This is a genomic window from Enterococcus sp. DIV0660C (genome assembly GCF_017316125.1).
Classification (GTDB): domain Bacteria; phylum Bacillota; class Bacilli; order Lactobacillales; family Enterococcaceae; genus Enterococcus_B.
Genome location: NZ_JAFLWA010000005.1, coordinates 1 through 43,783 on the forward strand (window position 1 = coordinate 1; position 43,783 = coordinate 43,783).

Below are 43,783 nucleotides of genomic sequence, written 5' to 3' on the forward strand. Positions count from 1 at the left end.
TTCCATTATTTATTGGGCGTACACGTAAAACTTGGTTGAAAGAACGAAAAGAAAATGAGTAAAAAAAGGTTGGGACAAAATTTTGTCCCAACCTTTTTTTATGCTTCCATAGTACGCTCTAACTGTTGTTGCTCATCCAATTTGCGTAGCTTTTTCATTGCTTTGAAATAAGAATAAAGTAATACGGCAACGGAACCAATCCATGCTAAAGGTGAGGCGGCAGCAGCACCAGGATAGCCCCATAAAGCGGTTAGAAAAATGGCCGCGAATGAACGCATGATAAGTTCCATAATCCCAGCAATTGTCGGAATCTTACTTTGACCAAGACCTTGCAACGTATAGCGTAAAATAAATAAAATTGCTAGTATCCAGTAAAGCGAACCATTGATAGTAAAATAAATTTGTGCTAACTCAAATACACGCGTTTCACTGGCATCTACGAATAGGTGGACAAAAGAGTGACCAAAGATGATCACAACAGCCCCTGCAACGAGACTAAAGCCACCACTCATCAAGAGGCACTGCTTCACCCCTTTTAATATACGGCCATATTCTTTGGCACCATAATTTTGAGCGGTAAATGTCGCCATCGTGATGCCAAACGACATCATTGGTTGTGTGGCGAATTGATCGATTCGACCTGCTGCTGCTTGGGCGGCCACAACATCTGTCCCTAGACTATTAAGAGCTGATTGTAAGATGATTGCTCCAATAGCGATAATTGATGCTTGAAAGGCCATTGGTAACGAAATATTTAAGTGGGTACGAATCTCTTTTTTATCGAAAACAAAATCTTTTTTTCGTAATTGAAGTAGCGGAATTTTTCTTTTGATATAGACCAAACAAAGTAGACTCGATGCGACTTGCGCAATCACTGTTGCAATCCCAGCACCTTCTACTCCCATGCCAAAATGAATAATAAAAACTAAATCTAAAACCACATTGATAATAACAGCGATAATCAGGAAAAAAAGAGGTGTACGACTGTCCCCTAAAGCACGAATGACATTTGATAATAAATTGAAACTCATTGATGCGAAAATCCCCATCAAAATGATTGAAATAAATGATTGGGCTTGATCAATAATTTCTGGAGGAGTTTGCATGAGCTGTAGCATCGGACGGATGAATAAGAGACTAAGAACGGTTAAAACGATTGTAACGACGAGACTAATGATGATGCTAGTAGCAAAACTTTTCTTTAGACCACGATAATCTTGGGCACCAAAACGTTGAGCTGTGATAATTGCTAAACCTGCTGTGAGCCCTTGGGCAAAACCGATAATCAAAAAAGTTAAGCTTCCAGTTGAACCAACAGCGGCTAAAGCATTCTTCCCTAAAGTTTGACCTACAATGATCATGTCGACCATATTGTAAAATTGTTGGAAAATATTCCCAATCAAGAGGGGAATCGTAAAAATAAAAATTAGTTTTGCTGGATTCCCTTTGGTTAATTCACGCATCTGTACAACTCCTATTCGTAACATATTTAGTTAGTAGTATAGAGTTTTTATTGTGGAAATACTATAGAAAATTCGTGAAAATCAAAAAAGCTAAGGCTTGGAATTTTCTCCAAGTTCTCAGCTTTCTTTTTTCATTAAAACCTAAACTATTTTTAGACTAGTATTGTTTAATTTCGCTAGGTAAAAGAATCGTTTCCCTTGTCCCATCATCATAAGCATAAACTTGTGTAGGAAACTGACTAGAATATGCAAATGGCAAATCAATATCCATCTCAACAGAACTTCCTGGTTGAGAAAAGTGCATAGTTACTTTTCCATGATTGTTAACAATATCAAAGGCAAGGATATTGTCTAATGGAATAACTCCCTTGAGGTCTAAGTCAATAATAAACCAGATACTGTCGATCAATTCACCGGGCATACTCGATACAACACCGACAGAGGCATAACGATTGCGTTCGCTGTCAAAACTTTCAAACATCTGTTTAACCTCCTTAGTTTCTTCAATCCTTCTACAAATAGTATAAGACAAATTGAAAAAACTTGCTTTTGTGAGGGTTTATTCTAATAAAGATTAGTTAAAAATGCAACAATAAGTAGTCAATTTGTCTTAAAGGATTCTTTTTTTAATGATTTTTAAAAAAGTAGAGGAGGTCGGACGCGTGACGTCGACCTCCTCTAAAATTTGTGCGTTACTTGAAGTGGTGTTAAAAACAAGCCTAAATTTCACAAAAATATGAAAAATAAATTCTGGGAATGTATTTTTCTTTATTGGAGCTGACTGATTGGCACCACAACCTTTATGCACGGTGTTCCCCAAGCAACTCCTCGAGATAGCTTGAGTCATTCCAAAATATGAAAAGCTATTTTGAGTGACTACTCACCATCTATTCGGAGCTGACCGCTTGGCATCACGACCTTTATTCTTCAGTTGAACCAATTACTTCTGGTTCACTTGCTTCGGCTGTCTCAGTTTCTTCTACTTGTGCTTCGACAACTGCTGCAATTTGTTCTTCACCATCAGTAATCACTGTGTAATCTTTGTTTGCAGGAAGATCAGCAACTGTAATTGAGTCGCCAATGTTCAAATCAGTTACATCGACTTCGATACGTTCTGGTAATTTATCTGGTGTAGCTGAAACAATTACTGTATACAAGTTTTGAGCTAATACACCACCAGATTTAACGCCAGCAGATTCTCCCACAAGAAGAACTTCTGTTTCAACTTCGGTATCTTCTGTCATGTTGACAGATAAAAATTCAACGTGTTCGAAATGATTGTTGAATGTATTGGTTTGAACTTTATGAACTAAAGTGTTCACTTTTTTGCCATCAACGTCCATGGTAATAACTGTATTAGCACCATTTTCACGCAACATTTTGCTGAATGTTTGTCCATCAAATGAAATAGGTGTACTTTCCATTTGGTAGCCATAAACCACTGCAGGGACCTTTCCTTCGTGACGCAATTGATTTCTTAATGAACGGGGACGTACTGCTCTTTTACTTACTTCTAATGATACTGACATAACCTAAATTCCTCCTTAAAATGTGATTGTCTTAGGTCATAAGACAAGTTTTATTTAAGTGAATTTGCATGGCTAATCTCTTGCACATTATTGGGTTGTGCGTTTAAAAAAACGCAAAAAGACAGATGCGTACATCTGTCTAAGGAAAGTTATGATTCAACTTTTCTCCACCAGGTCATTACGCTGTGTATGAGAAATCCGATTCACTTTACCTATTAACCGTAGCGCGAATCAAAAGTTAAGTCAAGGAATAAGGTGTTTGTTCGTTTGCAAGCGACTGATTTCAAGTTATAATGCTCTTTAGTAAGAGAGGAACTGGTATGCGATTAGACAAATTGATTGAGAAAGAATTACAAACAACGAGAAAAGAAATGAAACGCTTGTTTACGATGAAAAAAGTCAAGATAGACGGTGTAATCGAATTTCAAGAAAATCGGAATGTCGATAGTTTATTACATGAAATTGAAGTAGCGGGCGAGAGATTGCAAACAAATGAGGTATATTATCTTTTGAATAAACCAAGTGGTGTGGTGACGGCTGTGAACGATTCAAATAGGGTAACAGTCATCGACTTGATTGCATCTGCAGATCAACAACCAGCACTTTATCCTGTTGGTAGGTTAGATCGAGATACGACAGGGTTATTATTGCTAACAACCAATGGACAGTTGGGGTACGAATTACTTTTGCCTGATAAAAAAGTAGAAAAAACATATCAGGTTACTGTAAATGCTCAATTAGGAGAAGAAGATATTCAAGCTTTTGCTTCAGGAATTATTTTTGCAGATGGGACGAAATGTCAGCCAGCGAGATTAACAATTAGTTATGCTAATTCAAAAGAAAGTCAGGCATTGCTGACGATTCAGGAAGGAAAATTTCATCAAGTGAAGAAAATGTTTTTGGCGCAAGGAAAAAAAGTGAATGCTTTGACCCGAACCTCAATGGGACCTTTAACGTTAGATCAACAATTGGCACCAGGTGCTTACCGCGCACTGACATTGACTGAGCTGCGACAACTGAGTGATTATTTTAACTGAGAGAGGACGAAAATTAAATGAAATATACTACTTTATTATTTGATGTGGATGATACTTTATTGGACTTTCAAAAAACAGAAGAACGTGCACTTAATGAATTATTCGCTGAGCAAGGAATCGCACTGATTCCGGAAGTAAAAACGAGTTATAAAGCATTGAATCATCATTTATGGCAAGAATTTGAAAAGGGAAACATGACAAGAGAAGAAGTAACAGGAAATCGTTTTGGTTTGTTGTTCCAACAATTTGGTCAAACGGTAGATGGCCCTCAAATGGAAGCAAGATATCGTCATTACTTGAATCAAGGTCATGACTTAGTAGAAGGCAGTCGTGAATTGATCCATTCTTTAGCGCAAAAAGCGAATCTTTATATTGTAACGAATGGTGTTTCACAAACACAGTATCAACGTCTAACAGATGCGGAATTATTACCTTACTTCAAAAAAATATTTGTTTCTGAAGATATAGGTGCGCAAAAACCAATGAAAGAATTTTTTGATTACGTGTTTGATCGAATCCCAGAGTTGGATCGAGAAAAAACTGTCATCATTGGTGATTCACTAACTTCAGATATCCAAGGAGGGAATCAAGCGGGCATTGATACGATTTGGTTCAATAAAAATCAATTGCCAGAAAGCGATAAGATTACACCTACTTACCGAATTGATTCATTAGCTGAAATCCATACTATTTTAGAGAATGGAAATGAATAATTTTCAGAAAAATCGTAGCATTTTCATATTTTTCCGCTATAATAGATAGGAATGAAAAATAGGATATGAAAGAGGTTTTAGTTAATGACAAAAAGCAAGCCAATTATCATTGGTGTGACGGGCGGATCAGGAAGCGGAAAAACGAGCGTCAGTCGTGCGATTTTTAGTAATTTCCCAGATCACTCGATCATGATGCTTGAACAAGATTCGTATTATAAAGATCAAAGTCATCTTAGTTTTGAAGAGCGGTTGAACACAAACTATGACCACCCATTTGCTTTTGATAACGACTTACTAATTGAGCATGTCGAAAAATTATTGAACTATGAAGCCATTGAAAAACCCGTTTATGACTATGTAGAGCATACTAGAAGTCAAGTGACGATTGTTGAAGAGCCAAAAGAAGTCATTATTCTTGAAGGAATTTTGATTTTGGAAGATGAACGTTTACGTGAGTTGATGGATATAAAATTATATGTTGATACGGATGACGATATTCGCATCATTCGTCGTATCAAACGAGACATGGAAGAACGAGGCCGTACGTTGGATTCTGTTATTGAACAATATTTAACGGTAGTGAAACCAATGTACCATCAATTTATTGAGCCAACGAAACGATATGCAGATATTATCGTTCCAGAAGGTGGCGAAAATCACGTAGCAATCGATTTGATCAATACAAAAGTGGCTAGCTTCTTAAATCATAATTAGGTACGACTTTTTACTAATAGCAGTTGGCTGAATCAATATTTCCGGTTGAGTTTTGACTAGAAGATTCAGCAGCTGCTTTTTTCTGTGGAACTTTTTCTAAAAACGTAGGTATGAGAAAATTTAAGAGAGATGGAGACTTGCTATGGAAAATTATCGATCAGCAATTCGGCGAATCATTCAGTTTTTACCTATAGTTGGTTTTAGCTTGTTTTTCATACTTGCCATCTATGCGTATCGCCATGGAATTTTTCAATCAACGGATTCGTTACAAGTATTTATTCAACAATTTGGTCAATATGCTGTATTGATTTTTATTTTGTTACAAATTATCCAAGTAATCATTCCTATTCTGCCCGGTGGTATTTCATCTGTTGTCGGCATGTTGATGTTTGGAACGGGATGGGGACTGGTTTATAGCTACATTGGTTTAGTGATTGGTGAAGCACTTGGCTTTTTACTTGTGCGTTACTATGGCGTAAACTTTGTTCAATTGATCCTATCACCAAAAAAATATCAAAAATTTGATCAATTATTGACCACACATACTCAAAACATCCGCCGATTTTTGATTTGGACATTGATTTTACCTTTTGCACCAGATGATCTCGTTTGCTTAGTGGCTGGTCTAACAAAAATGTCTTTTCGTGAATACATACGAATTATTTTGATTCTAAAGCCCTGGTCAGTCGGAGTGTATGGACTTCTGATGCTTTATTTATTTAGAAAAGCACAAGGTTTGTAGCATTTGTTTTTTCATGGAATAATAGCAACAACTTGTACAGAAAGGAAGTCAGTCAATGTTAGAAAAAAAGCGTGTAACAACAGAAGAAGAACTAGACCAGCTTTTACCAATCATTCATGATGTTTGGCAAGAAGCATTTGTTCCGATTATTGGTCAAGCGCAAGTGGACTACATGTTAGCTACTTATCAATCAAAAGAACAAATCCAAAAAGAATTAGGCAATGATGTGTATTATTTTTTATTGATAAAAGATGATCAACCTGTTGGGTACACAGCATATGAAAAATTCGAGTCTAGCATTTACTTAAGCAAATTATATTTATTAGCAAGTGTGCGTGGTCAAGGGCTAACTTCAGCAGTTTTCGATTGGTACGAAAAACTTGCAAAAAAAGAAAAAGTATCCGAAATTTTCTTGCGTGTGAATCAAGATAACCTTCATGCAATTGACGTTTATAAACATCAAGGGTTTCAGTTGGAAGAAGAATTAATCTCAGATATTGGTGAAGGATTCCAAATGGTTGACTATAAAATGAAAAAAGAACTCGCATACCGGTGAAACTTGTGATAAAATAGTCACATGCGACGGGTCGAGAAGGTCTCTGGTTTACAGAGTGCCTAATTGATTTTGGAGGCACGCGATGTTTTTCATCACCTACCGGATGTAGGCAGTGTCGGGTAAGACTTTTGTGGAGAAGGGCTTATCTACTTGTTTATTCAAGTACCAGTTGAGGCACGACAAAATGTCGTGCCTCTTTTTTTTATCAAGATGTTTGGAGTGCGACAAGAGGCTGATAAAATTGGTTTGTCCACTCTTTAATGTTAAACTTAAACTAACTAAAGGTCATGAGAGTTTGTCATTGACCGTCTGAGGAGTTTTGATTATGTTAGACAGACTGAAACAAATTGGTCGTAATTTTACTGAAACCACCCCTTTTGTTTTGAGTAATACGGTGATTTTTATTCCGTATCTTTTATTTTTGAGCTTAAATAATGGTTATGGTTGGGCAACCGTTTTACCATTTACTTTGTTTTATACCTTTCGGATGACAGGGCTATTTTTGATTCGCGGAATACATGCCGGCTTAGACAGCTATACTTTGCTGATGATCTCGCTTTTAGTTGGTGGTGCAGGCTCCCTGTTTGGCTTGTTCGGGTTATTGTCATTTCCTTTGTTCTATCTCTCGGCGATTTGCCTAGGACTTAGTGCTGCTTGGCTAGTCCCTGCAAATGTTACAGTTAACTTCCACGAAAAACAACAGGGATTTATCAATATCAAGGGCAAAAAATATGTTTATGCGTTAATTATGCTAGCGCTTCTATATGAGGTTGTTCGCTTGCCGATGCCTTTGCAATTAGCGGCGACATTAGCTTTTTATACGTTACTTTATGTGATGGCTTATCATACAGTCAAACATTATCCACGGTATGAGTTAGATTTCAAAGATGTACAAAGAAATTTGGTTGAAAAGAAAGAATTGCTTTTATTTTTTGGTTTTTTCATTTCTCTTTTTTTATTGCGAACTGCGCGATTGTTGATGGACACAGCATTATTTGATGTTGCTATTTTCAGTAGTTTATTGTTGTATATTTTGATCACATTTTATTTAAGTCGCAAGAAACAGTCATGGGTGTTACCCAATTGGTTGAATTTATTAACTTTTTTAGATGGTATGATTGGTAATTTTCTGTTTTTATTTGGCACTTTTTATCTAGGGATCACTGCTGGTTTTGACCAATTAGCCACATCTCTTTATTTTCCATATATTACTGGGCTGATTTTGGCAAAGCTAGTTGGACCAGCTTTAATGAAGAAATTACCTGAAAGTCATTCGATTGCTAGTCACTGCTTAGGATTACTTATTTCATTTGGGGTATTCTTTATCCCAAATGCTTTCTCAATTGGAATATTTCTATTAAGCTTTGTTCACACATTGCTTGGTAGCAATTTAAATAAAATGTACGAACAGTTAGATGAAATTTCACCAAATCAACGTTTAATCGTGAAGTATACAACGCAAAATAAAGGGAGTTTGACCCATCAATTTTTCTTGATGGGTGTCCTACTGTTCTCAACGAAGCAGTTGGGGCAACCTATACGGTTTTTATTACGAATGATAGGTACTAGGAAACAGTCCGCTGGAAGCATTCAATTATTAGAACAGGCAAAGTGGCTCAACTTAAGTATGCTGATTCTTCTGACAGTTATTGTTTATTATTTATGGAAGGAAGCGAAAAAGAATGCGACTATTCATTGATGGAGATGGCTCCCCAGTTAAAGATGATGTGATTCAAGTGGCACGATCTTTTGATTTGGAAGTCGTAATTGTAACGAGTGTCGATCACTATACGACGAAGGAGTATCCCGAAAATGTATGCTTTATTTATGTTGATCATGGTGCAGACAGTGCAGATTATAAAATTGTTGGTTTGATCCATGCGGGTGACTTTTTAGTTACACAAGATTATGGCTTGGCTTCTCTAGTATTAGCGAAAGGTGTTCGTGTATTTCATCAAACAGGTAAAGAATTTGATGAAACAAATATTGATACCTTATTAGAACAACGTTATCATAGTAGCAAGTTAAGGAAAGCGGGTTTGCGGACAAAAGGTCCCAAACCGTTTACGCAAAAAGAGCATGAGGCTTTTGTATCTGCGTTAACTAATGCAGTGAAAGAAATTTGTAAATGAAAACATCTTTTTGTACGAAATTTTTAATACTAATTGAATAAAATAAAAAAGATCAGGTTGGAAAATTACTTGGTCTTTTTCTTTTGGTTAGCGTAATGAGGAAAAGTAAAAAATATTTTCAAAGGTGTTTATCGTGAAAAAAATTTGAGAATGATTTTTGTCGCACTTTTTTGCAAATAAGTTGGTCGATTATTTTCATTTTGTGCTAAAATATGGAGGTAAATCACTGAATGATTTGAAAATACAGGAGGACAATCTTTTGAAGATTACTTTACTATATGGTGGACGTAGTGCAGAACACGACGTATCTATTCTTTCGGCGTTTTCTGTTTTAAATGCCATTTATTATGCATATTACCAAGTTCAACTCGTTTTTATTAGCAAAGATGGACAGTGGGTCAAGGGTCCTTTATTAACAGAAAAACCTGATAGCAAAGAATTGCTGCACTTGACATGGGATCCAAGTGGCAAAGTAACAGAAGGATTCACGGGAGAAGTCATTAATCCAGGTGAAATCAAAGAAGAAGGAACAATCGTTTTTCCAGTTCTTCATGGGCCAAATGGAGAAGATGGGACGATTCAAGGATTTTTGGAAACATTGAATCTACCTTACGTTGGTGCAGGTGTACTGACAAGTGCTTGTGCAATGGATAAGATTATGACGAAGTACATTTTACAAGCCGCTGGTGTACCACAAGTTCCTTATGTACCCGTATTAAAAAATCAATGGAAAGAAAATCCGAAAAAGATTTTTGATCAATGTGAAGGTTCCCTATTGTATCCAATGTTCGTCAAACCAGCAAATATGGGTTCCAGTGTTGGAATTACTAAAGCTGAAAACCGCGAAGAGCTTCAAAATGCGTTGGAGACTGCTTATCAATTTGATTCTCGTGCAATCGTAGAACAAGGAATTGAAGCGCGTGAAATCGAAGTAGCTGTTTTGGGTAACGAAGACGTGCGAACAACGCTACCAGGAGAAATTGTGAAAGATGTTGCTTTTTATGACTATGATGCAAAATACATTGACAATAAAATAGAAATGAAAATTCCTGCTGAAGTACCTGAAGAAGTACATCAAAAAGCGCAAGAATATGCAAAATTGGCTTATACAATGCTTGGTGGCAGTGGGTTAAGCCGTTGTGACTTCTTCTTGACAAGTAAAAATGAGTTGTTCTTAAATGAGTTAAACTCAATGCCAGGATTCACTGAATTCAGTATGTATCCTTTATTATGGGAAAACATGGGATTAAAATACGGAGATTTGATCGAGGAATTGATTCAACTGGGAATGAACCGTTTTGAACAGCGACAAGGATTTTTTGAGGCACACGAATAAAAAAGAAGGGGTGTGACAGTTACTGTCGCAACCCCTTTTTATGAATAGACAGGCGTTTTAGAAAAGAGAACTTTTTTATGAAACGACCTTTTTGAGGAGAGAAAATACATGAAGGTAACGAGTCAAGAAATCGCAGAAGCTCTTTCTAGTCAGTGCGAGAAGATCGTTGAAGTCACAAATGTTGAATTTGATAGTCGTAAAGTCACAGAAGGTAGTTTGTTCGTGCCACTTGCGGGTGCACGTGATGGCCATGAATTTATTCAACAAGCCATTGAAAATGGAGCAGTAGCTACTTTTTGGAGTTGGAATATGGCTCAAGCACCTACAGAAATTGCAGTGATTCCAGTCAAAGACACATTGAAGGCAATGCAAGAACTTTCAACATACTATTTAGCAAAAGTTGGTGCAGAAGTTATTGCAGTTACAGGGAGCAACGGAAAAACAACAACGAAAGACTTGACTGCTTCTGTTTTAGCTCAACGATACCGGACGTATAAAACACAAGGGAACTATAACAATAACATTGGCTTACCCTATACTATTTTGCATATGCCTGAAGAAACAGAAAAATTAGTTTTAGAAATGGGTATGGATCATGCGAATGAAATCACGGAGTTATCTCAAATGGCACAGCCAAAAGTTGCTGCAATCACTATGATTGGGGAAGCCCATATTGAAAATCTTGGTTCGCGTGAAGGAATTGCAAAAGCAAAAATGGAAATCGTTGATGGCTTGGCAAAAAATGGTTTGTTCATTATTCCAGCGAATGAGCCATTATTGCAACCACTAATTAAGAATCTACCACAGAAAGTAACAACATTTGGGCTTTCGGAAGGCGACATACAAGGAGAGGTAACAAAGGAAGAAAAAACAGCTACGACATTTAAAGTAGCGGACGAATCATTCACGATACCACTACCAGGGAGTTATAATGTAACGAATGCGTTGATTGCTTACACGATCGGTCGTTTCTTTGATCTATCAATTGAAGAAATTCGCCAAGGTTTGGCGACAGTTGCAATCACGCAAAATCGAACGGAATGGTTAACAGCTGGAAATGGTGCAGCGATTTTGAGCGATGTTTATAATGCAAATCCAACAGCGATGGGATTAGTTTTAGAAACTTTCCAAAACTTACCAACTAATGGACACCGTTTCGCAGTTCTTGCTGATATGCTAGAACTTGGTCCTGACTCGCCAACAATGCACGCCCAAATGAATGAACATATTGACCCTGATAAATTTGCAGGAATCTTTTTATATGGTAGTCAAATGAAACATTTACGTGATGCACTGCAAGCAAGTAGTGAACTACCTGTTTTTTATTTTGAAAAAGATAAGCAAGCTTTGATTCAAGAAATTGAAACGCAATTGGAAGCAGAAGACAGTATTGTTTTAAAAGGAAGTAATGGAATGGGCTTGTATGAAGTGGTCGAAAGATTACAAAAGTTCAATTAAATTTATGGTTACAGCATGGGTACGAGAAATCGTACTCTTTTTTGTTTAAATTTTTATTGCTTTTCGATGTATCTATATTGCTTAACGATATATAGAAGACGATACTATTTTTATCTTAAAAATAGAGAGGTTTGTATTTATGAAGGCAAAAACAACTTTTTTAAAATTTATTTTAGCTGGCTTAGTAGCATTTATTTTGTTTCTCAGCTTTTTACTAACGATGGGACTGCTGTTTTCAATCAATGAGCGCTCAGTTTTTCCACAGCAAATACTTGCTAGCATTTCACTTTATTTGTCAGCGATTGCTTCACTTTTAATCATTTATTATATGTATCGCATGCTAGGTTTGGTCGATAGCAACACTGCATTTTCAGCGATGAGTCTGGTATATGTCCATACAATTTTTCGTTTAGCACTTATAGAATTCATTGTGCTCACGGGAACATTGCCTTTTGCTTATTTTATTGCAGATAATGATGATGCTCCAGGTGTAATGATCATTGGTTTGGGCATGTTGTTCATTCCTTTGGCAGTAGCTACTTTCGTTTCGATTATCGAAAAGCTTCTTAAAAATGCAATTGAGTTGAAGTTAGATAGTGAGTTAACTATCTAGTAGGTAGAGAGAATGCTAAATTTCTTAACTAAACTGAAGAGGTGAATAAAGATGATAAAAGTGAATCTTGATATCATGTTAGTCAAACGAAATATGAGTGTTACAGAATTGGCTGAGCAAGTAGGAATCACCCAAGCAAACATGTCCATTTTAAAAACAGGTAAAGCCAAAGCAATTCGTTTTTCAACACTTGAAAAAATTTGTCAGGTATTATCGTGCCAACCCGCTGATTTATTGGAATATGTTGATGAAACGTCATAGAAAGATTGCTTTCCAATAAAAAAGCTTCTAGAAAAGTCTAGAAGCCTGAAAGATAACCAAATTGGTTCAATAAAAAAATAATTAACGCAGCTAAATTACCTAGAAAAGATAAAATAATCAGTGCAAAAGGAATCTTCCAGATCGTATACCAGCCACCATCGTAACTTGGGCGAGAACGCTTGCCTTTGTAACTAAGCAAAGAAATCAAAGTTAATCCGAAAAGAAACAGTTGAATAAAAATTGCTAATGGTAAGGGATAAGTTTGATTGACAATAGCAAAGTAATTGAAAAATGTACCAATACCTGTCAGTAGTGCAAGAAGTAGCATAAATGAGATCTCCTTTCAGTTTTCATGAATTATAGCAAAGAAAAAAGGAAAGAAGTTCATTTATTTTATGTTAGCTAAATTCGTTTTGTAAAAAAGAATTTTCTTGATTGAAATAAAAACTGGAAACTTGCAGAAAACAAGATATTATGGTAGAATAACCTATTGCCGAAAGATGAAGATAAATTGGACTGACTTTGAATGTCGTTGCATCCAGAGATCAGATGTCATAACAATGATAAAGCTGAACGTGACCCGTTTGGCTTTTCTAATGCCTAACTAAACTTCGCAAAGTGATTTTTCGGTGGTGTCACAGCGGCTCTGCGCGTAAATAGTTATAGTGGCCACTGTCAAAAAGAGAACGACTTCACTTTGACCGAACAAATCGACGGGGTAGCAAAAAAGAAGCTACATCCTCAGTTAACAACCATATTAGGAGGATTCATTTGAAATTTAAAGAATTAGAATTATCACCAGAATTATTGAAATCAGTTGAACGTGCTGGTTTTGAAGAAGCAACACCGATCCAATCGGAAACAATTCCTTTAGCATTAGCTGGGAAAGACGTTATTGGTCAAGCACAAACAGGTACTGGTAAAACAGCTGCCTTTGGACTACCAATGCTAGAAAAAATCGACCCTCAACGCCATGAATTACAAGGTTTAGTTATTTCACCAACACGTGAGTTAGCTATCCAAACACAAGAAGAACTTTATCGTTTAGGTCGCGATAAAAAAATTCGTGTACAAGCTGTTTACGGCGGAGCAGATATCGGCCGTCAAATCCGTGGCTTAAAAGATCGCCCACATATCGTTGTTGGAACACCAGGACGTATGTTAGATCATATCAACCGTCACACATTGAAATTAGGAACTGTTCAAACATTAGTTTTAGATGAAGCAGATGAAATGTTAAATATGGGCTTCTTGGAAGATATTGAAAAAATCATTTCAACTGTTCCAGAAGAACGCCAAACATTATTATTCTCTGCAACAATGCCACCAGCAATCAAAAACATTGGTGTCAAATTCATGAAAAATCCAACACACGTAAAAATCAAAGCAAAAGAAATGACAGCTGATTTGATTGATCAATATTATGTACGTGCCAAAGAATATGAAAAATTTGATATCATGACTCGTTTATTTGATGTTCAAAAACCTGAATTAACGATTGTGTTTGGTCGTACAAAACGCCGTGTAGATGAATTAGCTCGTGGATTAGAAGCACGTGGCTATCGCGCAGAAGGAATTCACGGTGATTTATCACAACAAAAACGTATGAGCGTGTTACGTTCATTCAAGAGTGGTCATTTAGATATTTTAGTGGCAACTGACGTAGCTGCCCGTGGATTAGATATCTCTGGTGTTACACATGTGTACAACTACGATATCCCTCAAGATCCAGAAAGTTATGTTCACCGTATTGGACGTACAGGACGCGCAGGTAAAGGCGGAATGTCAGTTACTTTCGTTACCCCAAACGAAATGGGTTACTTACATGTAATTGAAAACTTAACGAAAAAACGTATGACTGCTTTGCGTCCACCAACTGAAAAAGAAGCATTTAAAGGCCAATTAGGCGCAGCTTTTGATGAAGTTGAAGCAAAACTTGAAGAAAATGGCTTGGATAAATACTTACAACCAGCAGATAAGTTGTTAGAAAAATATTCAGCACAAGATTTAGCAGCATTATTATTAAAAACTGTTGCAAAAGATCCTTCAGATGCTATTCCAGTAAAAATCACACCAGAACGACCATTACCATCTCAGAAAAAAGGATTCAACAAAAATGGTAAACGTGGTGGCGGCAATAATCGTAATCGTCGAGGCGAAGGCGGAAATTACCGTGGAAATAAATCTAAAGGCGGATATAACAAAAATAACGGAAATCACAAAGACGGTGGCCGTCGTCAAAATGATAAAAAACGTGGATTTGTCATCCGTTCAAACAACGATTAAAAAAACAAATGAAAGCTTCTCTTATCTTAAGAGAAGCTTTCATTTTTGTTATATATATACTTAATTGTGGCAAAATGACAGGAATTTGGTAGAATGAGATTGTTCTAAATTTGATGAAGAGAGAAGATAGATGATAAAAGGGATTGGAATCGACGCAGTTGAACTACCCAGGATTGCTAAAATTATTCAAGAAAAAACAAATTTTATTGATCGTGTACTGACAGTCAATGAGATTGAATTGTTTCGTGCATTACCTTTTCATCGCCAAGTAGAATTTTTAGGTGGGCGTTATGCATGTAAAGAAGCTTTTTCAAAAGCTTGGGGTACAGGAATCGGTAAAGTAACGTTTCAAGAAATTGAAATTTTAAAAGATGTGCTAGGCCAGCCAATCGTCACACAGTCACCACATCAAGGAACTGTTTGGGTAAGTATTACACACACAGATGAATTGGCATTTGCACAAATTATTTTGGAAGAATAGAAAGAAGGAAAGAAAATGGTTGTCGCTTGGAATCGTCCGACAAAAGCAATTATACATACACAAGCTATTACAGAAAACGTGGCAAATGAATTGGCTAGACTTCCAAAGGGGAAAGAATTATTTGCAGTTGTAAAAGCAAATGGTTATGGACATGGTGCGATTGAAACGGCACATGCAGCGATTGCAGGAGGTGCTACAGGTTTTTGCGTAGCTAACTTAGATGAAGGGATAGAATTAAGAGGAGCTGGATTCACCCAACCAATTCTAGTCTTGAATATGATTCCTTTTTCAGCAATCGAATTAGCTATTAATAATGATTTAGCAGTAACAGTGGGTACAAAAGAATGGCTGGACGATGCAAAAGAGTATTTTTCAGAACATGCGATCGAAGGACAGTTGAAACTTCATTTAAAAGCAGATACGGGAATGGGGCGTATTGGCTTTTTAACACCGAAGGAAGTCAGAGAAGCAGTTGAATTTGTTCAGAAGACACCCTATTTCGAGTGGGAAGGACTATTTACCCATTTCTCTACTGCTGACCAAGAAGATGCTACTTATTGGAATTTACAAAAAAATCGTTTTTTAGCTGTCCTTGAAGAATTACCAGAGCTACCTCGCTATGTGCATGTCAGTAACAGTGCGACAGCTTTGTGGCACGATGAATCGATTGGAAACATGATTCGCTACGGAATTGCGATGTATGGATTGAATCCATCTGGGCATGCGTTACCAGAAGTTTATCCATTACAACCAGCACTTGAGCTTGTTTCTGAATTGATTCAAGTGAAAGAATTAGCTGCTAATGAAGGAATTGGTTATGGTGAAACCTACATCACACCAAAACCTGAATGGATTGGAACAGTACCCATTGGTTACGCAGATGGTTGGTTAAGAAAGATGCAAGGATTTTCTTTATTAGTTGATGGGAAATTTTGTGAAACAGTTGGGCGAGTTTGTATGGATCAATTGATGGTTCGCTTACCTTATAAATTACCTGTAGGAACAACTGTGACTCTGATTGGAAAAAATCAAGATCAGGTGATTGCTATGCAAGATGTAGCGGATCAATTAGAAACAATCCATTATGAAGTAGCTTGTACACTAGGAACACGGATACCAAGAGAATATCAAAAATAAGGAGGGTCCTATGGTAAAAAGAGGAGATATTTACTTTGCTGATCTTTCTCCAGTCGTGGGATCAGAACAAGGCGGAACGCGTCCTGTGCTGATTATTCAAAATAATTTAGGAAACCATTTTAGTCCAACGGTAATCGTAGCAGCAATTACTGCAAAAATGGCGAAACCTAAATTGCCCACACATATAGGGATCAAAGCAACGGGAACGGGTATAGACCGAGACTCCGTCATTTTATTAGAACAAATTCGAACTATTGATAAATCAAGATTGAAAGAAAAAGTGTGTCACTTAGATCGGGAAATTATGCAAGATGTCGATCGTGCACTAAAAATCAGTGTTGGTGTGGAGGCAATTGCTCCAGTATCAAATTAACGATGATGTGACTTGCCTGAATGAAATTTAGTCGATATGTAGCAGCTCTGACTAACTTGATAAATTATATTTACATAGAGAAAAGCAGTGTTCGCAAACAATTGTGATATGAAGGCAAAAAAAAGGAAGACTCAAACGAAATTTCGTTTGAGTCTTCCTTTTTTATCTCTTAGCGACTTTAGTCATTTTTCTTTGTAAAGGATGCAAAACAATCCGTTAATTGTTTGAGTAAAAAATGCCTTTTCTTTTTTATGTGACAGCAACCTTCAATTAATTCAACGGTGAATTCTAGAAATTACCAGCTGGCTTTTTTGACGCCGGGAATTAATCCTTTATGAGCTAATTCACGGAATTTCACGCGAGACATTCCGAATTTACGCATGTACCCGCGTGGGCGACCATCAATTAAGTCACGGTTTTTCAAACGTTCTGGGCGCGCATCTAAAGGTAGCTTACGCAATCCTTCATAATCATGGCTTGCTTTTAATTCTTGTCGTACTGCTGCATAACGTTCAATCGTTGCTTGCTGTTTCTTTGCTTTTGCGATTTTTGATTTTTTTGCCATTGTGTTTCCTCCAATTGTTTAAAATTTATTTTTATTTTGATATAAATCGTAATTGTTACGATTATGAGATGTCCGTTCATAATTTAGCACGTCTGACTAAAAAAAACAACTAATTTTACTCATACACTTTTTTTGTAAAAAATAGCACTTCCTCGTAAACTAATAAAGAGGAGTGTGACAACTATGAAAAGATTTGCGATAAAAGAGTATGGTTTAGCACAAGATGTATTTGAAGAAATTGATGCGAGTCCGCGAGAAGTAAAAGAGGGCCACCTTCGAGTAGCGTTAAAAGCATTTAGCATCAACCCATATGATGTATCTCTTCGACTTGGAAACATGAAAGAGGTTCGTGCGTTAAAGTTTCCTTATGTTTTAGGAAATGATGGTGCTGGAGTGATAACTGAAGTTGCCTCAGACGTGACTGATTTTGCTGTTGGTGATCGAGTAGTTGTCCACGCAGTTGGTGGAACTTATGGGGAAGAGATTGTTGTTCCCGCCAAAAAAGTGGCAAAGCTTCCTGATCAAATGGACTGGGCGCAAGCATCAGGTATGGTGACAACAGGATTGACTGCGTATAATTTATTGACACATTTACTTGATGTTCAACCAACGGATGTTGTGATGATTGAAGGGGCTTCTGGCGGTGTTGGTTCAAGTTTGGTCCAATTATTGCATGCTAAGGGAATCAAAGTATTAGCGAGTGCTTCCAAAAGAAATGAAGAAAAAGTGCGTGCACTTGGGGTATCAGAATTTGCTGCTTACGATCAAGAAGATGCAGGAGAACGTTTTGCTAACCAAGCAGATGTTGTCGTTGATGCAACGAAAGGTAGCAGACGTGGGATTTCAGGTATCAAGATTATGAAACCAGGAGGTCGCTATGTCGCGTTGACGCAACTACCAGATTTAGAGCTACGGGAGAAAAAAAGTGGCTTTTATGAATCATTTGTTCCCAGAAAAGAATATCAAGATCAAGAAGCATTTTCTTATTTATTACGAGAATATGAAAAAGGAACATTCAGTGTACCTATCAGCCAACTATTGCCAGCAACATTAGAGAATGTCATCCAAGTACATCAGTTAATGGAAGGACATCCTCCTGCTGGAAAAATTGTGTTAACACTTGCTTAATTATGCTATACTTTCGCATGAGGTGAGAGGATGAATGAAAATTGGCAAGAAATCAAGCAACAGTTAACTGAAAAAGAATGGCTAACGGATGGTTATTATCGTTTACGTAAGCAAGGCGAATATTATGAATTTGCTTTTTTACAACCAGGTGCCTGTGGTGATTTCATGTATCATCCGCAAATCACTGTTCAAGAAATAGCAAATGAGCCAGTACCAATCAAATATTTTGACAATGGTAGCTCTCCTGTCCAAGCTTTCGTAAGTGACGAAAGGAATCAGCAACAGCTAAATGGATTATTTGAGCAATTGATGCAAACTTATCTTGAAGAAAAAAGAGGTAATTGATTTTTACTTCTGTCAGAAATTTTTAAGTGAGGACAAAACAGGAAAAAAGTTTTGTCCTCACTTTCTTATGTTTGTCAAAAAGATTTCGTTTACTAAGGCTAAAGTTTTATCATAAAATTATCATTCCACGTTATTTCATGATAAAGTGAAGTAAATAAAATTTAATAGTTTTTTAAGTTGTAAGAGATTACAGTTCGACAGTTGTCCTTATATGTCAAAATTCTCGCTTTTTTTGGTTAATGTTCATTGAAATCATAGAGAATTGCATGGTAAAGTAGTTCAGCTAGAAAAAAAGAAGGGGAAAATTATGGGATCAATCAAAAATACATTCAAACTTTACTTACTTGATTGGAAACGAATCTTTAAAAACCCGATTGCGACACTTCTGATTATCGCTATTATGATTATCCCTTCACTGTACGCATGGTTTAATATCAAAGCTTTGTGGGATCCATATGGAAATACTGGGGAATTACCAATTGCCGTATACAGTGCGGATAAGCCAGTTGAATTTCAAGGAAAAGAAGTAGCTATTGGGAAAGAAGTAATAAAGTCACTACACAAAAATGACCAGCTGGGTTGGCAATTTGTTGACTCAAAAGCTGAATTAGAATCTGGCGTTCGTTCAGGAAAATATTATGCAGGTATTTATTTGCCAACTGATTTTTCTGAAGACTTGTTAAGTTTTACTAGTGGGGACATCAGGAAACCAAAAATCGAATACACTGTTAATGAAAAAATCAACGCGATTGCGCCGAAAATCACTGATAAAGGTGCAAGTTCGATTCAGTCACAAATTACAGAAGAATTTATTAACACAGCAAGTTCGACCTTGCTAAAAGTTTTTAACGAAATTGGTTACGATATTGATTCCAACTTAGTGAGTATCAATAAAGTAAAAGATATGATTCTTTCGACGGATGAAAACTTAGATGATATTGAAGGATACACCAAGAAAGTGCTAGAACTGCAAAGTCAGCTTCCTGAAATCAAAGAAAAACTCAACAAAGCGAATGAATTTGTTGACTATCTACCAAAAGTAGACGAAATGGGTGAAAAAGTCATTGCATTGAATGACAAGATGCCTGAACTTCAAGAACAAGCGAAGATCATTTTGGATTTACAAGAAAAAATTCCTGAAATCCAAAACGCTGGGAAGCAACTAGCGATGATCGATGAAGATTTTGCTTCAATCCAAGACACAATGAATCAAGGAATTGATGAAGCCAAACAAGGATTAGTAATCATTGGTCAAGTACAAGATGCTTTGCCTGATATCAAAAGATTAGAATCTCAGGCAAGTAATCTTGCAGCAACAACCGAAAATGGTGCGACACAATTAAAAGAGGCTGTTCCAAGTATTGTCAGCAGTGTACAAGTTACTTTGAAATCAATTGGAGAAGTTGCCACTACGACAAATTCGATTGTTGAAACAATCGAAGGAGCGATTGCAGATAACGAACTAACTCCTGAAGAAAGAGCGAATATCAGTCAAGTCTTAACTGATTTTTCCGCTAGTTTGGGTCGTCAACAAGAAGCCATTGATCAAGTTGTCCAATTTATGAAAGACTTACAAACAAGTGCTGGAAACAATGATTTGGATGGTGTTATTGATGGATTGAATCATATCAAAGAGCTGCTTGGTCAATTGAATACACATGTGACAGATTTGAATAAGGCTGTTCAAGATAATAACTTAGATCAAGTGAAAAAGTTGCTTGCTGATGTCAAAACAATTGCTTTAAATATCAAGGAATTGACAAGCACTATTGATGTTAAAGCAGTTGGCTCAACTGTTGAATCTATCTTAGATCAGTTGATTCACACGATTCAAACAGCAAATGGGGTCTTAGACAAAGCAGACCAAATTGATTTTGATTCGTTATTAAGTTCGACAAAAACAACTGTTTCAAATGCAGTTGGTATTCTAGAAAAATATCAAAAAGAAATGCCCGCCATTGGTCAAGAAGTCCATGACGCGAACACAATGTTGAATGGAAATATGAACACGATCGTTGATGGTATCAATAAAGGGGCTGACTTGTATAACAACGACTTACCAGCCGTGGCTCAAAAATTAAACACAGCTGCTGATTTTATTAAAAATGATTGGCCAACTTTGAAAGGTGAACTAACGGGTACACTGACAACGGTCAATGAAAAAATGCCAGAAGTCGAGACAGCTGTCAATGCGGCAGCAGACTTGATTACAAATGATTGGCCAAGTATCAAAGCAGGAATTGAAAAAGCTGCTGATGCTATCCGCAAAGGAGAGGAAGAAGTCGATCTTGGTGAAGTTATCAAGTTATTGAAATTAGATGCAACAAAAGAAAGTGATTTCTTTACCAAACCAGTTGAGTTAGTAACAAATCAATTGTATCCAATTGCCAATAATGGTTCAGCAAGTACACCTTTCTATACAGCACTATGTATCTGGGTTGGTGCAGTCTTGCTTTCAAGCGTAGCAACCACAGATTATTACCTTGAGAAAAAAGACAAGACAAAATTCACGAAGCGAGAACAATATGTTGCTCGAATGTTGACCTTCTTAACGATTGGTTTAGCCCAAGGATTGATTGTTGCTCTTGGGAATATCTTCTTATTGGGTGTAGACGTTCATGATCCAGTGTATAGCGTGTTATTCGCGTTATTAGTATCTTTGTCCTTCATGATGATTGTTTACGTGCTAGCGTCCTTATTTGGCAACGTAGGGAAAGGTCTGGCAATCATTATCCTCGTATTGTCAATCTCTGGTGGTGGAGGAAATTATCCAATTCAAGTTTCTGGAAAATTCTTCCAAATGATCAATCCATTTTTACCATTCACTCACGCAGTGAACTTATTGCGTGAATCAGCTGGTGGAATTTATTGGCCAACAGCAACAAATGCCATTTGGATCATGATTGGATTATTCATCGTTTTTGGCATTGTCGGAACGGCTGTTTATCCGTTTATTGAATCTAAAATGAAAAAATTACAAGAATACTCACACGAGAGCCATATCTTCCACTGAGTATTTTAGAATGAATTAGAAATTAAACTGGGATCTCTTTACTAAATGAGGTCCCAGTTTTTTAGAATGAAAAATCTTTTTGCTTTTTGGAAGATTTTTTAGGTAGCTTGTTGACTTTTATATTTGATGAGCGTACTATATCATTTTGTTTACTGTAAATTTTCGAAAATGACATTTAAAAGGAAAAAAATGTAAAGGGGTTTAAGAGTTGGATTACTTAAAAAGGTTATTAGTAGGTAAACCGTTAAAGTCTGCCGAAAATGATGACCAAAAATTGAGTCGTTTTGCTGCATTAGCATTATTGTCTTCTGATGCACTGTCTTCGATTGCGTATGGGACAGAACAAATCGTTGTCGTGTTGGTGGCTTTATCTACTGCAGCAATTTGGTATTCATTACCTATTGCAGCATTTGTTATTATTTTACTCATTTCATTAACTTTATCTTATCGACAAATTATTCATGCTTACCCTCATGGTGGTGGAGCCTATGTGGTTAGTAGTGAAAACCTGGGGAAAAACGCCGGTCTGATTTCTGGTGGCTCATTGCTCATTGATTATATGCTGACTGTTGCGGTATCTGTTTCTGCTGGAGCAGAGGCGATAACCTCAGCGATACCTGCTTTATATGGGCATCAGGTAGGTATTTCTGTCGCAATCGTTTTACTATTGATGATGCTTAATTTGAGAGGATTACGCGAGTCAGCCTCGTTCTTGTTAGTTCCCGTCTACACTTTTATTATCGTGATTACCTTGCTGATCGTTGTTGGTTTATTCAATATTGTAACGGGGACTGTACCATTGAATGCGACTGCTTTACCAGGTGCGGCAATTCCGGGTGTCTCAATTGCTTTGATTTTACGTGCATTTTCATCTGGTTCTTCTTCACTAACTGGGGTCGAAGCAATCAGTAATGCGGTTCCCTTCTTTAAAAAACCACGGGCGAAAAACGCTGCTGGTACGTTAACGATGATGGCTGTCATCTTAGGCTTTTTCTTCGTTGGAATTACCTTCATTAACTACTGGTATGGAATTGTGCCTGAAAAAGAAGTGACGGTTTTATCTCAGATCGGTAAAGCTGTTTTTGGACAGGGTGTCTTGTATTATGTTTTACAATTTGCAACTGCTTTGATTTTAGCAGTGGCTGCGAATACTGGTTTTTCTGCGTTTCCAGTTTTAGCATTTAATTTGGCAAAAGATAAATTCATGCCACATATGTATCAAGATCGTGGTGATCGTTTAGGTTATTCAAATGGGATCATGACTTTAGCATTTGGCTCGATCATTTTGTTGTTTATTTTCCAAGGATCAACGGAACGATTGATTCCACTTTACTCGATTGGTGTATTTATTCCATTTGCTCTTTCTCAAACAGGAATGGTGGTTAAATGGCGAAAAGAAGGTAAGAAGTGGTTACAAAAATCAATTGCAAACATTGTCGGAGCGTTTATTTCTTACTCAATTATTATTATTTTGTTCATCTATCGTTTAGGGGATATTTGGCCATTCTTTATCATCATGCCAATTGTTTTGTTTGTTTTTTACAAGATTCATGGACACTACAAAAACGTGGCAGAACAGCTTCGCTTAGAAGAGGATGCTAAATTACATGATTTTAATGGAAATACAGTTTTAGTTTTAGTGGGAAATGTTACTCGTGTAAACATTGGGGCGTTGAATTACGCGCGTTCGATTGGAGACTATGTAGTGGCAATGCACGTTTCTTTAGATGAAGATGTGGCAAAGGAAAAAGAAATCGAAGCCGAATTCAAAAAACATTTTCCTGATGTACGTTTTTCTGTTGTTCATTCTTCGTATCGTTCAATTGAAAATCCAATTATTCGCTATGTGGATCTAGTAAGCAAAAACGCTGCAAAACAAAACTATACGACAACGGTATTGATTCCTCAATTTGTGCCAAACCGTCGTTGGCAAAATATTTTACACAACCAAACAAGCTTACGTTTGCGTTTGCGACTTTCTTGGCGAGAAAATATTGTCATTAGTACCTATAGTTACCATCTGAAAAAATAAGTAACTGGGTGTAAAATTACTTTATCAATAAATAAAAGATGGGATAAAACGAATTTTCGTTTTGTCCCATCTTTTTTCCCCATCATTTAACTAGTACGTTAAGCTTTTTTTGCCGCCGGATCTAAGCGTCGTTCTACGATACCAAGTACCCAGTCAGTAATGATTGCCATCAAAGCTGTTGGTAACGCACCTGCAAGAATGATTGAAGCTCCATCCGTTGCATTGGTTCCACGGATAATGATGTCACCGAGACCACCTGCACCAACGAATGCACCGATTGCAGTAATTCCGATTGCAACAACCAAAGCGTTACGAATTCCAGCCATAATGACCGAAACAGATAAAGGGAGTTCTACCATCATTAAACGTTGACGAGCAGTCATCCCCATTCCTTTACCGACATCCAAAATGTTTTTATCTACTTGGATCATGCCAGTATAAGTGTTCTTGATAATTGGTAATAAGGAGTATAAAAAGACAGTAACAATAACTACGTTAACGCCTAGCCCTAATCCAATCATCAAAATGGAGAGCATTGCTAAAGAGGGTACAGTTTGAATGATATTTGCCAAGCGAATAACCCAATTGGCAAGTTTACGTTTACGAGAAATCAATATCCCGATTGGAATCGCTACAACAGCGGCGAAAAAGACACCGTAAATTGAAATCAAGAAGTGACGGATAAATTGGCTAAAGACATAGGCGCCATTTTCTTGAAAATAATAGACAAATTGTTGAAATATATTCATTTTATCCATTTAATCACTTCCCTTCCTCAAAATAATGATGTTCTTTCAAAAACCGTTCAGCAACGACAGAAGGTTCTACCAAATTGTTGTCTGCCTCATAATTTAGTTTTTGCATTTCCTCTGTAGTGATCGTACCACCTAATTTCTGTAAAGCTTCTTCCAGATGAGGCGTGTCTTTTAAGACCTGGTTCGCAACGACCGGTGCAGCGTCATAAGGTGGGAAGAAACTTAAATCATCTTCTAGCATCACTAAATCATAACTTGCAATTCGCCCATCAGTAGAATAACCCAATACGATGTCCATTTTTCCCGCTTCAACAGCGTCATAGACTAAGCCAATCTGCATCGGCAAAATCGATTCAAATGAAAAACCATAAGTTTCTTGGAAACCATCATAGCCATCGCCTTTACGGTTGATCCAAGAAGTATCGACACCAGCAACGAGTTCATTCGCTACATTTTTCAAATCACTGACTTTCTTTAGGTTGTATTTTTCAGCTGTGTCTTTGCGAACGAGAAAGACGTACGTGTTTTCAAAGCCATAAGAAGGGAACCATGTTTGATTGTAACGTTTTTCAAATTCCTCTTTTACTATGGCAAATGCTTTTTTAGGATCTTTTTCAGGTGGTAATCCTAAGGTAGTCGTTAAGTCTGTTCCTGTATAACGCGCCGCGGAAATTGAAGCATCACCGTTGATCATCGCTTGGTGATTGATCGTTGTTGTTGCTAAATTATTGATAATCGTTGTGTTTTTGTCGGTATAATGTTCGACCATTCCAGCAACCATTCCAGCAAGAATTTGTGCTTCTGAAGTAATTCCACCAGTAATTGAGATGGTTTGGTCATCCGTATTACTTGCCAAACCTGGCAAAGAACAGCTACCGAGAATGAGTGAGAGACCAAAAAGTAAAATGAGTTGTTTTAATCGTTTCATTCATCATTCTCCTTTCTAAGTGCAATCGGAGTGAGCCGTGTTTCTAACAAACCAAGTAAAAAGTCTGCAAGTAAGGCCAAAATAGTTACAGGAATCGTTCCAGCAAAAATTAAATCTGGTTGATAATTATTTAAACCGCTAAAAATCAGATCACCTAAACCACCAGCACCAATGTAAGAGGCTAAAGTTGCCCAAGCAATCACATAGACTGCGGCCAAACGAATCCCTGCCATAATAGTTGGCATTGCAATAGGTAGTTCCACAGAAATAATAGATTGCAGATTCGTCATACCCATTCCTTTGGCGACATCTCGATAGTTCCAATCTACATTTTTCATCCCAATATAAGTGTTTCGTAAAATAGGTAATAGTGAATAAATAAAGAGGGCAATAATTGCGGGTGTTTTTCCAACGCCTAGTAAAGGTATCATCAAAGCTAACAATGCCAAAGAAGGAACTGTTTGAAGTGCGCTACTAATACCAATCACAATCGTTGCCGCTTTTTGAAAACGAGTCAAAAGAATCCCTAGCGGAACTGCGACCAAAATACCAAGTGCTAAAGCGAAGAAAGAAATATAAAGATGTTCAGCACTTTTTGTTAATATTTCAGCGCCATGCTGATTAAAAAACTGCTGCATGAGCTAGACCTCCTTTGTTTCTGCAGGCTTCGTCGACTCAATCGCATCTGTGATGGATTGCTCTTCTCCCCAAATAACATCGTAAACAATATCGACAAGTGAAGCACGCGTTAAGATGCCAACTACTCGGTTTCGATCATCAACGACAGGGACGTATTTTAGTCCACGTTTTAAAATCCGTTGTAAAGTGTCACGTAAATAAGCAGATTCTTTTACGTAAAATACATGAGGATTTAAGATGTCTCCTACACTTGAAACTTTGCCACGTTTTCGGTCAAGAGTCTCAACATCGATGAAGCCTTTTAGTACATTGGAATTGTCTGTTACTAAAAGGGTATCCACACGTTTTTCACGCATGAGTTTGATTGCTTCTTGCAATGATTTTTCCGGCGTAATCGAAATGGCCGTATTCAACATTACTTCGTTAACGCGAGTCGTGTCTGGTTTTGCTTGCAGCAAACGATCCTCACCAATTAGTTCTTCCACGAATTCATTGGCTGGGTTACGTAAAATATTTTCTGGTGTATCAAACTGGATCACTTTTCCTTCACTCATGATAGCGATTCGACTTGCCAGTTTCAATGCTTCGTCCATATCATGAGTAACAAAGACAATCGTTTTTCCCAAGCGTTCTTGCAAGTCTTTCACCAAATCTTGCAATGCGTCACGAGTAATGGGATCGAGTGCGCCAAATGGTTCATCCATCAAAATAATATCTTGATTAGCAGCTAATGCTCGAACAACACCAATCCGTTGCTGTTGTCCACCAGATAGTTCACTTGGATAGCGGTCAAGCATCTCACGAGGTAATTCGACAAGGTCAATCATTTTTTCGGCAGTTTTATTTCGTTCTTCTTGACTGACTTTGAGTAACTTTTGAACAAGTGTGATATTTTCTCTAATGGTCATGTGTGGCATTAAACCAATATTTTGGATAACGTAACCGATTTGTCGGCGCAACTCAACGGGATTGATATCTAGGATGTTTTTCCCATCGATTAAAATCTTTCCTTTAGACGGGTCAGTCATTCGATTAATCATACGCATTGTCGTTGTTTTTCCACTACCACTGGTTCCGATAAAGCAGATGAATTCTCCTTTTTCAAACGAAAGATTCACATCATCGACAGCCACTTTGTTTCCTTTATAAATTTTTGATACATGTTGAAATTCAATCAAAATTTCTCACCTCAAATTATCATTTTTTTAATCTTCACATAACTAGTATGGCTGAAAATTCGTTAACATACAAATCGAAGGGTTTGGAAGAAAAAAATTTTTCGTTTCAACATGGAATTATATGGACAAAAAAGTATAGGCGAAGCTGTTCGCCAAGTTTCTGAAAAAGTGTTAGAATAGCTGAAGATAAATGACCAGAAAGAGTGGATAAGATGTTAACAACAGAGGATTTTGATTTTGATTTGCCAGAAGAACTCATTGCACAAACACCGTTAAAAAATCGTGACCAATCACGTTTGTTAGTGGTAGACCGTACAACAGGAGAGTTAGAAGATAAACATTTCCATGATATTATTGATGAATTGAACCCGGGGGATGCCCTAGTCATGAATGACACGCGCGTACTACCTGCACGCTTATATGGGGAAAAGCCAGATACTGGTGCTCATCTGGAAGTATTACTTTTAACGAATACAGAAGGGGATACATGGGAAACGTTGATCAAACCAGCTAAACGTGCCAAAGTAGGTACAACGATTTCGTTTGGCGATGGTCGACTAAAAGCTGTGGTGGAAGAAGAACTAGAACACGGCGGACGTATCATTACGTTTAAATATGACGGAATTTTTCTTGAAATTTTAGAATCGCTGGGTGAAATGCCTTTGCCACCTTATATCAAAGAACGCCTAGAAGACCCAGATCGTTACCAAACAGTGTACGCCAAAGAAAATGGTTCTGCGGCAGCCCCAACAGCGGGATTACATTTTACAAAAGAACTATTGGAAGAAATTGAAGCCAAAGGAATTGAATTAGTCTATTTGACACTTCATGTTGGCTTAGGAACGTTCCGTCCAGTTAGTGTGGATAAGATTGAAGATCATCACATGCATAGTGAATTTTATCGATTAACAGACGATGCTGCGAAACGTTTGAACCAAGTTCGCAAGAATGGTGGGAAAATCGTAGCAGTAGGAACCACTTCGATTCGGACGTTAGAAACAATTGGAACGAAGTTCAATGGTGAAATCAAAGCAGACAGTGGTTGGACCGAAATTTTTATTACACCAGGTTATGAGTTTAAAGTAGTCCAAGCATTCTCAACAAACTTCCATTTGCCAAAATCAACATTGGTTATGTTAGTAAGCGCGTTTGCTGGTCGTGAATTGATTCTGTCTGCATACCAACATGCGATTGACGAACGTTACCGCTTCTTTAGCTTTGGTGATGCGATGTTTGTCAAATAAATTTCCAAATGAACACAAAAGAGTGAACGATTCTCGATCGTTCACTCTTTTTTTCTAGAAAAAAGTTCTATGTAGTTTTCGACGAAATAAAAAAAGCTGGACTCTCGACAAGTCCAGCCTCTGTATTTCGGAAGGAATCAAATAAGTAGAATTTTTGTTACTTTCCATGATACATGTAAAGCACTTTGTTGAATTTCTTCTTGATAAACAAAAAATCTTGTTTTCGTTACATCTTCAACACTCATTGACACATCTTTTACTAGTATTCAATTTTCAGATGTTCACTGTTTATTTTACGTATCTTTGTTACTTCTGGTTTTGGGAAACGAATCATCCAAACTTTTTATACGCATTCACTATTTTCATCAATTTGACGCTGTGTACTTCACACGTATACTTGGTGAAACCTGTACTTCTAACAACTTTGTTTGCTTACAATACTTCATCGAGAAATTCTTCGACTTATTTGATGTTATCCTCCTTCCTTACACCTATATAATAGCATATTTTGTTAGCGCTTGCAAACAGAATGCTTGCAATTTTGTGCCTTTTTTATGAACAAAATCCATAAATTGTCCGAAATAGTTTATTAAGTTGAAAAAAATAAAAAAATGATGTTATATTTAATATAGGATTATTATTTAATGAAGAATAAAGGAGGAATAGGATGGAAGAATATAAAAAAACAGTGAGAGAAGTCCGAGAAGAAACCAATGTAAACTTAGAGCGTGGATTGACTTCCCAAGAAGCAACTAAGCGAAGCAAGGAACAGGGGCCTAACCGTTTTGATGAAGCAAAGAAAGAATCATTAGCCAGAAAATTTTTTAGAAGCTTAGCCGATTTTACAACAATTATTTTATTAGTTGCTGCTGTAATTTCTTTTTACACGGCCTTTGCAACAGAACATGGAGATTTGTTTGAAGGTCTGTTGATTATCGCTATCGTTGTCATCAACTCTGCACTTACAATTGTTCAAGAAGGAAATGCAGAAAAAGCTTTAGAATCGTTACAGGATATGAATAAGCAGACTGCGCTAGTTTTACGAGATGGTAAACGTGAACAAGTTGATGCCGAACAATTAGTTGTTGGAGATATCTTGATTTTAGAGTCTGGGGCAACCATTCCTGCAGATGCTCGTTTGATTCAAAGTTCACAACTTCGAGTGGAAGAATCGGCGTTGACTGGTGAGAGCGAAGCAGTTGAAAAAGATGCCACTTATGTTAGCGAAGAAGAAGTACCTCTAGGTGATCAAATCAATATGGTCTTTAAAGGATGTAGTGTAGCTGCCGGTCGTGGTCAAGCAATTGTTACGGCAATTGGGATGCAAACTGAAATGGGAAAAATTGCTGGACTATTAAGTGGCGATATGATGCAGAAAACACCTTTACAAGTTCGCTTGAATCAGTTAGGTAAACGAATTAGTTTTATTGCATTAGGAGCTGCTGCATTAGTCTTCATTATTGGTGAACTGCAAGGGGAACCATTACTAGAAATGTTTATGACGTCTGTCTCTTTAGCAGTTGCTGCAGTACCAGAAACATTGACAGTTATCGTGACATTGACTTTAGCATTTGGTGTTCAGAAAATGGCAAAAAAACATGCAATTATTCGTCAACTGCCTGCAGTTGAAACATTAGGAACAGCTAACGTAATTTGTTCTGATAAGACGGGAACTTTAACCCAAAATAAAATGCGTGTGCGTCGAGTTTGGAGTCGCGGAGATGAAGTTACTGACACAGAAGATGCTATGACAGATAGTGCGATGGAAGTCTTGAAAATGGCAGCTTTGTGTACAGATGTAAGTGTTGAAAAAGAAAACGATGAGCTAATTATCAAAGGCAATCCAACAGAAGCCGCAATTGTGCGTGCAGTGGAAGAAAACTATCATACAAAAGCAGAGTTGGAAGAAAATTATCCTCGAATTGGAGAATTGCCGTTTGACTCAGAGCGAAAAATGATGACAACGGTACATAAGATGGGAAAAAAATATATTTCCATTACTAAAGGTGCTTTTGATGTATTAGCTCCGCGTTTCCGTTATGGAGATATCGAACAAGCGACAGTTGTCAATGACCGTTTCGGAAAACGTGCACTCCGCGTGATTGCAGTTGGCTTTGCTGTCTATGATGAAGAACCACAAGATATTCGTTCAGAAGTCTTAGAAAAAGATTTACGTTTGATTGGTTTGATTGGTATGATTGATCCACCTCGTCCAGAAAGTAAAGGAGCAATCGCTCGTGCGAAAAAGGCTGGAATCAAAACAGTAATGATTACTGGTGACCATGTGGTGACAGCGAGTGCGATTGCTAAAGAACTTGGGATTCTGGAACATTCTTCTGAAGCTTTAACAGGTGCAGAACTACATGCGTTGACGGATGAAGAATTAGATGAACGAGTGAAAGAATTGGCTGTTTATGCACGAGTAACGCCAGAAGATAAAATCAGGATCGTCAAATCATGGCAACGAACGGGTGCGGTTGTGGCGATGACTGGTGACGGAGTAAATGATGCGCCTGCGTTAAAAGCAAGTGATGTTGGCTGCGCCATGGGAATCACTGGAACGGATGTAGCTCAAAGTGCGTCTGATATGATTTTAACCGATGATAATTTTGCAACGATTGTCGATGCAGTTAGCCAAGGTCGTTCTGTTTATCAAAATATTCGAAAAGCAATCAACTTCCTTTTGAGTTGTAATATCTCAGAAATTTTCATTGTGTTGATTGCTATGCTTCTAGGATGGGGCGCGCCATTTACGGCAGTTCAATTATTATTTGTCAACGTAGTAGCTGATGGCCTACCAGGATTTGCGCTTGGAAGAGAGCCAGCAGAAGCAGGAATTATGGATCAAATGCCAATTCCTCGGAATGAGGGGATCTTTGCGCGCGGATTGTGGCAAAAAATTGCAGTGAATGCAAGTGTGTTTACGGTTGTGACACTCTTCGGATACTATTTAGGAAGTTTTGTTGATACAATCAGTCCTTGGGTCGATGCTAGTCAAGAAGTTGGTCAAACAGTTGCTTTTCTAGTATTAGCTTACTCTTCCATTTTGCATGTCTTTAATGTGCGAAGTAGCCAATCCATATTTAAGGTCAATTTATCTTCAAATAAATCATTATTAGAAATGGCAGTGTTGGCGGTAGTGATTACTACGGCAATGGCACTATTCCCATTCACACAAGAACTTTTTGGACTTGTTCATATTAGTTTGAATCATTGGTTACTGGTATTCATTTTATCAGTCACACCAATTGCAGTGAGTGAACTAATTAAGTTCCATCAACTGCCAGATGTGGACGATGAAGAAGAATAAATAAAAAATGAACACAAAAAAGCTGCGGTTACTAACCGCAGCTTTTTGTATACCTGTTGTGAAGCTTAGTACGCAACGTCTTTTGGCAATTCATTGTAGAAAGCAGCTTTTGTTGCTGTAATATACGGATTCAACCATAAGTAGCCGATTCCTGCGGTCATCAATGCAAGAATATGCCAACCGATAAATGATAAATCCAACCAGAACAATTTTCCTTTGTAACCATCCATTAGCTTGCGACTTGCTGTAATCGTATCAAGCACACGAGGTTTTTGTCCTGTTTCTTGAATCGTGTCGTAGTAGATAAAGTAGCTTTGAGAGTAAGCATAACTTTTGATAATCCCAGGGATAATAAACAACAATGTCCATAATGTAGTGAATAACCAAATCAAAATGGCTAGGCCAATAATGCCTCCAATAAAGAGACCTGAAAATCCACGGAATGCATCTTTAAATGGTTCAATTTGTGATTTTTGTCCACGTAGCACATCAAGGTAAGTCCAAGAAATACCACTCATAAACAATGCAGAAATAATGCCGGAAACAACTCCGCCACCACTGCTGCCAGCACTAGAACCGCCATTGTCATTCACCATCGTTTCCTGAAGACTTGTAACATCTGACATACTTGCAATAAACAAGATGAATGGTACAAGAATCAAAAGAATAAGTGCTATAGCAATTAATGACGGAATTAAATTCAATAATACCGCTTGCCCCCAACGACCTTTCAAACTAGCTTTTGCTTGTGATTTTAATTCAGCAGAAGATTTCATCTATTTTTCACTCCTTTTCCATAAGTTAAAATTATTATAACAAAGATTAACTTTTTTGCCTCTCTTCTTGCATTGCTTGTTCCAGAAATACTTCTAAAAAAAGAGGATTAAATAGAACAAGAGCCACAGATAAACTCTTGCAAAAAAGTGCTGAAACGATTATGATTGTGTGAGTTGTCAACGCTATTTTATAGAGAAAGTAGGGAATTGAATGTCACAACCTGCCATTCGCTATCGTTTAATCAAAAAAGAAAAACATACTGGTGCTCGTTTAGGTGAAATTATTACACCGCACGGTACTTTTCCAACTCCCATGTTCATGCCTGTAGGAACATTGGCGACAGTCAAAACTATGTCTCCTGAAGAATTAAAGGAGATGGGGGCAGGTATCATTTTGAGTAATACGTACCATCTGTGGTTGCGACCTGGAGAAGACTTGGTTGCTGAGGCTGGTGGTTTGCATAAATTTATGAATTGGGATCAACCGATTTTAACTGATTCAGGTGGTTTCCAGGTATTTTCATTAAGTGATATGCGTAATATTGAAGAAGAAGGCGTCCATTTCAAAAATCATTTGAATGGCTCTCGCATGTTTTTATCACCTGAAAAAGCAATTGATATCCAAAATAAATTAGGCTCAGATATCATGATGAGCTTTGATGAATGCCCGCCATTTGACGAGAGCTATGATTATGTGAAAAAATCTGTAGAACGTACGTCACGTTGGGCAGAGCGTGGACTAGAAGCTCATGCAAATCCAGCAACACAAGGTTTATTTGGAATCATCCAAGGGGCAGGATTTGAAGATTTGCGTCGCCAAAGTGCAAAAGACTTAGTCAGCATGGATTTCCCAGGTTATTCAATCGGTGGTTTGTCTGTTGGAGAACCAAAAGCAGATATGAACCGAGTTTTAGAATTTACGACACCATTGATTCCAGAAGATAAACCACGCTACTTAATGGGAGTCGGCGCAGCTGATTCCTTGATTGATGGAGTAATTCGTGGTGTAGATATGTTTGACTGTGTATTGCCAACCAGAATCGCACGTAATGGAACTTGTATGACGTCGCAAGGTCGTTTAGTTGTCAAAAATGCAAAATATGCACATGATTTTCGTCCAATTGATGAAAAATGTGATTGTTATACATGTAAAAACTATACCCGTGCTTATATTCGTCATTTAATCAAGTGTGATGAAACATTTGGTATTCGTTTGACTTCTTATCATAATCTTTATTTCTTATTGAATTTGATGAAACAAGTTCGCCAAGCAATCATGGATGATAATTTGTTAGAATTTAGAGCAGCCTTCTTCGAGGAATACGGTTTTAACAAAGAAAATGCTAAGAGTTTCTAAATTCATGAATTTTATGTGAAATTTAAGTAAAAAGCTAGTGTAGATAGTACTTTTTATGCTAAAGTGGTTTTTGTAGATAGATTGAGTGAGGTGAAAAAAATGGGATCATTACCAATGATTGTGATGTTCGTTGCGTTGTTAGCGATGTGGTACTTTATGTCACGTACACAAAAGAAACAACAACAAGAACGTCAAAATTTGTTAGATAGTATGAAACCAGGTGATGCAGTTGTTACAATTGGCGGCTTGCATGGCGTAATTTCAGAAATCGATGAAGACAAACGGACAGTGGTTTTAGACTGCGAAGGTATCTTCTTAGAGTTTGACCGTGCGTCAATCAAAACGGTTAAACCAGGAGTGACTGTAGAAAACGATGCTACGGTGACAACTGTCGAAGAACCAGTTGATGCAAAAGAAGAAACAATCACTGAAGAAGTAACAGAAGTAGTTTCTGAAGACAACAAAGACGAAAAATGAGCATAAGCTCTACAATTATTTTTCATCTGAAGAGGTACAGCTATTTAATTAGTTGTGCCTCTTTTTTTATTTGAAAAACAAAAGCATGAGAACAAGTTCAATAGTGAACGTGACAACCAAATAAAAAATATTTTTTTCTAAGACAATGAAAAAAATATTGATAGCTAGATAACTTTATAATATCAGTGTTTATCTTTATTTTTAAAACTGTGAAAAAAATCACAAAAAACTATTTACAACAAAAATAAATTATTGTATGATACATATGTGAAATAATTAACAAACAATAAGTGATACCCACTAGGAGGAAGACAATGGCTAAGACATTGGAAAAAGAACAAGTAAAAACGATCGACGTGCAAGCAATGATCGATGACCTTGCAACAAAAGCAAATGTAGCCCTAAAGGAAATGGAAGACTTTGATCAGGCAAAAGTGGACCATATCGTACATGAAATGGCAATGGCTGCCTTAGATCAACACATGCCTCTAGCAAAAATGGCAGTTGAAGAAACTGGTCGTGGTATTTATGAAGATAAAGCAATTAAAAATATGTATGCTTCAGAGTATATTTGGAATAACATTAAACATGATAAAACAGTTGGAGTAATCAATGAAGACGTTCAAAAAGGATTAATTGAAATCGCTGAACCAGTAGGAGTTGTTTGTGGTGTAACACCAACAACTAACCCAACTTCAACAACGATTTTCAAATCAATGATCGCATTGAAAACAAGAAATCCAATTGTGTTTGCTTTCCATCCAAGCGCACAAAAATCTTCTGCAGAAGCAGCGCGTGTTGTCCGTGATGCAGCAATCGCAGCTGGTGCACCGGAAAACTGTATCCAATGGATCGAACATCCATCAATTGATGCAACTTCAATGTTGATGAATCATCCCGGCATTGCAATTGTTTTAGCAACAGGTGGAGCAGGAATGGTTAAATCTGCTTATTCAACTGGGAAACCAGCTTTAGGCGTTGGACCAGGGAACGTGCCAGCGTACATTGAAAAAACTGCAAAAGTAAAACGTGCAGTGAATGATTTAATCGTATCAAAAACATTTGATAATGGAATGATTTGTGCATCTGAACAAGCGGTGATAGTTGACAAAGAAATTTATGCAGCTGTGAAAGCAGAATTCCAAGCTCATCAAGTGTATTTTGTAAAACCAAGCGAACTTGCAAAATTAGAAGATGCGGTGATGAACGAAGGCAAGTATGCTGTTAACCCAGCAATTGTTGGGCATTCTGCAATGGAAATTGCTAAATTAGCAGGCATCAAAGTACCAGAAGGAACAAAAATGCTAGTTGCTGAATTAGAAGGTGTTGGTGCTGATTATCCACTTTCACGTGAAAAATTATCACCAGTTTTAGCAATGGTTAAAGCAAATAATACAGATCATGCATTTGAATTATGTGAAGGTATGTTAAATCTTGGTGGATTAGGACATACAGCTGTTATCCATTCAGAAAACGAAGATTTACACGTGAAATTTGGTTTACGAATGAAAGCTTGTCGTATTCTAGTTAACACACCATCAGCTGAAGGTGGAATTGGTAATATCTACAATGAAATGATTCCTTCATTAACTTTAGGTTGTGGTTCATATGGTAAAAATTCTGTTTCTCGTAATGTATCTGCTGTCAACTTAATCAACGTCAAAACTGTAGCGAAACGGAGAAATAACATGCAATGGTTCAAATTACCGCCAAAAATCTTCTTTGAAAAGAATTCATTACTTTACTTAGAAAAAATGGAAAACGTTGAACGTGTCATGATCGTTTGTGACCCAGGAATGGTTCAATTTGGTTACTGTGATACAGTTCGTGAAGTGCTCGCTCGTCGTAAAAACGACGTGAAAATCGAAGTTTTCTCTGATGTTGAGCCTAACCCTTCAACAGATACTGTTTATGCTGGAACAAAACTAATGGCTGATTTCAAACCTGATACAGTAATCGCATTAGGTGGTGGATCTGCAATGGACGCTGCAAAAGGAATGTGGATGTTCTATGAACACCCAGATACTTCTTTCTTTGGAGCAAAACAAAAATTCTTAGATATCCGTAAACGTACGTACAAAATTGCAAAACCTGAAAAAACTCAATTTGTATGTATTCCGACAACTTCAGGAACAGGTTCGGAAGTAACTCCTTTTGCCGTTATTACTGATAGCGATACACATGTTAAATACCCATTAGCAGACTATGCGTTGACACCAGATGTTGCAATTGTTGACCCACAATTTGTTATGTCAGTTCCGGCTTCTGTGACTGCAGATACTGGTATGGATGTCTTGACGCACGCAATTGAATCATATGTTTCTGTCATGGCATCTGATTATACTCGTGGCTTAAGTCTACAGGCAATCAAGTTGGTCTTTGATTATTTAGAAAAATCAGTAAAAACACCTGATATGGAATCACGTGAAAAAATGCATAATGCGTCAACAATGGCTGGTATGGCGTTTGCAAATGCGTTCCTAGGGATTTGTCATTCAATCGCCCACAAAATTGGTGGTGAATATGGTATTCCTCATGGACGTACAAATGCAATCTTGTTACCACACATTATTCGCTACAACGCAAAAGATCCACAAAAACACGCAATGTTCCCTAAATATGACTACTTCCGTGCAGATACAGATTATGCAGACATTGCTAAATTCTTAGGATTAAAAGGTGAAACAACTGCTGAGTTAGTAGATGCATTAGCAGAAGCTGTCTATGAGTTAGGTCAAAATGTAGGTATTGATATGAACTTGAAAGCACAAGGCGTAACACAAGAGACACTTGATACAACAGTTGATCGTATGGCTGAATTAGCTTACGAAGACCAATGTACAACTGCTAATCCAAAAGAACCATTAATTAGCGAATTAAAACAAATCATCATTGATGCTTACAAAGCTTAATGATTGTCAAAAGATAGCGTACGGCTGACAGCTGTCCGCTACCGGAATCCCCCGCACAAATTTCCGCTCAAATTTGTGTGGGGGATTTAAAACTATATGGATTCATGTAAGTTTGTCTGAATGATTCTCTCATTCAGACAATTTTTTTGTGTAAAGAGAAAATATGCGTTCAAATATGTACTTGTGAGATTACTTATAAAAAATTTTGTCATTGAAAAAGAGAGAAACATTTCGATGACCACTTAGCTATCAATTATTAAGATAGGTAAAAATTTCAAACATAAGATCAACTTTAGATATTTTTTTCTCAATTTATCCTATTTATAGGGTATAGGATTCTTGCTATATTAAGGATATCAATAAATGAAAGCGTTTTAGAAAGGGCGTGGATGAAATGTCAATTATTAAAGAAGAAATTTTTGTACCAAAAGAATTAGTAAAAGAGAAAATTGCTTTACTTTTAGAAAATTTAACAACCATAAAAGATGAAAGTGGCGATTTTCTATTGGATTTTGATGGATTAAAGGTTGATGATAAAAGCTGGACAGTATGGAATTGGCCACAAGGAATTGGTCTGTATGGGACCTATAAGAATTATCAATTAACTAAAAATCATCGAGCTTTAGAAGTTGTTAATGATTGGTTTGAAGCACGTATGGAAGAAGGCGCACCACCAAAAAATGTAAATACGATGGCTCCATTATTAACAATGGCTTATTTGTATGAAGATACAAAGGATTCACGCTATTTACCTTACTTGGAACAATGGGCAGAATGGGTAATGTATGAGATGCCTAGAACAAACGAACAAGGGTTACAGCATGCGACATATGGTCCAGAAAATAAAAATCAGTTATGGGATGACACCTTGATGATGACAGTATTACCTCTGGCTAAAATTGGGAAGTTATTAAATCGCTCAGAGTATTTAGAAGAGGCTCGTTATCAGTTTATGATCCATATTAAATATTTGATGGATAAACGTACTGGTTTGTGGTATCACGGTTGGACCTTTGAAGGAAATCACAATTATGCGGAAGCGTTTTGGGCGCGTGGTAATTGCTGGTTAACAATGGCAATCCCTGAAATCATTGAGATTTTAGAATTATCTAAAGATGACGCTCTACGAAAACTTTTAGTTGAAACGTTAGAAGCGCAGGTTCAGACATTAGCTAAATATCAAGCAGAAAGCGGTTTGTGGCATACATTATTGGATGATGAGTCCTCTTATGTTGAATCATCAGCAACAGCTGGCTTTGCATATGGCATCTTAAAAGCTGTTCATAAGAGATATTTGGAACCAAAGTATAAAGAAGTTGCTTATCGTGCAATACAAGGTTTATTAGAACAAATTGATGAAAATGGTGAAGTACACAATGTTTCGATCGGTACAGGAATGGGGGACGATTTAGAATTTTATCGCAATATTGGAATTACTGCTATGCCATATGGTCAATCGTTAACGATGCTTTGTTTAACAGAATTGTTAGTTTCGTATTGTTAAAAAAGAAAGGAAGACAAAATGAAAAAAGTAATCTTGCTAGCAGGAATATTTGGCTTGAGTTTACTGGGATTAAATGGTTGCGGTAGTGCTGTAAACGTTACAGCTACAGATGAAAAAGAAACAATCAATTTACGTTTTGCTTATGCTAGTAATAGTCAGCCTGTGATTGATGCGATGAACGAATTTGGTCGATTAGTAGAGGAAAAGACAGACGGAACAGTTAAAATTCAATATTTTCCAGATGGTCAACTTGGCGGTGAAAGGGAATTGATTGAATTAACTCAGTCAGGAGCCGTAGACTTTACAAAAGTCAGTGCCTCTGCTTTAGAAAGTTTTTCAAAAAATTACTCTATTTTTTCTGTTCCGTACTTATTTGAAAGTGAAAAACACTTTTTTGACGTAATGGACAATGAAGAAATAATGACGCCGATTTATCAATCAACCACAGATTTAGGTTTTACTGGTTTAACCTACTATGATTCAGGTCAACGAAGCTTCTATATGGTTGATGGTCCTATTCAAACACCATCAGATTTGTTAGGAAAGAAAATCCGTGTTATGCAAAGTGAAACAGCTATTAAAATGGTAGAATTACTTGGCGGATCTGCGGTACCTATGGGAAGTGATGAAGTTTATACTTCTTTACAATCGAATTTGATCAATGGTTCCGAGAATAATGAATTTGTGTTACATACAGCAGGGCATGGAGGAGTTGCGAAATACTATTCTTATGATGAACATACTCGTGTACCGGATATTATGATTATGAACGATGCAATCAAAGAGCAACTAACAGAAGAGCAAGAAACGGCGATTTATGAATCAGCAAAAGAATCGACAGTTTTTGAAATTGAAGCCTTTTCTAAGGCTGTTGAGGAAGAAAAAGCAACTGCGCAAGAAGCATATGGGGTTAAATTTAATAAAGTCGATAATACGCCATTTCGTGAAGCAGTGGCTCCACTTCATGATGAATTCAAAAATGATCCAGTTTATCAACAACTGTACCAGCAAATTCAAGATCAAGGAGCCTAATAAATGAAAAAAATAATGAATCAATTGTTAGAAATTATTGGTGCTGTATTGTTATTTGCAATGGTAGGAGTAGTTTTGTGGCAAGTGTTTTCTCGGACGGTATTAGGTAATCCCAATACCGTGACAGAAGAATTTGTTCGTTTTGGACTTGTCTGGTTTGCCATGCTTTCTTCAGCTTACGTTGTAGGGCAAAAAGCACATTTAGCTGTAACAATTTTAAGTGAAAAATTAACAGGAACTAGAAGTTGGGTGTTAGAGATAGTAGTACAAACATTGTTTCTATTATTTGCTACTATTATTATGGTTTATGGTGGAATGAATGCGGTTACCTTGACGATGGGACAATTATCTCCCTCGTTAGGAATACCTATGGGCTATGTTTATTTATCGGTACCTGTATCAGGCTGCCTGATTGTTGTTTACAGTTTAATAAATTTGATTGATACATTCAATACTGTTAAATAATTGAAAAAGTATAGAAATGGAGAAATAATATGGCATTAGAAGCTGGAATGGTTCTGTTTTTCGTTTTTGTTATATTGCTTATTGTAGGGATGCCAATTGCAATTAGTATTGCATTTTCATCAATGATGACGCTGCTGCTAGTGATTCCTTTTGATGTTGCTACCTTTAGTTCAGCACAGAAAATGGTTGGGAGTATTAATAGCTTTTCTCTAATAGCGATTCCATTTTTTGTCTTTTCAGGAATAATTATGAATAATGGTGGGATAGCGAAAAAGTTAGTAGATTTTTCGATGCTTTTTGTCGGACGTATTCCGGGCTCTCTAGCGCATACGAATGTATTGGGAAATGCTTTATTTGGCTCAATTTCGAGTTCAGCAATTGCTGCTTCAACAGCCATTGGTGGCGTACTAATTCCTCAACAAGTGGAAGAAGGCTATGATCGCAAGTTTGCAACGGCAGTGAACATTGCTTCGGCACCTACTGGAATGGTTATTCCGCCAAGTACAGCATTTATTATGTATTCATTAGTTGCAGGTGGGACTTCTATCTCGGCTTTGTTTATGGGAGGATATCTCGTAGGCGCACTTTGGGCATTAGGAATCATGGTAGTTGCTTTTGTGGTTGCTAAAAAGAATAAATACCCTACAGTACAAAAAAATCAGATAAAACATTCAGGTAAAGTATTGAAAGAAGCAATTCCCAGTTTATTGTTGATTCTTATTATCATTGGTGGGATTTTAACAGGCATATTTACTGCAGTAGAAGCTTCAGCAGTTGCTGTGATTTATTCATTATTGATTTCGATGTTTTATTATAAAACGGTTAAGTTAAGAGATATTCCAAATATGTTGGTTCAAGCGGTTGCGATGTCAGGGACAATTATGTTTTTGCTGGCTACTTCATCAATGATGTCATTCTCAATGGCTTTTACAGGAATACCTCAAGCAATTAGTAGTATGATTATAGGGATTACTGATAACAAAATGATTATTTTATTATTGGTCAATGTCGTTTTATTGTTAGTCGGGATGTTTATGGATGTGGCGCCAGCAATTATGATTTTTACTCCCATCTTTTTACCAATCGTGACAAGTGTGGGTATTGACCCTGTTCATTACGGTTTGTTTTCGATAATGAATTTATGTGTAGGTTCGATTACTCCTCCAGTTGGCACAGGATTATATGTTGGAGCTAGTGTAGGCGGAGTAAAAGCAGAATCCATGCTTAAACCACTATTACCTTTTTACGGCGTGATATTAGGTGTTTTATTCTTAATTACGTACTTCCCACAGCTTGTAATGTGGTTACCTGATATATTAGGATAGGAGAAAGAAAATGTTAAATCTAACGATACGTGGACATGATCTTTCTGGTGTTCATACAGCCGAAGAACTGGCTAGAAAAACAAGTGATCAAGGAGTGCATACACTACAACTAGCGTTAGGACTATCTTTTAAAGGTCTCAATTCCGATGCTTCTGCCATCAATGCCGGGATGGGTAATTTTATGAAGCGGACATTATTGCAAGAAAATGTTCATATAGGTATTTTGAGTTGTTATATCAATATGATTCATCCGGATTTAGAAGTCAGGGAACAGTTGTTACTCAAATTTGAACATTATTTACAGTATGCTACTTCTTTTGGTGCCGCTATAGTTGCCACAGAGACAGGTTGTGTTTTTCCAGAAATACGTTATACAGAAGAAAATTTTACAGACAAAGCTTTTGAAACTGCAGTTACGGTAATCCGTCGATTAGTGAATGCAGGAGAAAAGTACAACATGGTGGTAGGAATCGAACCGGGTTTGAACCATCCAATCTATTCGCTAGAACGTGTTTGTCAGCTAATTGAAGCTGTAGATTCTGATTATTTAGGCATCATTTTAGACCCAACGAACCTGATTAGTAGTGATAATTATCAACAACAAGTCCAACTTGTAGAAAGCGCCTTTGATTCATTTGGCGAAAAGATATGTGCGGTTCATTTAAAAGACTTTATTGTAGAAAAACAACAAATTATACCTGTAAATTTGGGTGAAGGAATGATGGACTATCAAAAAATCATAAAGCTGATTGCACAGAAGAAGCCTTATTTATTTGTTGTTTTGGAGGAGACAAAGGACCGAGCTATTCAACGTGCCGTTAAGTTAATTGAGGACTCATATTCGTTTGGATAAAAGTTACTAGCCAATGAATCAAGAGAGCGATACTTAAGATGAAAGTAAAATGGGCTATGATATTGTTTATTCACCATTGAATAAACGAGGCTTTGGGAGGGACGATCAATGAATCAAAAAAAAATAAATGGTGAACAAGTCAATACGATGGTGTCAAATCAATATGAAATTTATCATGTGAAAAATGTCGTTAGCCAAAGTCAAACACTTTATCATTATCATGATTTTTATGAAGTCCATGCAACTTTGAAAGGGAAAGCAACTTTTTACTTGAACGGCCGACAATTTACGATTGAAGAAGGAAATATTTTGTTGATCCATTCCAATGACTTACATCGTATTGTTCGCCAATCCTCAGACGTTTTTGAGAGAGTATACATATTTATTACATCCTCATTTTTAGAAAGTCGATCTACACAATGGTCTAATCTAACTTCTTGTTTTAAACCACTGGGGGATAAGCGGAGCCGTATCTTGAAAGTCCCTCCTAAATTATTAAGAGAAAAATTAGCCTTTATTGATTATCCACCTAATAAACAGAGTTATGGAGAGGATATTAAATATGAACAAACATTAGTGGATTACTTTATTTTTTTGAATAGGATCGTTCAAAAAGAAGAACAGACTCACGTAGAAAATGCCGTGATTCTGAATGAACGAGTTGAACAAATGCTAGAATATATCTCAAAAAATTTGTCACATCCACTGACTCTAGAAGAGATGGAAAAAAAGTTTTTTGTAAGTAAATATCACATTACAAGAGAATTCAAAAAATATACAGGTTTTACGTTCCATCAGTATGTTATGAAAAAGAAATTACTTTATGCGAAACAACTATTAAAAGAATATCATAGCTCTAGTGCTATTTATAGTAAATGTGGGTTTACATCTTATCCACATTTTCTAAAAGCTTTTAAAAAAGAATTCGGACTGACACCGAAAGAATTTTTAAAACGGAATACGCAAAATCAGATTGTTCATTATGAACATTTTGAAGATGAGCGGTGAAAATCAATTCAAAAGAAATCGTCACACCTACAAAAAGAACTTGTAGGTGTGACGATTTCTTTTCTTTTTTGTGTTCTTAAACAGTTCAGGAATAATCTCATATCTT

The 43,783-nt window shown here is 37.0% G+C and carries 40 protein-coding genes; 30 read left to right on the top strand and 10 right to left on the bottom strand.

Annotated features, from left to right (window positions below; all coding sequences use genetic code 11):
- Window positions 1-98 precede the first annotated feature (98 nt).
- The 3 genes from DOK81_RS01320 to DOK81_RS01330 all read right to left on the bottom strand — a co-directional run bounded on the left by DOK81_RS01320 (window position 99) and on the right by DOK81_RS01330 (window position 2,992).
- Entirely contained in the window at window positions 99-1,463 is a 1,365-nt protein-coding gene (locus DOK81_RS01320) for an MATE family efflux transporter (RefSeq protein WP_206907374.1), read from the bottom strand.
- Window positions 1,464-1,620: 157 nt separating this feature from the next.
- Window positions 1,621-1,944: a DUF960 domain-containing protein gene (locus DOK81_RS01325; protein WP_067483392.1), complete on the bottom strand. Its 324-nt coding sequence runs from the start codon at window positions 1,942-1,944 to the stop codon at window positions 1,621-1,623.
- 439 nt (window positions 1,945-2,383) lie between these two features.
- Window positions 2,384-2,992 (bottom strand): 50S ribosomal protein L25/general stress protein Ctc, encoded by a 609-nt coding sequence (locus tag DOK81_RS01330; protein ID WP_206907377.1) that lies wholly within the window; start codon window positions 2,990-2,992, stop codon window positions 2,384-2,386.
- A gap of 320 nt (window positions 2,993-3,312) precedes the next feature.
- On the opposite strand from DOK81_RS01330, the gene DOK81_RS01335 reads away from it, so the two are divergent.
- The 11 genes from DOK81_RS01335 to DOK81_RS01385 all read left to right on the top strand — a co-directional run bounded on the left by DOK81_RS01335 (window position 3,313) and on the right by DOK81_RS01385 (window position 12,554).
- On the top strand, window positions 3,313-4,029 hold the full coding sequence (locus DOK81_RS01335) for a 16S rRNA pseudouridine(516) synthase (RefSeq protein ID WP_206907378.1): 717 nt from the start codon (window positions 3,313-3,315) through the stop codon (window positions 4,027-4,029).
- 17 nt (window positions 4,030-4,046) lie between these two features.
- Window positions 4,047-4,742, top strand: a complete 696-nt coding sequence (locus DOK81_RS01340; protein WP_206907380.1) for a YjjG family noncanonical pyrimidine nucleotidase — start codon at window positions 4,047-4,049, stop codon at window positions 4,740-4,742.
- A gap of 84 nt (window positions 4,743-4,826) precedes the next feature.
- Window positions 4,827-5,456 (top strand): uridine kinase, encoded by a 630-nt coding sequence (gene udk, locus DOK81_RS01345; protein ID WP_067483384.1) that lies wholly within the window; start codon window positions 4,827-4,829, stop codon window positions 5,454-5,456.
- Window positions 5,457-5,598: 142 nt separating this feature from the next.
- Entirely contained in the window at window positions 5,599-6,198 is a 600-nt protein-coding gene (locus DOK81_RS01350) for a VTT domain-containing protein (protein ID WP_206907383.1), read from the top strand.
- Between the two features lie 55 nt (window positions 6,199-6,253).
- On the top strand, window positions 6,254-6,754 hold the full coding sequence (locus tag DOK81_RS01355; RefSeq protein WP_206907384.1) for a GNAT family N-acetyltransferase: 501 nt from the start codon (window positions 6,254-6,256) through the stop codon (window positions 6,752-6,754).
- Window positions 6,755-7,079: 325 nt separating this feature from the next.
- Complete coding sequence (locus DOK81_RS01360) at window positions 7,080-8,453, top strand: hypothetical protein (RefSeq protein WP_206907386.1); 1,374 nt, start codon at window positions 7,080-7,082, stop codon at window positions 8,451-8,453.
- Window positions 8,437-8,886 (top strand): YaiI/YqxD family protein, encoded by a 450-nt coding sequence (locus DOK81_RS01365; RefSeq protein ID WP_206907387.1) that lies wholly within the window; start codon window positions 8,437-8,439, stop codon window positions 8,884-8,886. The genes DOK81_RS01360 and DOK81_RS01365 overlap by 17 nt, the downstream gene beginning before the upstream one ends.
- 259 nt (window positions 8,887-9,145) lie before the next feature.
- Complete coding sequence (locus tag DOK81_RS01370) at window positions 9,146-10,222, top strand: D-alanine--D-alanine ligase (RefSeq protein ID WP_206907389.1); 1,077 nt, start codon at window positions 9,146-9,148, stop codon at window positions 10,220-10,222.
- 108 nt (window positions 10,223-10,330) lie between these two features.
- A complete protein-coding gene (gene murF, locus DOK81_RS01375) occupies window positions 10,331-11,680 on the top strand; it encodes a UDP-N-acetylmuramoyl-tripeptide--D-alanyl-D-alanine ligase (RefSeq protein ID WP_206907392.1) in 1,350 nt (449 codons plus the stop codon).
- Window positions 11,681-11,819: 139 nt separating this feature from the next.
- The gene (locus tag DOK81_RS01380; protein WP_206907393.1) at window positions 11,820-12,293 is read left to right on the top strand and encodes a DUF2975 domain-containing protein; all 474 of its coding nucleotides are present in this window, start codon (window positions 11,820-11,822) and stop codon (window positions 12,291-12,293) included.
- Between the two features lie 51 nt (window positions 12,294-12,344).
- Complete coding sequence (locus tag DOK81_RS01385) at window positions 12,345-12,554, top strand: helix-turn-helix transcriptional regulator (protein ID WP_206907395.1); 210 nt, start codon at window positions 12,345-12,347, stop codon at window positions 12,552-12,554.
- A gap of 37 nt (window positions 12,555-12,591) precedes the next feature.
- On the opposite strand, the gene DOK81_RS01390 is transcribed toward DOK81_RS01385, so the two are convergent.
- Window positions 12,592-12,882 carry a hypothetical protein gene (locus tag DOK81_RS01390; RefSeq protein WP_206907397.1) on the bottom strand — a complete coding sequence of 97 codons (291 nt, stop codon included), beginning with the start codon at window positions 12,880-12,882 and terminating at the stop codon, window positions 12,592-12,594.
- 443 nt (window positions 12,883-13,325) lie between these two features.
- Between DOK81_RS01390 and DOK81_RS01395 the strand changes: the two genes are divergently transcribed.
- The 4 genes from DOK81_RS01395 (at window position 13,326) to DOK81_RS01410 (ending at window position 16,831) form a co-directional block, all read left to right on the top strand.
- Window positions 13,326-14,840 (top strand): DEAD/DEAH box helicase, encoded by a 1,515-nt coding sequence (locus tag DOK81_RS01395; RefSeq protein ID WP_206907399.1) that lies wholly within the window; start codon window positions 13,326-13,328, stop codon window positions 14,838-14,840.
- Window positions 14,841-14,970: 130 nt separating this feature from the next.
- The gene (acpS, locus tag DOK81_RS01400; protein WP_206907401.1) at window positions 14,971-15,321 is read left to right on the top strand and encodes a holo-ACP synthase; all 351 of its coding nucleotides are present in this window, start codon (window positions 14,971-14,973) and stop codon (window positions 15,319-15,321) included.
- 15 nt (window positions 15,322-15,336) lie between these two features.
- Window positions 15,337-16,458, top strand: a complete 1,122-nt coding sequence (gene alr, locus DOK81_RS01405) for an alanine racemase (RefSeq protein WP_206907403.1) — start codon at window positions 15,337-15,339, stop codon at window positions 16,456-16,458.
- Between the two features lie 10 nt (window positions 16,459-16,468).
- Entirely contained in the window at window positions 16,469-16,831 is a 363-nt protein-coding gene (locus tag DOK81_RS01410; protein WP_206907405.1) for a type II toxin-antitoxin system PemK/MazF family toxin, read from the top strand.
- A gap of 295 nt (window positions 16,832-17,126) precedes the next feature.
- Here the strand turns inward: DOK81_RS01410 and rpsN are convergent, their stop codons facing one another.
- Window positions 17,127-17,396: a 30S ribosomal protein S14 gene (gene rpsN, locus DOK81_RS01415; RefSeq protein WP_206907413.1), complete on the bottom strand. Its 270-nt coding sequence runs from the start codon at window positions 17,394-17,396 to the stop codon at window positions 17,127-17,129.
- Between the two features lie 183 nt (window positions 17,397-17,579).
- On the opposite strand from rpsN, the gene DOK81_RS01420 reads away from it, so the two are divergent.
- From DOK81_RS01420 to DOK81_RS01435, 4 genes are all read left to right on the top strand, one after another.
- Complete coding sequence (locus tag DOK81_RS01420; RefSeq protein WP_206907415.1) at window positions 17,580-18,524, top strand: NADP-dependent oxidoreductase; 945 nt, start codon at window positions 17,580-17,582, stop codon at window positions 18,522-18,524.
- Window positions 18,525-18,554: 30 nt separating this feature from the next.
- Window positions 18,555-18,869 carry a hypothetical protein gene (locus DOK81_RS01425; RefSeq protein ID WP_206907417.1) on the top strand — a complete coding sequence of 105 codons (315 nt, stop codon included), beginning with the start codon at window positions 18,555-18,557 and terminating at the stop codon, window positions 18,867-18,869.
- Between the two features lie 307 nt (window positions 18,870-19,176).
- Complete coding sequence (locus DOK81_RS01430) at window positions 19,177-21,882, top strand: YhgE/Pip domain-containing protein (RefSeq protein WP_206907419.1); 2,706 nt, start codon at window positions 19,177-19,179, stop codon at window positions 21,880-21,882.
- A gap of 208 nt (window positions 21,883-22,090) precedes the next feature.
- Window positions 22,091-23,914 (top strand): amino acid permease, encoded by a 1,824-nt coding sequence (locus tag DOK81_RS01435; RefSeq protein WP_206907420.1) that lies wholly within the window; start codon window positions 22,091-22,093, stop codon window positions 23,912-23,914.
- Window positions 23,915-24,012: 98 nt separating this feature from the next.
- On the opposite strand, the gene DOK81_RS01440 is transcribed toward DOK81_RS01435, so the two are convergent.
- The 4 genes from DOK81_RS01440 to DOK81_RS01455 are packed head-to-tail and all read right to left on the bottom strand — an operon-like array spanning window position 24,013 to window position 27,414.
- A complete protein-coding gene (locus DOK81_RS01440) occupies window positions 24,013-24,672 on the bottom strand; it encodes an ABC transporter permease (protein ID WP_277988505.1) in 660 nt (219 codons plus the stop codon).
- A 4-nt stretch (window positions 24,673-24,676) separates the two neighbouring features.
- Window positions 24,677-25,597, bottom strand: a complete 921-nt coding sequence (locus DOK81_RS01445; RefSeq protein WP_206907422.1) for an osmoprotectant ABC transporter substrate-binding protein — start codon at window positions 25,595-25,597, stop codon at window positions 24,677-24,679.
- Window positions 25,594-26,235 (bottom strand): ABC transporter permease, encoded by a 642-nt coding sequence (locus DOK81_RS01450; protein ID WP_206907424.1) that lies wholly within the window; start codon window positions 26,233-26,235, stop codon window positions 25,594-25,596. The genes DOK81_RS01445 and DOK81_RS01450 overlap by 4 nt, the downstream gene beginning before the upstream one ends.
- 3 nt (window positions 26,236-26,238) lie before the next feature.
- Complete coding sequence (locus tag DOK81_RS01455; RefSeq protein WP_206907426.1) at window positions 26,239-27,414, bottom strand: betaine/proline/choline family ABC transporter ATP-binding protein; 1,176 nt, start codon at window positions 27,412-27,414, stop codon at window positions 26,239-26,241.
- 212 nt (window positions 27,415-27,626) lie between these two features.
- Here DOK81_RS01455 and queA point away from each other — a divergent pair, with 212 nt between their 5' ends.
- Together queA and DOK81_RS01465 are read left to right on the top strand one after the other, a co-directional pair.
- Window positions 27,627-28,658 (top strand): tRNA preQ1(34) S-adenosylmethionine ribosyltransferase-isomerase QueA, encoded by a 1,032-nt coding sequence (gene queA, locus DOK81_RS01460; protein ID WP_206907429.1) that lies wholly within the window; start codon window positions 27,627-27,629, stop codon window positions 28,656-28,658.
- A gap of 667 nt (window positions 28,659-29,325) precedes the next feature.
- Window positions 29,326-31,968 carry a cation-translocating P-type ATPase gene (locus DOK81_RS01465; protein WP_206907430.1) on the top strand — a complete coding sequence of 881 codons (2,643 nt, stop codon included), beginning with the start codon at window positions 29,326-29,328 and terminating at the stop codon, window positions 31,966-31,968.
- 65 nt (window positions 31,969-32,033) lie between these two features.
- Here DOK81_RS01465 and DOK81_RS01470 read toward each other — a convergent pair whose 3' ends face one another.
- The gene (locus tag DOK81_RS01470) at window positions 32,034-32,744 is read right to left on the bottom strand and encodes a DUF975 family protein (RefSeq protein ID WP_206907433.1); all 711 of its coding nucleotides are present in this window, start codon (window positions 32,742-32,744) and stop codon (window positions 32,034-32,036) included.
- A 211-nt stretch (window positions 32,745-32,955) separates the two neighbouring features.
- Between DOK81_RS01470 and tgt the strand changes: the two genes are divergently transcribed.
- The 9 genes from tgt to DOK81_RS01515 all read left to right on the top strand — a co-directional run bounded on the left by tgt (window position 32,956) and on the right by DOK81_RS01515 (window position 43,677).
- Complete coding sequence (gene tgt / locus DOK81_RS01475) at window positions 32,956-34,101, top strand: tRNA guanosine(34) transglycosylase Tgt (RefSeq protein ID WP_206907434.1); 1,146 nt, start codon at window positions 32,956-32,958, stop codon at window positions 34,099-34,101.
- 99 nt (window positions 34,102-34,200) lie between these two features.
- Window positions 34,201-34,578, top strand: coding sequence for a preprotein translocase subunit YajC (gene yajC, locus DOK81_RS01480; RefSeq protein ID WP_206907436.1), 378 nt, complete (start codon window positions 34,201-34,203; stop codon window positions 34,576-34,578).
- A 314-nt stretch (window positions 34,579-34,892) separates the two neighbouring features.
- Window positions 34,893-37,490, top strand: coding sequence for a bifunctional acetaldehyde-CoA/alcohol dehydrogenase (gene adhE / locus DOK81_RS01485; protein WP_206907438.1), 2,598 nt, complete (start codon window positions 34,893-34,895; stop codon window positions 37,488-37,490).
- Between the two features lie 394 nt (window positions 37,491-37,884).
- Window positions 37,885-38,994 carry a glycoside hydrolase family 88 protein gene (locus DOK81_RS01490; protein WP_206907439.1) on the top strand — a complete coding sequence of 370 codons (1,110 nt, stop codon included), beginning with the start codon at window positions 37,885-37,887 and terminating at the stop codon, window positions 38,992-38,994.
- A gap of 18 nt (window positions 38,995-39,012) precedes the next feature.
- Window positions 39,013-40,026, top strand: a complete 1,014-nt coding sequence (locus DOK81_RS01495; protein ID WP_206907441.1) for a TRAP transporter substrate-binding protein — start codon at window positions 39,013-39,015, stop codon at window positions 40,024-40,026.
- A gap of 3 nt (window positions 40,027-40,029) precedes the next feature.
- Entirely contained in the window at window positions 40,030-40,491 is a 462-nt protein-coding gene (locus DOK81_RS01500; protein ID WP_206907443.1) for a TRAP transporter small permease, read from the top strand.
- A gap of 29 nt (window positions 40,492-40,520) precedes the next feature.
- Window positions 40,521-41,816, top strand: coding sequence for a TRAP transporter large permease (locus tag DOK81_RS01505; protein WP_206907445.1), 1,296 nt, complete (start codon window positions 40,521-40,523; stop codon window positions 41,814-41,816).
- A gap of 10 nt (window positions 41,817-41,826) precedes the next feature.
- Entirely contained in the window at window positions 41,827-42,669 is an 843-nt protein-coding gene (locus DOK81_RS01510) for a TIM barrel protein (protein WP_206907446.1), read from the top strand.
- A gap of 108 nt (window positions 42,670-42,777) precedes the next feature.
- Entirely contained in the window at window positions 42,778-43,677 is a 900-nt protein-coding gene (locus tag DOK81_RS01515; RefSeq protein ID WP_206907449.1) for an AraC family transcriptional regulator, read from the top strand.
- Window positions 43,678-43,783 lie beyond the last annotated feature (106 nt).

Coding starts and splice junctions, on each gene's coding strand:
- acpS (WP_206907401.1), top strand. CDS start 14,971: ATGATAAAAGGGATTGGAATCGACGCAGTTGAACTACCCAGGATTGCT.
- tgt (WP_206907434.1), top strand. CDS start 32,956: ATGTCACAACCTGCCATTCGCTATCGTTTAATCAAAAAAGAAAAACAT.
- DOK81_RS01470 (WP_206907433.1), bottom strand. CDS start 32,744: ATGAAATCTTCTGCTGAATTAAAATCACAAGCAAAAGCTAGTTTGAAA.
- murF (WP_206907392.1), top strand. CDS start 10,331: ATGAAGGTAACGAGTCAAGAAATCGCAGAAGCTCTTTCTAGTCAGTGC.
- DOK81_RS01515 (WP_206907449.1), top strand. CDS start 42,778: ATGAATCAAAAAAAAATAAATGGTGAACAAGTCAATACGATGGTGTCA.
- DOK81_RS01465 (WP_206907430.1), top strand. CDS start 29,326: ATGGAAGAATATAAAAAAACAGTGAGAGAAGTCCGAGAAGAAACCAAT.
- DOK81_RS01390 (WP_206907397.1), bottom strand. CDS start 12,882: ATGCTACTTCTTGCACTACTGACAGGTATTGGTACATTTTTCAATTAC.
- DOK81_RS01500 (WP_206907443.1), top strand. CDS start 40,030: ATGAAAAAAATAATGAATCAATTGTTAGAAATTATTGGTGCTGTATTG.
- udk (WP_067483384.1), top strand. CDS start 4,827: ATGACAAAAAGCAAGCCAATTATCATTGGTGTGACGGGCGGATCAGGA.
- DOK81_RS01360 (WP_206907386.1), top strand. CDS start 7,080: ATGTTAGACAGACTGAAACAAATTGGTCGTAATTTTACTGAAACCACC.
- DOK81_RS01420 (WP_206907415.1), top strand. CDS start 17,580: ATGAAAAGATTTGCGATAAAAGAGTATGGTTTAGCACAAGATGTATTT.
- DOK81_RS01490 (WP_206907439.1), top strand. CDS start 37,885: ATGTCAATTATTAAAGAAGAAATTTTTGTACCAAAAGAATTAGTAAAA.
- DOK81_RS01425 (WP_206907417.1), top strand. CDS start 18,555: ATGAATGAAAATTGGCAAGAAATCAAGCAACAGTTAACTGAAAAAGAA.
- DOK81_RS01445 (WP_206907422.1), bottom strand. CDS start 25,597: ATGAAACGATTAAAACAACTCATTTTACTTTTTGGTCTCTCACTCATT.
- queA (WP_206907429.1), top strand. CDS start 27,627: ATGTTAACAACAGAGGATTTTGATTTTGATTTGCCAGAAGAACTCATT.
- DOK81_RS01330 (WP_206907377.1), bottom strand. CDS start 2,992: ATGTCAGTATCATTAGAAGTAAGTAAAAGAGCAGTACGTCCCCGTTCA.
- adhE (WP_206907438.1), top strand. CDS start 34,893: ATGGCTAAGACATTGGAAAAAGAACAAGTAAAAACGATCGACGTGCAA.
- DOK81_RS01335 (WP_206907378.1), top strand. CDS start 3,313: ATGCGATTAGACAAATTGATTGAGAAAGAATTACAAACAACGAGAAAA.
- DOK81_RS01440 (WP_277988505.1), bottom strand. CDS start 24,672: ATGGATAAAATGAATATATTTCAACAATTTGTCTATTATTTTCAAGAA.
- DOK81_RS01340 (WP_206907380.1), top strand. CDS start 4,047: ATGAAATATACTACTTTATTATTTGATGTGGATGATACTTTATTGGAC.
- DOK81_RS01510 (WP_206907446.1), top strand. CDS start 41,827: ATGTTAAATCTAACGATACGTGGACATGATCTTTCTGGTGTTCATACA.
- DOK81_RS01385 (WP_206907395.1), top strand. CDS start 12,345: ATGATAAAAGTGAATCTTGATATCATGTTAGTCAAACGAAATATGAGT.
- yajC (WP_206907436.1), top strand. CDS start 34,201: ATGGGATCATTACCAATGATTGTGATGTTCGTTGCGTTGTTAGCGATG.
- DOK81_RS01495 (WP_206907441.1), top strand. CDS start 39,013: ATGAAAAAAGTAATCTTGCTAGCAGGAATATTTGGCTTGAGTTTACTG.
- DOK81_RS01365 (WP_206907387.1), top strand. CDS start 8,437: ATGCGACTATTCATTGATGGAGATGGCTCCCCAGTTAAAGATGATGTG.
- DOK81_RS01320 (WP_206907374.1), bottom strand. CDS start 1,463: ATGCGTGAATTAACCAAAGGGAATCCAGCAAAACTAATTTTTATTTTT.
- DOK81_RS01380 (WP_206907393.1), top strand. CDS start 11,820: ATGAAGGCAAAAACAACTTTTTTAAAATTTATTTTAGCTGGCTTAGTA.
- alr (WP_206907403.1), top strand. CDS start 15,337: ATGGTTGTCGCTTGGAATCGTCCGACAAAAGCAATTATACATACACAA.
- DOK81_RS01325 (WP_067483392.1), bottom strand. CDS start 1,944: ATGTTTGAAAGTTTTGACAGCGAACGCAATCGTTATGCCTCTGTCGGT.
- DOK81_RS01505 (WP_206907445.1), top strand. CDS start 40,521: ATGGCATTAGAAGCTGGAATGGTTCTGTTTTTCGTTTTTGTTATATTG.
- rpsN (WP_206907413.1), bottom strand. CDS start 17,396: ATGGCAAAAAAATCAAAAATCGCAAAAGCAAAGAAACAGCAAGCAACG.
- DOK81_RS01450 (WP_206907424.1), bottom strand. CDS start 26,235: ATGCAGCAGTTTTTTAATCAGCATGGCGCTGAAATATTAACAAAAAGT.
- DOK81_RS01355 (WP_206907384.1), top strand. CDS start 6,254: ATGTTAGAAAAAAAGCGTGTAACAACAGAAGAAGAACTAGACCAGCTT.
- DOK81_RS01350 (WP_206907383.1), top strand. CDS start 5,599: ATGGAAAATTATCGATCAGCAATTCGGCGAATCATTCAGTTTTTACCT.
- DOK81_RS01430 (WP_206907419.1), top strand. CDS start 19,177: ATGGGATCAATCAAAAATACATTCAAACTTTACTTACTTGATTGGAAA.
- DOK81_RS01410 (WP_206907405.1), top strand. CDS start 16,469: ATGGTAAAAAGAGGAGATATTTACTTTGCTGATCTTTCTCCAGTCGTG.